This window comes from Candidatus Kerfeldbacteria bacterium, from assembly GCA_016214565.1.
In the GTDB taxonomy this organism is placed as follows: domain Bacteria; phylum Patescibacteriota; class Patescibacteriia; order UBA10025; family JAHIVO01; genus JAXDBW01.
Genome location: JACROE010000002.1, coordinates 864,577 through 922,247, shown reverse-complemented (window position 1 = coordinate 922,247; position 57,671 = coordinate 864,577). Strand labels below are relative to the sequence as shown.

The 57,671-nt window shown below is 47.7% G+C and carries 61 protein-coding genes and 4 tRNA genes (2 of these 65 only partly in view); 12 read left to right on the top strand and 53 right to left on the bottom strand.

Features of this window, described 5'->3' with window-relative positions:
• The 13 genes from HZC01_04500 to rpsB form a co-directional block, all read right to left on the bottom strand.
• On the bottom strand, positions 1-32 hold the 5' portion of the coding sequence (locus HZC01_04500) for a hypothetical protein (protein ID MBI5037931.1). 559 nt of this gene lie to the left of the window's left edge; only the first 32 of its 591 coding nucleotides appear in the window; its start codon is at positions 30-32; the stop codon falls past the left edge of the window.
• Positions 33-53: 21 nt separating this feature from the next.
• Positions 54-1,208 (bottom strand): hypothetical protein, encoded by a 1,155-nt coding sequence (locus HZC01_04495; protein ID MBI5037930.1) that lies wholly within the window; start codon positions 1,206-1,208, stop codon positions 54-56.
• Between the two features lie 14 nt (positions 1,209-1,222).
• Positions 1,223-2,398, bottom strand: a complete 1,176-nt coding sequence (locus HZC01_04490; protein ID MBI5037929.1) for a hypothetical protein — start codon at positions 2,396-2,398, stop codon at positions 1,223-1,225.
• A gap of 1 nt (position 2,399) precedes the next feature.
• A complete protein-coding gene (locus HZC01_04485; GenBank protein MBI5037928.1) occupies positions 2,400-2,732 on the bottom strand; it encodes a helix-turn-helix transcriptional regulator in 333 nt (110 codons plus the stop codon).
• Positions 2,733-2,788: 56 nt separating this feature from the next.
• Positions 2,789-3,253, bottom strand: coding sequence for a flavodoxin family protein (locus tag HZC01_04480; GenBank protein MBI5037927.1), 465 nt, complete (start codon positions 3,251-3,253; stop codon positions 2,789-2,791).
• Positions 3,254-3,274: 21 nt separating this feature from the next.
• Positions 3,275-3,349 (bottom strand) — tRNA-Trp (locus HZC01_04475).
• Positions 3,350-3,380: 31 nt separating this feature from the next.
• Positions 3,381-3,536 (bottom strand): 50S ribosomal protein L33, encoded by a 156-nt coding sequence (rpmG, locus tag HZC01_04470; protein MBI5037926.1) that lies wholly within the window; start codon positions 3,534-3,536, stop codon positions 3,381-3,383.
• A gap of 60 nt (positions 3,537-3,596) precedes the next feature.
• A tRNA-Thr gene (locus tag HZC01_04465) sits at positions 3,597-3,669 on the bottom strand.
• A 14-nt stretch (positions 3,670-3,683) separates the two neighbouring features.
• Positions 3,684-3,770 (bottom strand) — tRNA-Tyr (locus HZC01_04460).
• A gap of 149 nt (positions 3,771-3,919) precedes the next feature.
• Positions 3,920-3,995: transfer RNA gene (locus HZC01_04455), tRNA-Thr, on the bottom strand.
• A gap of 43 nt (positions 3,996-4,038) precedes the next feature.
• The gene (locus HZC01_04450; protein MBI5037925.1) at positions 4,039-4,887 is read right to left on the bottom strand and encodes a hypothetical protein; all 849 of its coding nucleotides are present in this window, start codon (positions 4,885-4,887) and stop codon (positions 4,039-4,041) included.
• Positions 4,888-4,906: 19 nt separating this feature from the next.
• Positions 4,907-5,494: an elongation factor Ts gene (locus HZC01_04445; GenBank protein ID MBI5037924.1), complete on the bottom strand. Its 588-nt coding sequence runs from the start codon at positions 5,492-5,494 to the stop codon at positions 4,907-4,909.
• Positions 5,495-5,513: 19 nt separating this feature from the next.
• Positions 5,514-6,239 carry a 30S ribosomal protein S2 gene (gene rpsB / locus HZC01_04440; protein MBI5037923.1) on the bottom strand — a complete coding sequence of 242 codons (726 nt, stop codon included), beginning with the start codon at positions 6,237-6,239 and terminating at the stop codon, positions 5,514-5,516.
• A gap of 251 nt (positions 6,240-6,490) precedes the next feature.
• Between rpsB and rpmE the strand changes: the two genes are divergently transcribed.
• The 3 genes from rpmE to prmC all read left to right on the top strand — a co-directional run bounded on the left by rpmE (position 6,491) and on the right by prmC (position 8,701).
• Complete coding sequence (gene rpmE / locus HZC01_04435) at positions 6,491-6,736, top strand: 50S ribosomal protein L31 (GenBank protein ID MBI5037922.1); 246 nt, start codon at positions 6,491-6,493, stop codon at positions 6,734-6,736.
• A 61-nt stretch (positions 6,737-6,797) separates the two neighbouring features.
• Positions 6,798-7,850 (top strand): peptide chain release factor 1, encoded by a 1,053-nt coding sequence (gene prfA, locus HZC01_04430; protein MBI5037921.1) that lies wholly within the window; start codon positions 6,798-6,800, stop codon positions 7,848-7,850.
• Positions 7,847-8,701, top strand: a complete 855-nt coding sequence (gene prmC / locus HZC01_04425) for a peptide chain release factor N(5)-glutamine methyltransferase (protein MBI5037920.1) — start codon at positions 7,847-7,849, stop codon at positions 8,699-8,701. Before prfA ends, prmC begins: the two co-directional genes overlap by 4 nt.
• 3 nt (positions 8,702-8,704) lie before the next feature.
• Here prmC and HZC01_04420 read toward each other — a convergent pair whose 3' ends face one another.
• From HZC01_04420 to HZC01_04395, 6 genes are all read right to left on the bottom strand, one after another.
• The gene (locus tag HZC01_04420; GenBank protein MBI5037919.1) at positions 8,705-9,883 is read right to left on the bottom strand and encodes a DUF3048 domain-containing protein; all 1,179 of its coding nucleotides are present in this window, start codon (positions 9,881-9,883) and stop codon (positions 8,705-8,707) included.
• Between the two features lie 14 nt (positions 9,884-9,897).
• Positions 9,898-10,980, bottom strand: a complete 1,083-nt coding sequence (locus HZC01_04415; protein MBI5037918.1) for a DUF3048 domain-containing protein — start codon at positions 10,978-10,980, stop codon at positions 9,898-9,900.
• Between the two features lie 38 nt (positions 10,981-11,018).
• A complete protein-coding gene (locus tag HZC01_04410; GenBank protein MBI5037917.1) occupies positions 11,019-11,723 on the bottom strand; it encodes a 50S ribosomal protein L25 in 705 nt (234 codons plus the stop codon).
• A 78-nt stretch (positions 11,724-11,801) separates the two neighbouring features.
• A complete protein-coding gene (locus HZC01_04405; GenBank protein MBI5037916.1) occupies positions 11,802-12,197 on the bottom strand; it encodes a hypothetical protein in 396 nt (131 codons plus the stop codon).
• Positions 12,198-12,256: 59 nt separating this feature from the next.
• A complete protein-coding gene (gene rodA / locus HZC01_04400; GenBank protein MBI5037915.1) occupies positions 12,257-13,381 on the bottom strand; it encodes a rod shape-determining protein RodA in 1,125 nt (374 codons plus the stop codon).
• A gap of 29 nt (positions 13,382-13,410) precedes the next feature.
• On the bottom strand, positions 13,411-14,229 hold the full coding sequence (locus tag HZC01_04395; GenBank protein ID MBI5037914.1) for a hypothetical protein: 819 nt from the start codon (positions 14,227-14,229) through the stop codon (positions 13,411-13,413).
• 109 nt (positions 14,230-14,338) lie between these two features.
• Here HZC01_04395 and HZC01_04390 point away from each other — a divergent pair, with 109 nt between their 5' ends.
• The 4 genes from HZC01_04390 (at position 14,339) to thrS (ending at position 21,342) form a co-directional block, all read left to right on the top strand.
• On the top strand, positions 14,339-14,665 hold the full coding sequence (locus tag HZC01_04390; protein MBI5037913.1) for a hypothetical protein: 327 nt from the start codon (positions 14,339-14,341) through the stop codon (positions 14,663-14,665).
• A gap of 27 nt (positions 14,666-14,692) precedes the next feature.
• Positions 14,693-18,166, top strand: a complete 3,474-nt coding sequence (locus HZC01_04385; protein ID MBI5037912.1) for a DNA polymerase III subunit alpha — start codon at positions 14,693-14,695, stop codon at positions 18,164-18,166.
• The gene (locus HZC01_04380; GenBank protein MBI5037911.1) at positions 18,163-19,332 is read left to right on the top strand and encodes a baseplate J/gp47 family protein; all 1,170 of its coding nucleotides are present in this window, start codon (positions 18,163-18,165) and stop codon (positions 19,330-19,332) included. The genes HZC01_04385 and HZC01_04380 overlap by 4 nt, the downstream gene beginning before the upstream one ends.
• A 234-nt stretch (positions 19,333-19,566) precedes the next feature.
• Positions 19,567-21,342 carry a threonine--tRNA ligase gene (thrS, locus tag HZC01_04375; GenBank protein ID MBI5037910.1) on the top strand — a complete coding sequence of 592 codons (1,776 nt, stop codon included), beginning with the start codon at positions 19,567-19,569 and terminating at the stop codon, positions 21,340-21,342.
• Between the two features lie 469 nt (positions 21,343-21,811).
• On the opposite strand, the gene HZC01_04370 is transcribed toward thrS, so the two are convergent.
• Positions 21,812-21,967 (bottom strand): hypothetical protein, encoded by a 156-nt coding sequence (locus HZC01_04370; GenBank protein MBI5037909.1) that lies wholly within the window; start codon positions 21,965-21,967, stop codon positions 21,812-21,814.
• Between the two features lie 71 nt (positions 21,968-22,038).
• Complete coding sequence (locus HZC01_04365; GenBank protein MBI5037908.1) at positions 22,039-22,662, bottom strand: hypothetical protein; 624 nt, start codon at positions 22,660-22,662, stop codon at positions 22,039-22,041.
• Positions 22,663-22,821: 159 nt separating this feature from the next.
• Here HZC01_04365 and miaA point away from each other — a divergent pair, with 159 nt between their 5' ends.
• Both miaA and raiA read left to right on the top strand, forming a co-directional pair.
• Complete coding sequence (miaA, locus tag HZC01_04360) at positions 22,822-23,715, top strand: tRNA (adenosine(37)-N6)-dimethylallyltransferase MiaA (GenBank protein MBI5037907.1); 894 nt, start codon at positions 22,822-22,824, stop codon at positions 23,713-23,715.
• A gap of 386 nt (positions 23,716-24,101) precedes the next feature.
• Positions 24,102-24,431 (top strand): ribosome-associated translation inhibitor RaiA, encoded by a 330-nt coding sequence (gene raiA, locus HZC01_04355; protein MBI5037906.1) that lies wholly within the window; start codon positions 24,102-24,104, stop codon positions 24,429-24,431.
• Here raiA and gatB read toward each other — a convergent pair.
• The 4 genes from gatB to HZC01_04335 form a co-directional block, all read right to left on the bottom strand.
• Positions 24,428-25,987 (bottom strand): Asp-tRNA(Asn)/Glu-tRNA(Gln) amidotransferase subunit GatB, encoded by a 1,560-nt coding sequence (gatB, locus tag HZC01_04350; protein ID MBI5037905.1) that lies wholly within the window; start codon positions 25,985-25,987, stop codon positions 24,428-24,430. The genes raiA and gatB overlap by 4 nt on opposite strands.
• Complete coding sequence (locus HZC01_04345; protein ID MBI5037904.1) at positions 25,984-26,712, bottom strand: hypothetical protein; 729 nt, start codon at positions 26,710-26,712, stop codon at positions 25,984-25,986. Before HZC01_04345 ends, gatB begins: the two co-directional genes overlap by 4 nt.
• A 2-nt stretch (positions 26,713-26,714) precedes the next feature.
• On the bottom strand, positions 26,715-27,203 hold the full coding sequence (locus tag HZC01_04340) for a dihydrofolate reductase (protein ID MBI5037903.1): 489 nt from the start codon (positions 27,201-27,203) through the stop codon (positions 26,715-26,717).
• 161 nt (positions 27,204-27,364) lie between these two features.
• Positions 27,365-28,177: a thymidylate synthase gene (locus HZC01_04335; protein MBI5037902.1), complete on the bottom strand. Its 813-nt coding sequence runs from the start codon at positions 28,175-28,177 to the stop codon at positions 27,365-27,367.
• Positions 28,178-28,527: 350 nt separating this feature from the next.
• On the opposite strand from HZC01_04335, the gene HZC01_04330 reads away from it, so the two are divergent.
• Positions 28,528-29,388 (top strand): hypothetical protein, encoded by an 861-nt coding sequence (locus tag HZC01_04330; protein MBI5037901.1) that lies wholly within the window; start codon positions 28,528-28,530, stop codon positions 29,386-29,388.
• A gap of 141 nt (positions 29,389-29,529) precedes the next feature.
• Here HZC01_04330 and HZC01_04325 read toward each other — a convergent pair whose 3' ends face one another.
• Together HZC01_04325 and HZC01_04320 are read right to left on the bottom strand one after the other, a co-directional pair.
• A complete protein-coding gene (locus HZC01_04325) occupies positions 29,530-29,967 on the bottom strand; it encodes a hypothetical protein (GenBank protein ID MBI5037900.1) in 438 nt (145 codons plus the stop codon).
• Between the two features lie 143 nt (positions 29,968-30,110).
• On the bottom strand, positions 30,111-31,271 hold the full coding sequence (locus HZC01_04320; protein ID MBI5037899.1) for a hypothetical protein: 1,161 nt from the start codon (positions 31,269-31,271) through the stop codon (positions 30,111-30,113).
• A gap of 196 nt (positions 31,272-31,467) precedes the next feature.
• On the opposite strand from HZC01_04320, the gene HZC01_04315 reads away from it, so the two are divergent.
• On the top strand, positions 31,468-31,962 hold the full coding sequence (locus HZC01_04315) for a hypothetical protein (protein MBI5037898.1): 495 nt from the start codon (positions 31,468-31,470) through the stop codon (positions 31,960-31,962).
• Between the two features lie 179 nt (positions 31,963-32,141).
• A complete protein-coding gene (locus HZC01_04310; GenBank protein MBI5037897.1) occupies positions 32,142-32,648 on the top strand; it encodes a hypothetical protein in 507 nt (168 codons plus the stop codon).
• 298 nt (positions 32,649-32,946) lie between these two features.
• Here the strand turns inward: HZC01_04310 and HZC01_04305 are convergent, their stop codons facing one another.
• From HZC01_04305 to HZC01_04180, 26 genes are all read right to left on the bottom strand, one after another.
• Positions 32,947-33,312, bottom strand: coding sequence for an endonuclease domain-containing protein (locus HZC01_04305; GenBank protein ID MBI5037896.1), 366 nt, complete (start codon positions 33,310-33,312; stop codon positions 32,947-32,949).
• 219 nt (positions 33,313-33,531) lie between these two features.
• Complete coding sequence (locus HZC01_04300) at positions 33,532-33,840, bottom strand: YdeI/OmpD-associated family protein (protein ID MBI5037895.1); 309 nt, start codon at positions 33,838-33,840, stop codon at positions 33,532-33,534.
• Positions 33,841-33,857: 17 nt separating this feature from the next.
• Entirely contained in the window at positions 33,858-34,280 is a 423-nt protein-coding gene (gene dut / locus HZC01_04295; GenBank protein MBI5037894.1) for a dUTP diphosphatase, read from the bottom strand.
• Between the two features lies 1 nt (position 34,281).
• Positions 34,282-34,824, bottom strand: coding sequence for a hypothetical protein (locus HZC01_04290; GenBank protein ID MBI5037893.1), 543 nt, complete (start codon positions 34,822-34,824; stop codon positions 34,282-34,284).
• Between the two features lies 1 nt (position 34,825).
• Positions 34,826-35,320: a dCMP deaminase family protein gene (locus tag HZC01_04285; protein ID MBI5037892.1), complete on the bottom strand. Its 495-nt coding sequence runs from the start codon at positions 35,318-35,320 to the stop codon at positions 34,826-34,828.
• Positions 35,321-35,342: 22 nt separating this feature from the next.
• Positions 35,343-36,023 (bottom strand): 50S ribosomal protein L1, encoded by a 681-nt coding sequence (locus tag HZC01_04280; GenBank protein ID MBI5037891.1) that lies wholly within the window; start codon positions 36,021-36,023, stop codon positions 35,343-35,345.
• A gap of 67 nt (positions 36,024-36,090) precedes the next feature.
• Entirely contained in the window at positions 36,091-37,089 is a 999-nt protein-coding gene (locus tag HZC01_04275; protein ID MBI5037890.1) for a hypothetical protein, read from the bottom strand.
• Positions 37,090-37,098: 9 nt separating this feature from the next.
• A complete protein-coding gene (gene rplK, locus HZC01_04270; GenBank protein ID MBI5037889.1) occupies positions 37,099-37,524 on the bottom strand; it encodes a 50S ribosomal protein L11 in 426 nt (141 codons plus the stop codon).
• Between the two features lie 87 nt (positions 37,525-37,611).
• Complete coding sequence (gene nusG, locus HZC01_04265; protein ID MBI5037888.1) at positions 37,612-38,157, bottom strand: transcription termination/antitermination protein NusG; 546 nt, start codon at positions 38,155-38,157, stop codon at positions 37,612-37,614.
• 6 nt (positions 38,158-38,163) lie between these two features.
• Positions 38,164-38,349 carry a preprotein translocase subunit SecE gene (gene secE / locus HZC01_04260; protein ID MBI5037887.1) on the bottom strand — a complete coding sequence of 62 codons (186 nt, stop codon included), beginning with the start codon at positions 38,347-38,349 and terminating at the stop codon, positions 38,164-38,166.
• An 80-nt stretch (positions 38,350-38,429) separates the two neighbouring features.
• Positions 38,430-39,131, bottom strand: coding sequence for a M24 family metallopeptidase (locus HZC01_04255; GenBank protein ID MBI5037886.1), 702 nt, complete (start codon positions 39,129-39,131; stop codon positions 38,430-38,432).
• Positions 39,132-39,348: 217 nt separating this feature from the next.
• The gene (gene gyrB, locus HZC01_04250) at positions 39,349-41,421 is read right to left on the bottom strand and encodes a DNA topoisomerase (ATP-hydrolyzing) subunit B (GenBank protein ID MBI5037885.1); all 2,073 of its coding nucleotides are present in this window, start codon (positions 41,419-41,421) and stop codon (positions 39,349-39,351) included.
• Positions 41,422-41,466: 45 nt separating this feature from the next.
• Positions 41,467-43,818 carry a phenylalanine--tRNA ligase subunit beta gene (locus HZC01_04245; protein MBI5037884.1) on the bottom strand — a complete coding sequence of 784 codons (2,352 nt, stop codon included), beginning with the start codon at positions 43,816-43,818 and terminating at the stop codon, positions 41,467-41,469.
• 36 nt (positions 43,819-43,854) lie between these two features.
• Positions 43,855-44,217 carry a four helix bundle protein gene (locus HZC01_04240; GenBank protein MBI5037883.1) on the bottom strand — a complete coding sequence of 121 codons (363 nt, stop codon included), beginning with the start codon at positions 44,215-44,217 and terminating at the stop codon, positions 43,855-43,857.
• Between the two features lie 95 nt (positions 44,218-44,312).
• On the bottom strand, positions 44,313-45,320 hold the full coding sequence (gene pheS, locus HZC01_04235) for a phenylalanine--tRNA ligase subunit alpha (protein MBI5037882.1): 1,008 nt from the start codon (positions 45,318-45,320) through the stop codon (positions 44,313-44,315).
• A gap of 3 nt (positions 45,321-45,323) precedes the next feature.
• Positions 45,324-45,710: a hypothetical protein gene (locus HZC01_04230; GenBank protein ID MBI5037881.1), complete on the bottom strand. Its 387-nt coding sequence runs from the start codon at positions 45,708-45,710 to the stop codon at positions 45,324-45,326.
• A gap of 115 nt (positions 45,711-45,825) precedes the next feature.
• Positions 45,826-46,116 (bottom strand): DUF721 domain-containing protein, encoded by a 291-nt coding sequence (locus HZC01_04225; GenBank protein MBI5037880.1) that lies wholly within the window; start codon positions 46,114-46,116, stop codon positions 45,826-45,828.
• Between the two features lie 129 nt (positions 46,117-46,245).
• Entirely contained in the window at positions 46,246-49,284 is a 3,039-nt protein-coding gene (locus HZC01_04220; GenBank protein MBI5037879.1) for a UvrD-helicase domain-containing protein, read from the bottom strand.
• Positions 49,285-49,361: 77 nt separating this feature from the next.
• Positions 49,362-49,595, bottom strand: coding sequence for a hypothetical protein (locus HZC01_04215; GenBank protein MBI5037878.1), 234 nt, complete (start codon positions 49,593-49,595; stop codon positions 49,362-49,364).
• Between the two features lie 158 nt (positions 49,596-49,753).
• Positions 49,754-52,942, bottom strand: a complete 3,189-nt coding sequence (locus HZC01_04210) for an efflux RND transporter permease subunit (protein ID MBI5037877.1) — start codon at positions 52,940-52,942, stop codon at positions 49,754-49,756.
• A 144-nt stretch (positions 52,943-53,086) separates the two neighbouring features.
• Positions 53,087-54,556 carry an ABC-F family ATP-binding cassette domain-containing protein gene (locus tag HZC01_04205; GenBank protein MBI5037876.1) on the bottom strand — a complete coding sequence of 490 codons (1,470 nt, stop codon included), beginning with the start codon at positions 54,554-54,556 and terminating at the stop codon, positions 53,087-53,089.
• A gap of 33 nt (positions 54,557-54,589) precedes the next feature.
• Complete coding sequence (locus tag HZC01_04200) at positions 54,590-55,597, bottom strand: hypothetical protein (protein MBI5037875.1); 1,008 nt, start codon at positions 55,595-55,597, stop codon at positions 54,590-54,592.
• Between the two features lie 118 nt (positions 55,598-55,715).
• Positions 55,716-55,892 (bottom strand): hypothetical protein, encoded by a 177-nt coding sequence (locus tag HZC01_04195; GenBank protein ID MBI5037874.1) that lies wholly within the window; start codon positions 55,890-55,892, stop codon positions 55,716-55,718.
• Between the two features lie 41 nt (positions 55,893-55,933).
• The gene (locus HZC01_04190; protein MBI5037873.1) at positions 55,934-56,149 is read right to left on the bottom strand and encodes a hypothetical protein; all 216 of its coding nucleotides are present in this window, start codon (positions 56,147-56,149) and stop codon (positions 55,934-55,936) included.
• A gap of 13 nt (positions 56,150-56,162) precedes the next feature.
• Positions 56,163-56,657: a hypothetical protein gene (locus HZC01_04185; GenBank protein ID MBI5037872.1), complete on the bottom strand. Its 495-nt coding sequence runs from the start codon at positions 56,655-56,657 to the stop codon at positions 56,163-56,165.
• A gap of 3 nt (positions 56,658-56,660) precedes the next feature.
• Positions 56,661-57,671, bottom strand: partial view of a hypothetical protein gene (locus HZC01_04180; protein MBI5037871.1) — the 3' portion only. The gene runs 294 nt beyond the window's last position; the window shows 1,011 of its 1,305 coding nt (coding positions 295-1,305); its start codon lies beyond the right edge, outside the window; it ends in the stop codon at positions 56,661-56,663.

The window sequence follows — 57,671 nt, the reverse complement described above, 5'->3', positions numbered from 1 at the left end:
TTATTTTTGAGAAGTAGTGACGTTCCGAACATATATATGTTCCTTTCCCGGCTTTAGAGCCGATTAATAGTTGATAAAATTTCTTCAAATACATTTCCGCTGTACAATCGCGAAAATGGCAAAGATTGATACACTGGGTCAAGCACTCCCACCCACGGACGAAGCATCCAGCCAAGCTGCAATAAAACCACTCCATACAGCACCATCCAAATACCAATTAACACAATAGTATGCCGCACACCCCAGGTCAGATATTGGCTGTATTGTCGAATAATACTCACCAGGTACGCGCAGCCAAATAATCCCAGTGCCCAGAGCAAAGCCGTGTCGTGTCCAAAATGAGTAATGCTGGCATACCCAATAATCGGCGCTAATGCGGCTAGGGTGATCGCGCAGACTGCAACCCACTGCAGGGCATGAACTGCTATTTCACGAACGGCAGTGGTCACTCCGAGTAATCGGGCAAAAACAACATTGGCGGCAATAGAAAGTAACAGAGAGCAGAGCAATAAAAAGGGTAATTTAATGAAAAGAAATAATATCTGATACCAGCCACTAAAACTTCCTAAAGCAATGCTAAATATTGCTGACCAAACAATAGTAATCCAAATGAGTGCCAACGCACTCCGCACAGAGGGTTCAATCGTATCACGCCTCAATAACGATTTGGTCATGTCCCAAAAAACCATTGCCGTTACTCTTTTCCAGACGCTCAGGGCAACCAGCATAAGCAGCCCCCCGCCAATCAGTGCGGCGAGGACGATCAAGCGTGTATTCACCGCTTCGGTATAGGTTACTCGCACTGGAGCAGTCGGCCACGTAATTTTGCTTTGGGCCTGAAAAATAATGATGCGAAACGATGGATGCAATGTCGTATCAAGACCCGAAATATTTATTGTACGGTCAGTCAACCGACGGGCAGTAAAGTTTGGAATGCGATGATTACTATTGTCCCACAATTCAATATACAACTGCTCCTCCCCCCAATTATCAGGGATGGTAATAGTTCCCCAGGTTTTTACTTTCCAGGTTGGCAATGTGAGCACTGCGTGATTCGTCTGATAAATCTTTTCCCCGCGAATATCAGCCGGTACTAAGGTTAAACCAATTTCGTGTGTGGACTGACCCGATGCCCGAGTCATTATCGGAAGGACCAGCAAAAAAATGATGATGACCAGAATTGTATTATACATCGTTATTCGAGGCATAAAGAGTAAAAAAATTATTCAGTAAGCCCTGCCTGCCGCTCCAGCTCATGGCGTATCTCTAGCACAGACTGCCGCGTTTCGACAAAATGATCGATCTCAGCATCACTGGCGGGACGGCTTAACATCATTTGATGCAATTTGTCGATGACCAAGGTACGCTCATACGAACGATACAGCACTTCCTTCACCCGACTCATTGAGCGATAGGCTCGAGTGTACGTATAAAAATCGATGTCCTTGAATTCGGGGTCTCGTCCGAGGATTTCTTGATACGCCTGATAAATCTCTGGCTTCCAAGAAATAATATCTATGGCCCCATAATTATTAATATCGTGAAAACTCAGTGACAGTAGTGGAATGGCGGCGAATGCAGCTGATACGACAAGTTTTCGGCCAAGCGTACTTCCTTGATTCCGCCAATACCGCCCAAGAAAATAAATACCAGAGGTAACGCCCACCAGCATAATAAAATAAATAGGCCACAGCAGTGGATTAAAAAATGCCAACTGCTGGCAATGCGCTAGTTCACCCACCAGCGGCGTGGTATCGCGCGTCAGATACAAACAAGCATCCGGCTGGATAAACCTAAATAGTTCTTTGCCGTGCAGTGCTGACCAGGTGGTAACCATGGTAAAGCCGTAGATGATCGTCTTTTTCAAAAAAACCGGCAGTCGTGACCAAAATTTCATTAGTACGGCGGCAATCAATGTACCGAGTACAATCGCGTGAAACGGTATCAAGACCTTATCAAGGTCATACACGATCGTAATAGCAATACAAACCATCAAGCCGAATACCAGCGCTGACCACAGTGCGGCTTGCGAGGCAATCCCCCAGTACTCTGATAACCACGTCACAATAATTGCAACGGCAGCAAAAATTCCAACATACAATAACCCCAAAATTACTGGCTGCATCAGCACGCCAGAAAGCGGATATTGTTTAAGCCAATACCCTAGTGAAACAATAATCCCAACGCTAAGCGCAAGTGAAACAATCAAGTTCGGCGAAAAAATTGACCGCCGTTGTCTCGTAACCTGCATTTCTGATGCAATCTCTTCGATGTTACCAAACTTCCGTTTCGCTGCTTCCGCGGCGGCATCCGGGGTCATACCTTGCTTGATTAAATCATCAGTCGCGTCAGCCAGGTGGCTTTCTAATTCTAGTTTAATATCATCTCGAACTGACATACTACATTACTTTTTTTACTGCTTCTGCAAATGCCTGCCACTCAGCGGCCTTTTCTGCCAATACTTTTTTTCCTTTGTTGGTCAGACTGTAGTATTTTCGGCGACGACCATCGACTTCTTGCCACCATGATTCAAGCAGGCCTTCAATTTCAAGTTTATGCAGCAATGGGTACAGCGTCCCTTCACCTAACGAAAAAACTTCATCACTGCGTGATTTAAGTTCTTTCACGATTAAATAACCATAAAGAGATTTTTGCTTTAATACCGAAAGCAAAAGAATCTCCAATGATCCCTTAAGTAATTCCTTATTGATCTTTCCCTGGTGGATAGACATGCCTATACCCTACCATACCTCGAAATACGAGGCAATGTCGGTTATCCACAACTAGCCTACTGAACCAACTGCGCCCCCCATGCTTTTGCACGATCGAGCTCCCCATCGGCGAGCGGTCCCTCTTTATCGGAGACAAAGAAACCTTCGGGTTTAATAATGAGTTGCCCGCCTTTTGATTCAAGATCTTTTGCAATCTTTTGCGCTGCGTATTTGACCGTACGTAAAATTAAACGATAGCCAATATTGTATTTTTCTGCATTAAACCGGGTATCGAATGCGGCTACCCTCACATCTTTGAGACTGCCGGCAGGAAGCGCGTTAATACATGCCTGGACAGCTTGCGTTGCCCGTCCTCCTTGTGTTGGCGAACCAACCACAAGGATGCCCAAAGAAGTAAAATCCTCCGGTAGCACATCCGAGGCGCGCTTCATCAAAACGTCGCCGGATAAGCCAAGCTTAATCGCCTCTGCGATTTTTTGTGTATTACCAAACTGCGAGTCAAATATAACTAGTGTTTTCATGTCAGTAAATGAAAATGATTGTGGCGGGGCCACGAGGACTCGAACCTCGATCAACGGTTTTGGAGACCGCTATTCTAGCCATTGAACTATAGCCCCTGGCAAAAAACAAAACCGCGCTCGTATCCGCCTATTTTGTTTCTTTGTGCATCGTGTGCTTTTTGCACCATTTGCAGAACTTTTTCAGTTCAATGCGATCCTTCACGTTTTTTTTATTCTTTCGTGAATGATAATTAATGCGGTGGCACTCCGTGCATTCAAATTTTATTAAATTATCCTGTGACATAGTATTTATTGCTTATGGTTATTTCAAATTGACGTATCAAATTCAGCACAATTTTGACATAGCCAGCGAAGGGATTCGAACCCCCGACCTGCTGTTTACAAAACAGCTGCTCTACCAACTGAGCTACGCTGGCTCATTGTACGGGGCTGGTGGGCGGAGTAGGGATCGAACCTACGAAGGCGCAAGGCCAGCAGATTTACAGTCTGCCCCGTTTGACCACTTCGGTATCCGCCCAGATATGATGTAAATGATACGAACAAACACCTCTTGCTGTTCCCCACCGAAATAATGTACACATTATTTCGGAAAAGCCGGCTCATTGCCGAGGGTGGAGCGAGGCGAACTTGATTCGTCGCGCGCAACCCGAGGCAATAGAGAAGGCGTGGAGCCGTTGGCCGGAATTGAACCGGCGACCTACTCCTTACCATGGAGTTGCTCTACCAACTGAGCTACAACGGCACGTCTGAGTTGGGGCACGCCGTGCTCCAAATGCACAACACTCTTATGAAAGTTCTTTCACTGCCTTCTGAAATTCCTTAACCTTTTCATTATCTGGATTTACTTCTTTTAGCTTCTTGATGTATGTTTCGGCGGTTTCCTTATGCTTAAGTGACAGAGCCGATTCAATAACTAAATCAAGAATGCGAGGACTATTTGGCTCAAGCTTAATCGCTTCAATAAATTGGAGATGCGCTTCAGCTGGTTTTTGCATTGCCTGGTATACTTCTCCAAGCTCAACGTGATAAGCTGCGACGGTTGCATTCAGCGAGACCGCAGTGCTTCCCGATTGGGCATCAGTACTAGCAGCAACTGCCGCATCTCCTGCTTCATGGAGTTTCAACAAATATTGATAAATCTCAACAGCATGCTCATAATCCTTCATCACCATATACAGCGTTCCTAAACCCTCGTACGCTTCCTCAGACTTTGCATCAATGCTAATTGCCTGTATATACCGAGCCTCAGCTTCCTTGTACTCGCCAGCTTCTTCTTTCGCAAGCGCTTCCGTAATCAGCGTACTCACTTTTCGCTCACTATCAGCATCGTCAGTGGGTTCAATTTCATGGATTTTTAATCGATAACGCTGCTCAATGTCGCGCAATGTCTGATGCAGTCGTTGAAAAACTGATGGATTCCCCTCGCTACCGCGGAAAACAGTGGGCAATTTATGAAGACGCAATTTTCTTTTTAAGCGATTCTCCATCAACCCTTTCTTTAAGCGTTCCTGCCGGTGACGAATAAGCTGCTCGGTCTTGATTGCGGCCACTACGGGAAACTTTCGTGAAACGATATACACAATCACGATAAGCGCAACAGCGATTGTGGCAATGGCAATGTAATCATCGAGCATAGGCTCGGAAGTAATTAATTTAGAGGGAAATACGAGTAAATCTCTTGACTTGGATATTTTCACCAAGTTTCGCAATCACCGCCGTCACTAAATCATTAATCGTTTTATCTTCATCCTTCACAAAAGCCTGATGGAGTAAGCACACTTCCGTGTAATACTTTTTCAATTTACCCTCAATAATTGCGTCCCACATTTTTTCCGGTTTACCTTCTTGTTTGAGCTGTGCGCGGAATATATCCTTTTCTTTTTCAATTACCTCAGCAGGAATATCCTCCGGACGAACGTATTGTGGATCCATTGCCGCAACTTGCATGGCAATGTCATGAGCAAGGTTTTGGAAATCTTCCGTTTTTGCAACAAAATCAGTTTCGCAGGCTAATAATACAAGTGCAGCTAATTTTTTATTGGCGTGAAGATATGTGCCGATCACTCCATCACGAGCGACGCGATCTTGCTTCTGTGCAGCAACTTTCTGCCCATGTTTTTTCAGATATTCTAGTGCGGCATCAATGTCGCCATTCACTTCAGTGAGCGCTTTTTTAGCGTCCATAATGCCGGCTCCGGTCATCACTCGTAATTTTTGAATTGTCGCTGTATCAATTGGCATAAGTCTTTTTTGAAAGAAACTATTTAGTCTGTGGTGCAGCTGGTGCAGCCTGCTCCTTGGCGCGACGAGCAACTCCTTCTTGGACAGCTTGCGCCACGGCATTAGTCAGCATGGATATTGATTTGCTCGCGTCATCATTGCCGGGGATCGCATAGTCAACTAAATCCGGATTAGCATTAGTATCGACGATTGCAACGATTGGGATTTTGCGCTTGCGTGCTTCACGAACAGCCGTACGTTCTTTTTTGAGATCAATGATAAATACTGCGTCAGGCAATTTTTCCAATCCCTCAATGCCACCAACTGATTTCTCCAGATTGGCTATTTCTTCCTCTTTCTTCAAGCGTTCGCGTTTTGTATACTTTTCAAGTTCCCCTGTATCGCGTTGTCGTCGAAGGTCTTTCAATCGGTGTACAAGACTCAAAATGTTTTCAAAATTTGTTAATGTACCGCCGATCCAGCGTTCGGTTACTGCTGGCATGCCAGAAACTTCCGCTGCCTTTTTTACGATGGCGGTGGCTTGGCGCTTGGTCGTCACGAATAATATGGTGCCGCCTCGGGCTGCCAAGTCTGACACAAATGTCATGGCCAACGACAATTGAGCCGCGGTTTTTTCCAGGTCAATGATATGAACGCCACCCCGCGTCGTAAAGATGAAGGGTTTCATTTTGGGATGCCAATTCTTGGCCTGGTGACCGAAGTGCACCCCGCTCTTGAGCATATCGAGCAATGCTTGCTGTTCCATATGGATGTTCCTTATTTATTCCTCTGTTTTCGTCAACCGAGTACGACGTAACCCCTTTATTTTCCGGGGCAAGGTGCCGTAATCGTCAGAAAACATGTGTGATTAGTAAATATTAAAAAACCTAATAAAACAAGGCTTTTTAATGTGCCTCTGATTCTACCACAATCCTGTGAGAATGCAAGACGCTCCCCTCCCAGAACTTGCCCCCTTGCCAAAAAAACAGCACTTTGCTACACTAGGAGCCACATTATATGCAAAAAGATATCCATCCTGAATATTTTGCCGATGCCACCGTCACCTGTGCCTGTGGCAACACCTTCACGACTGGCTCCACGGTCAAAGAAATCCACGTGGAAATTTGTTCGGTATGTCATCCTTTCTATACCGGCAAGCAGAAATTGATGGATGACCGCGGTCGCGTCGAGCGTTATCAGCGTCTCGTGTCAAAAAAAACCACAAAACCAGCAGCTCGAAAGAAAATTAAAGCGGAAAAGTAGCTGAATAACCCCCTCCCCGTCACATGTTGGCACGGGGTTTTTTGCATTGTACCCATTCGCTATGGATAAACACATCGAACAGCTGCAAGCGCGCTACGACGAACTTGAACGGGATTTACAAAATCCCGATACGTTTGCTGATACTCAAAAACTTCAAAAATTAACTAAGGAATTTAATGACATCAGCGAAACGCTCAGTCATGCCAAGGAATTAAAGAAAGTACAAGCCACCCATCGGGAGCTTGAGCAAACACTGGCCGAAGAAACGGACGACGAGATTAAACAAATTGCCCTCGAAGAGCTAGAAGTCGTTAAACAAAAAGAAGCCGATATACTCCATACGCTCGACGCCATCCTTCATCCCGCTGATCCATTGGACAAAAAAGACATCATCGTCGAAATTCGCGCCGGAACTGGTGGCGATGAAGCTGGCCTTTTTGCCGCAGAACTATTCCGCATGTACCAGCGCTACGCGGAGCGCCAGGGTTGGCACGCCCATCTCATTTCCATGAACAAAACCGGCATCGGTGGCATCAAAGAAGTAATTTTTGAAATAAACGGTTCAAACGTGTACAGCAATCTAAAATTTGAAAGCGGCGTACATCGAGTACAGCGGGTTCCGGAAACAGAAAAAAATGGCCGGGTGCACACATCAGCTGCCACCGTGGTTGTTATGCCCGAAGCCGATGAGGTTGATATCGAACTTAAGCCTGAAGAATTAGACATCGAGGCAACGACATCATCTGGCCACGGAGGTCAGTCAGTTAACACTACCTACTCCGCCATTCGCATTGTTCATAAACCAACTGGCTTAACGGTAATCTGCCAAGATGAACGCTCGCAAAAACAAAACAAAGAAAAGGCGCTCCAAGTGCTTCGGTCACGTTTGCTTGCCGCGCAGCAGGAAAAAGCCCGCAAGGAAAAATCCGACGCACGCAAGTCCCAAATCGGTACCGGCGACCGTTCAGAAAAAATTCGCACCTATAATTTCCCCCAAGACAGAATTACTGATCACCGCATTAAACGCAATTTTTCGAATATACCGGTGATTCTCGATGGAAATCTTGAAGCAATTGTAACGGCCTTACAATCAGCGGCTCAAGCAAACGCATGACAATCCAGCGCGCGCTGCTTAATGCAATCACCACCCTACGGCCGGTTTCAACGTCAGCCAATCTGGATGCTGAAGTGCTTTTGGCGTTCGTATTGCATAAATCGAAAACCTGGCTACTGACTAACCCAAATCATACGATAACATCAGCTCAGGCCGCCCGATTTCGGTCACTGATTCAACAACGAAAAAAAGGAATGCCGGTTGCCTATCTGATTGGCCATAAAGAATTTTATGGACTTGATTTTGTTGTTACAAAAAGTGTGCTTGTCCCGCGACCGGAAACCGAGTTGCTCGTGGAATCCGTTATTCATCAAGCTCGTGAGTTGGAGAAGAAAATAGGGGCTGCCAAACTCCGCATTGCCGATATTGGCACCGGCTCGGGCTGCATTGCCATTAGCCTTGCAAAATACCTACCTCAATCTGAAATATTTGCTTCTGACATATCTGAGACTGCCCTGAACATTGCACGGAAAAATGCTACAACGCATAAACTGATGTCGCGCATCACGCTTCTTCACGGCAATCTTTTTTCGCCATACGCTCGTGTAACCAAACGAAAGCCGCTGGACATCATCGTGGCCAACCTCCCCTACCTGCACAAAGAAGAGTTAGCGAATGTAAAGCATGAACCTCGCACAGCGCTGTATGGTGGCAAAATGGGTATTGAGGTGATTGATCGTCTGCTCTCCCGTGCCACGCATTATCTAGCACCACATGGCGCAATCCTCCTCGAAATCGCTCCAGCCCAAGCCGGTGCTATCGAATATGCTGCCAAGCAACAGTTCCCAGGTAAAACAATACAAATAATCCAGGATCTCAGCAAACGAGATCGAGTTATTGGTATTGTTTAAGTTTTACTCGTATGTCACTCCCTGCGTCTTCGTCACCACATGCACCCAGGTTGTGCCACGGTTCAATTCTATTTCAGCCCCCGACTCATCGTAAAATCGTGTCCGCTCACGATTGGCGTCCTTGCGCCACGTAGCTTTGATCATCTGCCCATCACGCGCTACCCAAGCATCTCCGGTGCCACCCACAAACATATCAATGCGTCCTTTACCGCCATTGAGAACTGGCTCTTCCACGAGTTGAACAATCACATTGTCTACGGCTATTTGTTCATTCGTATTCGCGTCCACGTGCGGTTGGTTTGCATTAAATCGCAGATATTGGTTTCGCTCTTGGTTGTAGGTAAAATCAACCTCATAGGTAGTGCCGTAGGAAAAATTGAATGTCAAAGTTTTCCCATCGGCTCCCCGATCTGCCGGCAGCGCTCCATCTTTAAATTTCCACGGCAAAAATTCAGCATGCTGCAAATCAAGCTCAAGCGTATCAAGAGCGCTGACCATCTTCTCCGATGACGTCACTAAATTGTGTGGCGCGGGTCGATTGGAATCACGCCAATAATACTTTGCACCACGACTAGTTAATGCATCAAAATCGCGAACACCTTGCTCGCGGATAACCTGCAGCGCGTGCGGACTGCCGCCCGCATGCCCATAAAGTACATCATATTCTAGTGCCCATTCGAGAAAGTATGCACGAGACGATCGAACGGGCATAATGGTAGGTACAGACGTGCGGGGGTCAAAAACAGCCATAAACCGGGTGGCTCCGCCTTCAACCAGTGTTTCATATACGACTGATGCTGCACTCAGACCGCTCTGCGGCCGAACGGATAGCAGGTTTTCAATCATAATCGAGTACGGCACTAAGTTTGATTGCGCAGATTCTACTAAAACGCCATCAAGCAAGCGAGGGACTAATCCCGCGTCACCGTCATCATTGGTATCAGCGGCTTCCCCGATGCCCAGCGTCGTCGTGATGCCAATGCCTGACCATTCTCGGACATACTGCCAGGCGTCAGCTATTTGCACGCCAAATAACCACCAGACGCCAATCGTCGCTCCAATAAAAATTCCTACAGCCACCATCCATGGCCTCTGTTTCATTGGCCATGGCGATTGCTCTTTTTTTTGAACTGACTTTTCTTCTGGCTGGCTTTTTTTTAGTTTTTGTTTTTGTTCTGGCATGAGCTTCCTCAAAATTAATTATACGTTACTTCCCGATCAGTCGGAACCACTTCTATCCAAGTCGAACCTGCATTCAGTTTAATTTCAGCTCCTGTCGCGTCATAGAAATAAGTGCGCCCATCGCGTTTTTCCTTTTTCCATGTGCCGGTGACGGCTGACCCATCGCGAAACACGATCGCCTCACCTTCACCGATGGTATCCATGTCGAGACGCTGTTCATCGGCTAAACTAGTTTTTACTTTCATGACAATGACATTCCGAGGTCGGATCGGCGAACCGTCTGCATCCAGATGCGCTTCACCAGCCATAAAACGGACGTAGTCATTTTGCTCCCAATCATAGGTATACTCCACCGAATAGCTAAACGATGAAAAATTGATACTGATAGTCTTTGTTTCTGTTGGTTGAGCATCAGGCGCATTGTCATCTTTGAATTTCCAGGTATCATAATCTCCCTCAGCATCCGCCTCGAGGTCACGCAACGCAAAAGCTAACTTCTCCCCATCAGTGTACAATGTGTGCTCAGAGGCAACGTTCCGCGAGTAATCTCTGAAAAAGTACTGAGCATTGTAAAATTGGTTGAGATCAAATACATCCTCACTCTGAATGTCAGCAATTGCCTTAGGGCTGCCGCCGGCATGGACGAATAAGGCACCGTATTCAAGCACCCAATCGATAAAATAAGGTCGCGCTGACCGCACCGGCCCTATCTTGGCCGGCGAATCACCGGTAAATATCGCCAAAAATCGGGTAATACCACCCTCAGCTAATGCTTCATACACCACTTGGGCATAAGCCAGGCCTGATTGCGGACGAGCCACTGTCAGATTCTCAATAATCACTGCCAAGGGAAATCGATTAGCGTCCGCCGGATCGACGTATACACCGTCACTAGCACGGCGTACCAAGGTTGATCCATCATCATTGGCATTGTTTGCATTATTAAGCGCCGTATCGGGATTAAATTTGAAAATGAAAATACCCAAACCAGCCGCTACAACAATAACTGCGGCAATCGAAATATACAGCCACTTCTTATTTTTGCGCTTACCCCAGACAAGATTATTTTGCGTTTCCTTGGATGGTGCGGTTGGCATATACCCTCCTTGTCAGTGCGCCCAATTGAGCGCACAAATTATTTATCTTGTGCTTTTTCAGCAGCTGGCGCTGCGCCTTCTTCAGGCGCTGCTTCAGCCTCTGCTTTCTCTTTCTCGCCCACCTTTTCCACTTCAGTAACCGGCACACCAGCAGGTGTTTCTTCCAGCGCCTTCAATTCCTCTTCAGAGCGAGGTTCTTGGACACGAGCGACCATAGTATCTGTTTGACCAACCACGGTGACACCGGTAGGTAACGGTATGTCGCTCACACGAATAACATCATCAAAACTATTCAAATTTGAAATATCAATATCGATGTGCTGGACAAGATGCTGCGGTAAACATTCAATAGTCACTGTCGTAAGCGCCTTCATCAATACACCGCCCAATTCTTTGACAGCCTTTGAAGTGCCAATGAAATGTAATTCCACATCAGCGGTCGTCTTCTGAGCCATATCCACTTCATAAAAATCAACATGCAAAGGCTTCCCAGTCACTGGATCATGCTGGATTTCGTGGACTAGCACTTTCAGCGGAGCGCCTTCACCAACGGACAAATCAATTAAACCGCTCTTTCCCGCCTTCCGATACGCAACTTCAAAATCCGTAGCGGTGAGACTCAGATTTGTTGATTTCCGTTTTGAACCATACACAACCGCAGGGACAGTGCCATCGCGGCGCAAGGCTTTTACACGGGCACCAATAATCGTACGAGGCTGAGATTTGAGCGAAATTGATTCCATACAATGAAGATTTCAGAAAATTGATAAATGCCTGGGTAGACCAGGAGGTACTATCACCGCCTTTTTAATGAAGAATTCCTAAGGATTTCTAGAAAAAGGCCTCGGTAACGGTATCGGGGGCTCTGTAGCAAAGATACTATCAAGAAAGCTCGGGGATTGCAAGAGCTCCGCTATCTCAAGTACGTCATCGACGCTGACTGGCTGATTTGTAGAAAAATGAAGTACATCGCGCTCAGTCAGATCAGTCACCAGACCAACGGAACCGATACCATATTCGTGATTGAGTAGCAAGAGAACCATCCCCGTCCGGCAACGCGTACACTGAGCATGGAGTAACTGAATTTGACCCAACTGATTCAGTACGCTGATACGTTTCGGGATAAATGGTTCGGCACACAATTGACAAGTAGGCATCAGCTGCACCGCTCGCTGACGAGGATCATGATGTTCCTGTGAAAATGAGGCGCTGCTCATTGTCCAATTGATTATCTATACAAAATCTATGTATAGTATATCAAAAAAATAGCAAATCGTCAATCCGCTCGCGTACTCGTTGCGCCAGTATTATGTATCTGGACGCTCTGTGCCAAACCGATCAATAGCAAACTAACAACTAACGAGCTACCTCCATAGCTTACTAACGGCAAGGGAACCCCGGCTATGGGAAGCAAACCTATATTCATTCCAATGTTCATCAGCGCTTGAAACATAAAATATATCACCGTGCCCATAATCATAAAAAGTCCAAAATCATCCCGGGCACGCCGAGCAATCCGAATCAATCGATACACCAGAGCTACGCAAAGACCCAGAATCAAACTAGCACCGACAAAACCCAATTGCTCGGCAATTACTGCGTAAATGAAATCTGTTTCCTGAACCGGCAAAAAATTCAAGCGGCTCTGCGGTCCCAGCGCTAATCCCCTGCCTAAAAAATTGCCGGAACCAACTGCAATAATGGATTGCTTAATATTATACCCGCTGCCGTACGGATCGCGATCGGGATCAATAAACGTAAGAATGCGCTCCTTCTGATAATCACGTAGCACAAACTGCCACCCTACTACCATTATGATCAAAAGGAACACCCCAATCCATGCTAAATACCGTCGTGGCATTTTAACAATGACGAGCAAGCCTAATACCGTAGCCGCAATAATAAAGGATGAACCAAAATCAGGCTGAGCGAGAACCAGCCCAATCAAGACGCCAATCAAGCCCACCAGATACAGCAACTTACGCGCCGATGCTATCTCCCCGCGCCAATCGTACAGCAATTTACCAAGCAAAATAATAACAAATACTTTGATAAGCTCAACAGGTTGAAAGCCCAAATCGCCGTACAGCATAAACCAACCTTTGGTACCACGAATCGTAGTGCCGAATAGCAATACGCCCAGCAGCAACATGATAGAAGCGCCGTACAGAACCCAGGTCCACCCACGCAAGCGACGATAATCAATGACACTGAAAGCAATCATCAAGAGGCAACCCGCAATGGCGAAAATTGATTGGCGAATAACCAACGTATAGGTCGGTTGATCGGCGGTGACTTCGACGCTATAAATTCCTACGATACCGAGAGCAACCAAAAAAATTACCACTAGGTATAGTGGCCAATCAGCTTTTTTTAATGCATAAATTATTGAACGAAGCATAGCAGTTTCCCGCGTCGTCGGTGCTGACCTTAGATAATATTATCAGCATTAAGTAAATTTAAATCCGTCTCTACCTGCACTCCCGTAACCGAACCTGTTACCGTGGACCATTTCACCGTTATCGTCTCACTGGTATCGAACATAAATTGCTTTACGTAGGCATAGTTCACACCTACGATGTTCTCACCATTAAATAGAAGAACGATAAATGGCACTTCAAAAAAATTGGTATACGAATTATTGGTTACGGTCGCTTGGACTTGGTGACTGACCACAGTCGCATCCGTCAGTGTCGAATACGCCACATCGGTAATGGCGAAATCTAATGTAGGTAATTTCTCCCGATGGTCGACTCGATACCAATTTACGGCGACCAGGGAAAATTGGGCAGACGAACCGCCGCCAGTAGGGCCGCTCGCACCCAAGGCAACTAAATATGACCGACTGTCCGGATTGACCACATCAGTGTATGGATCGCTGGCAATTCCTCCCACGGTCACTGAATACGTCACCTCGGCAAACCAATCCTGATTCGGGTTAGTTACCGGTGCGACTACGTCATATCGCCCACCAGACCCGGCAATAGCATACGTTGAGGACAGCTGGAGAGCCTGCGGTGTGGACTGCTGGCGCACCGTAACAAAATCAACCGGCGACTGGGCAATTTCGCTAATCAACCGCTGCTGACGAGGAATGCCAATAGTGTACAAAACGATATTAGTAATGGAAAACACTACAAAAAATACCGCCACGGCCAACATGACGATGACATACCACTTGCGCAAATCATCCTTATGGGACAACGAATAATACGATATTTTCAACCAAATTGTATCAATATCAAACATATACGTGCCTATAGTGTACCACAGCTGATGCTTCCCGGGGAACCCTTGCTCCAAAGGGTGCTGATTGGTATACTAATGGGGTAATTATCATATTAGTTGTACAAAGCCTATGTTTGAAACAAGTCGGGATGTATTGAATTGGGTACTCGCAATCAGTGTTGCGCTGATCTCAGTATTTTTGGTTTGGGGTCTCTTTTATGTGGTAATGCTTCTCAAGCGCGGCTACGCCATGGTCCGCGAAATCAGCGATATTATCATCAGCATCAAAGAAAAATTAGATCGAATTGAACAATTATTCAATCTCGTCGAAGAAAAACTAAAAAACTCAGCTTCGTATCTTCCCCTCGTCTTCAAAGGTATCAGCGAAATTCTCGAATTTGTCAAAAACAAGCGCGCCAAGCGTGCCGCAAAAAAATCAAATTCCCAAAATTCGTAATTGAGTTTATTGTCGGATCACCCACGTATGTCGGACTTCATTCACCTCCATGTCCATAGCCATTATAGTCTCTTAGATGGCTTATCCAAGGTGGATGAACTTATTGCCAAAGCCAAAGAATTCAAAATGCCGGCGCTCGCCCTGACTGACCACGGTGTCATGCATGGCGCAATTGAATTTTATCAAGCGGCCACCAAAGCCGGCATCAAACCCATCATCGGGGTTGAGGCATACGTGGCACGCAATGGTCACACCCAAAAACGAGCCCGGATCGACGAACGTCCGTATCATTTGGTATTGCTGGCAAAAAATTTACAGGGATATAAAAATTTAGTTCGCCTAACCACCATCGCCCACCTCGAAGGGTATTACTACAAACCTCGCATCGATCTCGCCTTGCTTGAACAATACCACGAGGGTATCATCGGACTCAGTGCCTGCCTACAGGGCATGATCGCCCAGCCTATTATTGCGGGAGATATAGCACAAGCCGAGCGACACGCTCGTGAATTGGAGCGGATTTTAGGTAAAGGTAATTTCTTCCTTGAAGTCCAGGATAACCCTTCGATTGAATTGCAAAAAGAGGTTAACGAAAAAATATTCGACCTGAGCGCACAATTAGATATTCCGGTAGTCGCCACCAACGATGTGCATTACACAAATCGCGAAGATGACCAATACCAGGATATACTGCTCTGCATCCAGACAAAGAAAAAACAAGGCGACCCTGACCGCATGACCATGATGGGCGAGGACTTTTCATTTTGCTCAGGTGACCAGATGGTTGCCGCTTTCTCCGACCACCCAGAAGTTATTAGCAATACTAAAAAAATAGCAGACCTGTGCAATCTCAAACTCCCCTTGGGAGAAGTCCAGCTCCCCTATTTCTCGGTGCCCGAAGGAAAAACGCCAAATTCGTACTTGCGCGAATTATGCCTCGAGGGAATACCGAAGCGCTATCCGAACCGAATCAATGACGCAGAAGTATTAGACCGCCTTGAATATGAACTCAATGTCATTGAAAAAACGGGATTTGCTTCATACTTTCTGATTGTTCAGGATTTCGTCAACTGGGCAAAGCAGAACGGTATCGTAGTTGGCCCTGGCCGCGGATCTGCCGCTGGCAGTATTGTCGCCTATCTGACCAATATCACCAATATAGATCCGCTGAAATACGATTTGCTTTTCGAACGGTTTCTTAATCCCGAGCGTATTTCCATGCCAGATATTGATTTGGATTTTGCTGATGCACGCCGGGATGAAGTCATCCGGTACGTCGAGAAAAAATACGGCAAGGACCATGTTTCACAAATAATCACCTTCGGTACCATGGCGGCTCGGGCTGCCGTTCGCGATGCTGGACGCGTACTTGATATTCCATACAGCTACTGCGACAAAATTGCGAAACTTATTCCAATGTTTTCCACCATTGATCAGGCTCTTGAACAAGTGCCGGAATTCAAAGAGCTGTACACGCAGGATCCAGATGCACAGAAAGTAATCAGCGCCGCACGCAAACTGGAAGGCGTCGCTCGCCATGCTTCCACCCACGCCTGTGGTGTCGTCATTACCAAAGAAGCACTCGACAACTATGTACCGGTCCAATACCCGCCCAATCAAGCTGAAGAAGCGATTATTACCCAGTATGACTTATACGCCGTGGAAGCGCTTGGCCTGCTCAAGATGGATTTTCTTGGGCTGAAGAACCTAACTATCCTGGAGAACACGATTGATATTATCCGCAAAGCGCGTGGCCAAGAGATGTCCATCGACAGCCTGCCCCTGGAAGATAAGGTGACTTTCAAAATTTTGCAGCGCGGTGAAACCACCGGTGTTTTTCAGTTGGAATCTGCGGGCATGAAGCGCTATTTAAAGCAGCTCAAGCCGACTGAATTTGAGGATATCATTGCCATGGTGGCGCTCTACCGACCGGGACCGATGGAACTCATTCCCGACTTCATTGATGGCAAGCACGGACGGAAACAACTCACGTATTTGCATCCGAAACTGCAACCGATTCTAGAAAAAACATACGGTATCGCGGTCTACCAGGAACAAGTAATGCAAATCGCCCGCGACTTAGCCGGCTTCACACTAGCTGAAGCTGACGTCTTGCGCAAAGCCGTGGGTAAAAAGATCAAAGCCTTACTTGATGAACAGCGCGACAAGATGATCCAGGGCATGATCAAAAATGAAATTCCCCGTTCTACCGCCGAACATATCTGGCAATTTATTGAGCCGTTTGCCCGCTATGGTTTCAATCGCGCTCACGCCGCCTGCTATGCCCTGATCGCCTATCAAACAGCTTATTTTAAGGCGCATTACCCCGATGAATTTATGGCTTCCCTGCTGACCTCCGACTATGGCGACGTGGATCGAATTGCTATTGAAGTCGAGGAATGCGAACGCATGGGTATTAAAGTGCTGCCACCCGACATCAATGAAAGCTATTCGACATTTACTGCGGTGTTTGACCCAAAAACAAAAAAACCGGAAAAGAAAATCCGCTTTGGTTTACTGGCAATAAAAAACGTTGGATTTAATGTAGTCAAAACAATTATTAAAGAGCGTAAGGATAATGGTAATTACCGCAACCTCGAAGATTTCTTGACTCGTGTGCAAACGAAAGATTTAAATAAAAAATCTCTTGAAAGTCTCATTAAATCAGGGGCGCTTGGTTCGTTTGGCGAACAAAATCAACTCTTGCACAATCTGGAATCGCTGTTGCTGATGGCACGCTCCGCTGAATCCGAAGCAAACAACAGCCAAATAAATTTATTTGGTACGCTCCCTACGCAACACGCTCCCCAACTGCGTCTCAAGCCAACCCCGGCGGCCACGAAGCAACAACGTCTCGCCTGGGAAAAAGAATTGCTTGGATTGTACATTTCCGAGCACCCGCTGGCTGAATATACTGACCAGATCAAGGCTCAGGCCACACCGATCAATGAAGCACTGGCAACCCGCAATAAACGAATCACCGTGGCTGGAGTTATTACCAGTATCCAAAAGAAAATCACCCGCGCCAACCAAGCCATGCTTTTCGCTAAGCTCGAAGACATGTCTGGCCGCATCGAAGTACTGGTATTTCCCTCCGTACTGCAAGCGCGGCCAGCACTCTGGGTCGAGGATGCCCGCGTACTCGTTTCCGGGAAAATTTCTGATAAGGATGGAGTGCCAAAAATGCTGGCTGACGAAGCGCGTACACTGGAGCTGGTCGAGCACTCTCCCGTGCTTGGCACATCTCATATCGCCGCGACACCCGACGCTACTGGTGGTATAATTTATTTGACCATCCCCCCCACCACTAGCCGAGAGGCATTTGAAGCACTCAAGCTGACGTTTGGAAATTTCCCAGGCTCGTATCACATTCATCTGCGAATGACCGTGAATAATCAACCGAAAAAAATTGTCACCAGCGCCCGCGTCAGCAAAGACGCCATTGCTCCGATTAGCGAATTAATCGGCGCGGAAAATATAATAGTGACCGAACAACAATGACCAAAAAGCATTATTTCCAAGGCGTAAAAACCGGAGCTAGTTATCGGCGGCTGCTCATGGGTTTCACGGCGGCCGTTGCCATCATTCTAGGATTAATCGTGTATTTTTCTTTTTCAAAAACTGAAATCCGCGTGACCCTTAATCCTGTCCCGGAAACTAACACGCTGTCTGTCAATGTCGCCCCCGCCGATCAGGTGCCAACTTTCAGTTCTCCGGCTGTCCCAGGCAGTGTTATTTCTCGTGAATACGAAAAATCGGCCTCGATCGTCCTGGAGGGCGAGGGCACCGAACAACCCGCCCAAGCCACGGGTACTGTCACGATTTATAATAACTGGTCAGATACGCAAGTGCTGGCAGCCACCACCCGCCTACTTACCCCGGACGGCGTCCTTTTCCGCATCAAAGAGCGCGTGGACATCCCCGCCGGAGAGTCAGTCGAAAACGTAGCAGTGTATGCCGACCAAGCCGGACCCCAGGGAAATATTAAGCCAACACGCTTCATCATCCCAGGCTTGTGGGAAGGACTACAAGATGATATCTACGCCGAGAGCACGGAAACTATGACCGGCGGCTTGCGCACCGTGCGCATCCTCACTCAACAAGATGTGGCAAATGCTCGCGATGATGTTCTCAATGACATAAAAAATGACGCCATTGCCGAACTCGGCGGTGATTCTGCCGCCGTGGGAACTGGCATGACTATCAGTCCTGATGCCATCGATGTCACAGCACTAGAAACACTAAGTACGCCTGAAGCAGGAGAGGAAGCCAGCACCTTCACTGTAACCGTCAGTGCGCGAGTTGTCATCGTCGCCTATGACCAAACACGGCTGACGGAATTGCTACAAACTAATTTTGAAAGCGAACTAACGGCCGAGGTCCGTGTCGCACCAGATGCAGCACCAGAAATTACGATGAGCGTCAAATCATATGACCTTGAAAAAAAGGTTGCTAACCTTACCGCAAGTTTTTCTCAACATGTCATCCCCCGCTTGGATAATCCGATTTTTGATCGGGAAAAATTGATCAATAAAGATGAGCAAGAAATTCGAGAATACTTTTCCCATTTTGACGAGGTACAATCAGTCTCGGTCCGCTTTTCTCCATTCTGGGTGCGTCAATCCCCTGGCTTGACCGATCATATCGCGGTAACTATTGAAGAGTAATTTTCTTGACACCGGTGCCGTTAGCGCGGTACTCTAATACTGGTGTTGATTGGAATATGGAGTGACTACCAACCACTCGAGAAGCAGCGCTTCTATCCTGCGGATACGCGGGACTAAACCAATAACACCTTAAACGAAGTTGTCTGCCTATGGGCAGGAATTTGGGTGGAACCGTCCACATATCAATTGGACCCCAAAACGTCATACGTTTTGGGAATTTTTAATTACAATACTATGGAAAAACCAATGCATCAATTTCATGAGCTCCGCCACTCGCTCGCCCACGTCTTAGCCGCCGCCGTACTCAGAATATTTCCTGAGGCGAAGCTGGGCATTGGCCCAGTGATTGAAAGCGGATTTTATTACGACTTTGACTTGCCGCGGCCATTGATTCCGCAGGACTTACTCAAGATAGAAAAAGAAATGCGGAAATTGATTTCCCAGAGCTTAGGATTTGAACGCCAGGAATTATCGGTGGCTGACGCGAAAAAACTGTTTGCTGGGCAACCATTTAAACTTGAGTTGATACAAGATTTGGCCACCAAGGGTACAACAGTTTTTGATGAATTGGAAAACGCACCAGCTGGAAAACCCGCGGCAACTATTACCGCGTACACGACCGGCAAATTCGTTGATCTCTGCCGCGGCGGCCACCTCGAGTCTACCAAGCAAATCAAAGCTGACGCATTTAAACTGACACGGACGGCCGGCGCCTACTGGCGTGGGGACGAAAAAAATCCCATGCTCCAGCGGATTTATGGCGTGGCTTTCCCGACCAAAGCAGAGCTGGATGCATATCTGACACTTCAAGAAGAAATGAAAAAGCGCGATCACCGCAAATTGGGCAATGACCTCGAGCTGTTTGATTTCCACGACGTCTCCCCTGGCGCCGCATTTTGGCTGCCTCAGGGCATGATTATCTATCGCCTGCTCGAGGACCTTATACGCAGTGAACTCCAACGCGATGCCTATGTGGAGATTAAAACACCGCAAATCATTCACCAAAAGCTATGGCAGGAATCAGGCCACTGGGATCACTACCAGGACAACATGTTTCTCATGGACGTGGAAAAGCAAACGTATTCATTGAAACCCATGAATTGTCCGGGCTCAACGTTTGTGTATCGCCGGCACAAGCGTAGTTACCGCGAGCTTCCTGTGCGTTTGGCAGAATTCGGACTAAACTCGCGGAATGAATTATCCGGCGCCTTGGGTGGACTTTTTCGTGTGCGGCAATTTACGATGGATGACGCGCATATCTACGCCCGCCCGGACCAGATCCAGGCAGAAGTGAAGCAATGCCTGGCGATGATGAAACGAGTGTATAAATATTTCGGATTCCAGCCAAAATTCTATCTCTCCACCATGCCCGACCAGCACCTCGGCACCGAAGCTACCTGGCGCGCCGCGGAAAAGGAATTAGCTAGCGCACTCAAGTCACAAAAAATACCTTTTGAATTGAAAGAAAAAGACGGCGCCTTCTATGGGCCAAAGGTTGATATCAATATCAATGACGCGCTCGGTCGCTCATGGCAATTAACCACGATTCAGCTCGACTATAATGTTCCTGAGCGATTTAACCTCAGTTACACCGATGAACATGGCAATGACGTCCGACCAGTCATTATTCATCGCGCCATCCTGGGCAGCATGGAACGTTTTGTGGGAATCTTGATTGAACATTTTGCCGGCGCCTTCCCCGTCTGGCTGGCACCGGTGCAGGTGGCAATATTAACGGTTGGTAAAGCACATATCCGCTACGCAAAAAAATTACACCAACTATTTATCGCAGCCGGCATCCGCTCGAAACTAATCGATGCGAATGAAACCGTTGGTTACAAAATTCGTAATGCAGAAAAGCAGAAAGTCCCCTACATGCTGGTCATCGGCGATAAAGAAATGAACAGCAGCAAGCTGGCAGTCCGGTTGCGCGGCAAAAAAACATTACTTGCTATTTCCCAAACGGCATTTATCAAGCGTGTCCAACAAGAAATCGAAAAACGGAAGTGAAAACGAGAGTGAGTGGTTCGGGGACTGGTGCGTGGGTAAAAAAAGTAGGGCACTCATGGTGAGTGCCCTCTTCGGGAAAGGGAAAGTCTGAAAAATGTTGAGTAGGGCGATAATAATCGCATGCACGTTTGGTGCACAACAGGATGCAACCAATGGGTCACTCAAGAAAAAACGTGCCTACGCGGTCACGTGCGATCCCAGCATACTGGGAGTCGAAAGCTCGCAGTGGCGCAATTGATGACATAAGTCTCAAATTACACTCAACGTGGAGTGTACACATACATGATGTGTGAGACATCACCAAAATCAACAACGGTTGACTCTCCCTTCCCGGAAATAACGTGTACTAACTTCCGTAAAGGTATCCGGGAGTGTATCACACGTAAATCGTAGGTCAACGATAAGGCTGTGGATAACTAAAAACCAGCCCTCACAAGCTGGCACCTGCGTAATTCATGACCAGCAACGACTACTGTGAAAGCACCACGGCTGCGTAAATACCGCCAGCAACCGCGCCCAGCACTATCACCGTAACCAATACTTTCACCGCAACGGTCATCGGCGCGGTAGTTTTGGTAAGTGTTTGCTTTTGTTCTGATGAAGAAGGAAATTGTTCAATATCCATAATATCAGTATAGCACACCACCGCACTATAAAAAAATAACAAGCCTCGGTGGATTCCACAAAGGCTTGTTGCTAAAAAAGTGACCAGAGTCCGTATTGCGCGCCCAGCCAGATGCCGTGGCGCAGCAGTATCGCTGATATCAGCGCAATCCATCCGGGGAAACCGGTTTTGTTGTACCGAAGCGCAAAAACCCCGATACTGACACCACCGATAACAAATCCGGGAATGCGCGGAACCAGTCCAAGCATGAAGAGAACGCCGAGGCCGACCGTGCCTGGATTTTTGTGATATCCAGAAAACCGTGCTTCAAGTCGTTCCAGCCAATGCTGGAAACGCGGCGAAAGATGGCTGAGAAGTCTAAATGGTAATATCAGCAGTTTTTTTAGCTGCCACGAAAACCAATCAAAGATTCCCTTAGATTTTTTCCAGGCCAAGACAGGTGCATACACCAGTACTTCGCCAGTAATAATCAAACCATCCGCGAGAAGAACAAAGCATACGATTTCCCAGAAAGGCCGACCGGTTGCCACCATGGTTGACACACTTGCTTCTGACCAATACATGGTCGCGACAAGCGTCATCAGCCACCGTCCCCATTCATACTGAACGAGAAAGTGATAGCAACCAACGCCGATCCAGAATGCCGCGAATGCAGCGATGAGAATTGACTTAAGCGGATTGCGCTTAATCAACACGCGAACAACACGATAAACTCTATGGCCACGTGCATGGTTGTGCACGAAAACCTCCGTATAGTTAAAGAACGTGAATAGTACAGTAGTCGACGATTGTACGCTCAAACAAGCCTTTTGTCAATGGTGATAAATGTCGATATGCCTGCTATACTTACTTCTATGAAACAACCTCTCATTGTCATCGTCGGGCCGACTGCTTCGGGAAAAACCTCGTTGTCACTCGCTTTGGCTAAAAAATTCCATGGTGAAATCGTTTCCGCGGACTCGCGCCAAGTGTATCGTGGCATGGATATCGGCAGTGGCAAAGCCACAAAAAAAGAACAGACGATAGTGCCTCATCACCTACTCGATGTGGCTACACCAACCCAGGAATACACCGTGGCGCATTTTAAGCGTGACGCGCAAAAAGCCATTTATGACATACACAGGCGCGGCCACCTCCCCTTTCTGGTGGGTGGAACCGGTTTTTGGATTCGCACGGTGATTGATGATTTAGCCCTGCCGTCAGTCAAGCCAAATAAAAAACTGCGGGCTCGGCTCATGAAAAAATCACCAGCACAACTGTACACCCTGCTCAAAGGCCTGGATCCCCGCCGCGCCAAAACCATTGACCGCCAAAACCCCTATCGTCTCATTCGCGCCATTGAAATTATCAAAGCAACTGATGCCGCGGTGCCCCCGCTGACAAAAAGCAATCCCTACCGCATACTAATGATTGGGATTAACCCACCTCAAAAAAAACTTCACCGCAATATTGCGATTCGTTTGCGCTCCCGGCTCCAGCGCGGCATGATCGCTGAAGTGCAGCGACTACACCGCCGTGGAGTAAGCTGGAAACGACTGGAAGCACTGGGTCTGGAGTACCGCTATATCAGCCGCTACCTCCAGAGGAAGCTCTCCCGTCAGGACATGGTGCGGCAACTCGAACATGAAATCCAGCAATACGCCAAACGCCAACGCACCTGGTTCCGACCGGATACCCACATTCATTGGAATCTCACGCGGTTGGAGATAGCACGGCTGATTGCCTCACACATCCACCAAAAAAAATAAGTGCGTTACCGGCAAATAGATAACGCACTGAGAGCCAACATTGTTTGGCCGACCATTACTCGTGGATAGCATCTCCATCCCGCTCAGAAAATATCGCGGGAACATTGCCCGGTCGGCCTACTTCATATTCTTCCTCAGAAGTTTGGCTCTGGCAAGAGCATTTTTTCCCGACCGGAACTGGTTGCTGGCAGTCCGGACATGGGTATGTACGATTGGTCTCAGACACGGCGGAATACCTCCTTTTTTTAGAAACCATTGACCAACGAATTCCAGACTAGCAAACACCCTTCAGGGAGTCAATACTATTGGGGTTTACCGCGTATGTAATTGACGTGCACCGGCAGCGCGCTATAATACACCTATTGATACGATAAAAACAAATTCCTATGCCGACTATCATTAGTGGAAAAAATTTCAAACTGTCGCCCACCCTCCAGGATTATGTTACTCAGGAATTGCGCAAATTGGAAAAATTTTCTTCCCAAATCATTTCTTCAAAAGCCGAACTTGACCATGACCATAATCAGCATACCGGAAAAGTATACCGCGTGGAATTATCCGTCAGATTACCCGGCATTGTGCTGATGGCCGGACAAAAAGCCGAGCACATGCGCACCGCTATTGAGCAGTGCCTGAAGAAACTGGAACGCCAAGTCACCAAATACAAAGACAAGCAAACCGATCGATCTCGTCGCTCTGCCAAAAAATTCGCCTAGGCGTCTAATTTTTCCTGGAGCAACTCGGCCACCGATTGTGCATCGGCGGTGCCTTTCGAGGCGCGCATAACTTGGCCGATCAAGTACTGCAGCACCGGTTTCTTGCCCGCGCGATACTCTGCCACCCGATCCGGATGCGCCTGCAACACTTCGATAATAATAGCTTCAAGCGATTTCGCATCATGCTGGACGCCGAGGCCCGACTGCTCCAGCAATTCAGACGGATCGCCGCCGGTGGCAAACATTTTTTCCAGGATCACCTGGCCCGTCTGATTATTCACCCGGTGCTGAAAGAGCAACGTCATCAGCTCGGCAAAATTTTCTGGAGTAATTGGCAAGTCTGCAAAAGAACCGCCATGCGTGTTCACGAGTTTCAACAAGCGAGAAATGATCCAATTAGCGGTGCTCTTAACTAATTTTAATCCGTGGTTAGCCCAGACTTCCTCTTCAGTTCCTTCCAATCCTGCATCGGCAATCAACCAAGCACGCAATTCACTAATAACATTTTCAAAATAGTCAGCCAAGACTTTATCACTGACAATAATGCCTGCATCATACGCATTCAGGCCAAACTGCTTATGAAACCGCTCGCGCTTATCCTGCGGTAATTCGCCCAATGTCATTTTTACAGAATCCATAAATGCGTCATCCAAAACAACCGGTGGCAAATCTGGCTCGGGGAAATACCGATAGTCATGCTGTTCCTCTTTCACGCGTTGCAAAACGGTCTCGCCGGTCGCATCATTCCAACCGCGCGTGGATTGAGCATCAGGCGGAGTCCCAGCCAGCCACAGCTCGGTTTGTCTTTTAATTTCGTAGGTTAAGGCACGTTCCACTGCCCGGAATGAATTGAGATTTTTGATTTCCGTCTTGGGATATAATTTCTTCGGATCCAAACCGATGCTGCCCAGGGCTGCGTTTTTCTCATCAGTGAAATACGATGGGTTTGGCCGCAGGGAAATATTCGCGTCACAACGCAAGTGTCCTTTTTCCATGTCGGCATCAGAAATACCCAAGTACCGCATGATCAACCTGAGTTCCTGGAGAAATGCCTTGGCGGCTTCGGGCGTATCAAAATCCGGATGCGTCACCACTTCCATCAGTGGCGTACCCGCGCGATTGTAGTCAACATAGCTGACGTTCTTCTCAGTGTCATGCAATAATTTCCCCGTATCTTCCTCCAGGTGCACACGTTCAATGCGGATGCGCTCCCGCTTCTCGCCATACTGCACGATCAGATGCCCATCATAGCCAAATGGCTTTTCTGATTGGGAAATTTGATAGCCTTTGGGCAAGTCAGGATAGAAATAGCTTTTGCGGTCAAACCACGAGCGCCGGTTGATCTCACAGTGCAGCGCCAGGGCGGCCATCACCGCATAGCGCACCGCCTGCTCATTAATCACCGGCAACGTGCCGGGATGCCCCAGGGTTAAGGGATCCACGGCGGTATTGGGCGTGGCGGCATCAGCCGGAACTGGGCAATCAGAAAACATCTTGCTCTTGGTCTTGAGCTGTACATGGATTTCTAAACCAATAACTGTTTCAAATTTATTCATAATGCTTTCTTCAAATACCCCTCCCAAACTTCCTGCATCTTCTTTTTGGTTTCAATCAATCCTCCGGTGGTGTCCAGCGTCACTACCTGTGCTCCCCGCTTCTGATACATCTCCCGAAACCACGAGGCAGTAAACCGGCGCTGCGCCTTCTCGAGAAACGACTTTCGCTCAAATATCGCTCGATCCTTTTTCTTGCGTGTTCTGAGGCGCTGCATCACGGCTGCCACGTCTGTCTTCAGTATACACAATAAATCAGGTCGGTGCTTGAGCGCCAGCTGATTGCCCGCCAAACCGATGATATCTTTCACCGACAATGGCTCTGCCTGAATCGGCTGGTAGGCCAGTGACGTGGTCAATGAACGCTCCTGGAAAATATATTTACCCGCGGCAAGTGCGGGGATAATCACTCGTTGTAATAATATATATCGATCAAGGGCGTACGCTTCTGCAGTGGCACGAGCCGTGTACATCCGTTCATTTGACCGGGCGATTTCCTCGCGGATAGCTTTGCCAATCAGCGAATGCGTTGGTTCAGCGGTAATCAGTACTTGGTAACCCTTTAATTCACTGGGCTGTGGTAACGTATAATTTTTCTTTTCATAGGCAACCACATCAAATATTTTATAATGTTTGCGCTTTGCCCAATCCGCCAACACCTGGACAAAGGTACCTTTGCCCGAGCCGTCGATGCCGTCGATCACTACCATGATACCGCGTCGTGCCATAGTTAGCGCGTTAATTCGTAAAAGGTATAGTGAAATCCGTTACCATGGCTTTTTCGTTCGCTGACCACGTTTTTGAATTCGGCGTAGTCTGGGAAAAATGCATGGCCTTCGATTTCCACATCAACCACCGTCAGATACAATTTTTCGATGATGGGCATGGCTTGCCGAAATATTTCTCCCCCACCGATGACAAAAATCTCGCCATTCTCCTCTTTCTCTTTGGCGAGCGCCACGGCTTCGTCTAATGACTGCACCACAAAACATCCTTCTACTTTGTACTCCGAATTACGGGTAATAATAATGCTGATGCGATTCGGCAGCGGCCGGCCGATTGATTCGTAGGTCTTCCTACCCATGATCATGACGTGTCCCTTGGTCAGATTGCGGAAATGCTGTAAGTCCTCGGGTATATCCCAGGGCAACGTGCCATCACGACCAATGACATGGTTTTTTGATATGGCGACAACGCCGCTGATGATAGGTTTGTTCATAATATGTTTCTGAATGCTCAGCTTCGGTTTGCCATTCTGAGCGGAACGAAGTGGAGTCGAAGAATCTCTACGACATACGGCTACCGGCATATAGATTCTTCAGTCGCTCACGCTCCTTCAGAATGACAAAGGGTGGCCGGTATTCATTCTTCCACTTACTTCTACACCGCAATCGGCGCTTTTATACCCGGATGCGGGTCATAGCCCTCAAGGGTAAAGTCCTCGAATTCAAAAGTAAAGATATCCTTCTTTTCCGGATTGATGGTCATGGTAGGCAGTGCCTTTGGCTCGCGCGACAACTGCAATTTCACTTGTTCGAAATGATTATTATAAATATGCAAATCACCAAACGTATGCACGAAATGCCCCAGCTTCAAGCCCGTCACCTGCGCCATCATCATGGTGAGTAATGAGTACGAGGCAATATTAAATGGCACCCCAAGAAATGCGTCCGCACTGCGCTGGTACAATTGGCATGACAAGGTCCCATTGATCACATAAAACTGAAACATGGTATGGCATGGAGGTGGCGCAGTTTTCTTGCCGCCAATCAAGGTCTGTAAATCCCCTACGTTCCAACCGGATACAATGATCCGACGCGAATCGGGATTAGTACGAATCATGTCGACTGCATTCTGGATCTGGTTAATGGTACTGCCATCCGGCGCAGTCCAGGCGGTCCATTGTTTGCCATAAATCGGCCCCAAGTCCCCATTTTCATCAGCCCATTCGTCCCAGATGGTCACGCCGTGCTCATTCAGCCATTTCACATTCGTATCCCCCTTCAGAAACCAGAGCAATTCATAAATGATAGATTTCAAATGGACTTTCTTGGTCGTCACCAGCGGGAACCCCTTAGCCAAATCATACCGCGTCTGGTAACCAAACACCGACCGCGTACCAGTGCCGGTCCGGTCTGCTTTATCAGTTCCATTATCTAAAACGTATTGGAGGAGGTCCAAATATTGCTTCATACGACCCTAAGTATACTAAAAATACCACCTACTGTCATCTCGTGCATACGGTCAATTTATAGTAAAAATCCTGCGCCCAACGTGGTGCAGGATTGCTTCATACGACCCTAAGTATACTACCCCCCCTACTGTCATTCTGAGGAACGGAATTAAACGAGGCGACGTAAGAATCCGGCGAAGCCGTCCTGAGTGATAACGAAGGATCTTAGAGGCTAAGCAGGAGTAAAAAGCCCTTCAGACTCCTCTTGACAAATATGAATGAAGATGTTAGACTGTCTTGTTCTTTTCATATACTTGTACATTCACATAATTTACATACAATCAACACAATTCCAGAAAGGATGGAAATCATGTTTCAATGGTGGGATTCACTAATGTCATTTGTGCGCGAATACCCGGCACTCTTCTTGTCGTGTGCAGTTCTTTTTTTCATATTCTGGGTGATCATGATCATCAGGAAAATGAAGCTGGTGAAGGAGTTCGACATTTTCTTTGATCAAAAAAATGAAGCGATCAGTGCGGTACGCAATTGTTCGTGGAAAAAGTCACGATTAATTCAATTGCTCGCACTGGCAGCGAAGGGTGACGGCAACAGCAGCCACAACCCGCGCGCCTATGTGTCCGGACAATCGCCACACATTGGCGGCGAGTATCGAGAAATCGATGATCAGGAACTGGCTCGTTTAGCCGATCAAACAGTCACCGCTGGTTTCTGGGGTCTGATAGTTAATAGTCTCGACCTGCTATGGTCAATACGGCACGTTCGCTTCCTGCTCCAACAAGCAGAGGAGGCGGTAAACAACGGCTATCATGGGAATCATCCCGGCGGTATAACATTCGACGTCTCAGACATCGCTGAGGAGTATCATAAACACCTCAATACGATGCGTCATGTACTCACACTTGCAATTGGCGAAGCTGCCGCAGAGGCGTTTGACACCTATGCCCGACCGCTAATCGACCCGATCGTACTTGCTGGCCATGACAAACAGGCTAAGGCAATTGCGAGACGTCTATCTCTCAATTCCTGCGATGTCGATTTATACGACATTAAGCAGCTCATGGCCCAGTGCCAGGCGGCCAATCTCGACCCGCTGACTCTCATCGACAGCCGTTACCACGACACGCTTCGGTCCCTGATCGAGGCAGTCGAGAAAGTCGAGCGTCAAAACGCCGACGAAAAAGCGACTCCCGAAGTCGCCCAGGCGTAGGCATCGGCCTACATTGTATGTTACATCCCCCGTGTCATTCATTTGGTGCGGGGGTTTTTATTTTGAATAAACTTATCTTTGATAATGAAAAACCGTGCCAGAGAAAACCTCTAACACGGTTATACTTATCAAGCGCCTCGCTTACGAGACAAACGCCCTGAACCAAAGCGCATTGAGACTGCCGGCCAATATGCCGACAAGAAGTACAGAAACGCCGATCACCAGCAGGGTGGTCCAATTATCGGACCAAGTGAGCTTTTCATTAAAAAACTCACCGAGCGGCCTTATGATCCATTTCGCCACACATCCAGATATTAGAGCCCCCATCACGCAGAATTGTAACCCGTTGACAATCGGATAGGAAACCCACAGCACCCAAATGCCAAGTGCTGCCACAATCAGAGAAATGGTAAGAAGGTATTTTTCGAATACCTCATCGTTCGATTTCTTTGACCGGCGACGGGGCCTTGTCGCATCTTCCAAAATTGAAGTTATCAATAGAACAATAAACCCACCGAAGGCCAAACCAAGCGCTGCCCAGCCTGCGCTTATCCAAAAAGCTTTTGCTAAAAAGAACATATATCCTCCTTACAAACAGTTACGGTTAATTCAGAATATTATGGTACTCTAGGATATTACGACGTATCCGTCAAGCTCTAAAAAAACAACCCCGCCATTACGCTATGGAGTTATCATCATATGCCTAAAAATCAAACCGGTTATTACCGATAATACGTGACAGCCCCGGTAGCGGGAAAGCTGGCTGGACACGATCCGCTTGATTTATAGGCAAGCTGCATGGTCATGGAATCCACCACCCGAAAATAGGCGTAGCCAGCTGAAGAATTTTGTGCACTGTTCACCAGCTGATAGCAATGCGCATCGGTTATGTCCGATGGCTTTCTATACGTGGGGTTATTCGGGAAAATATCAAACCGGTGTCCGTCTATCTCGTGCAGAATAACCATACCGTCAGACGCAGTATAGGCAGCAAACGGCGTGGCATAGTCGCCATCCCTCGCTTCAGCAATACCATCGGCCGGATTGGCACTGAAATACCAGAGTCCCGCCACGGTGCCTGTTACGTCTCGCGACACGGTGCCACAGGTGGTTGATTGCCCAGCTGCGCTATAGCCGTATAATGCCTGGTACGGCTGGCGGATTGTATCGGGATAATAGTCAAAAACGCACGAGGCGGTGCGCATGCGATCACCCAAATAATTATTGCGATACCGCTCGGGACGGACAAAGGTATTTTCAGTGCTTTCATCGTACACGTATATATTCCAATTATGCCCGAGCGAAGTGCCAGTCGTTCTGCCGATCAGTTCACCAGCGCTGATTGCCAGGGGGATGGGCATGTCCACGGTACGGGAGTTATCTTGGGGTACGGCGTTGGTAGCCTTGATGATACTGCCACTGACCTGGCGTACGTGATGCATGACCAGCTCTACTCCGGGTGCGAGGGAGAAGTACAGCGCCCACTCCGGCTGGCCTTCGATGTCATAGTGTGCGTACTGCATCAGCCTCATATCCGCCGGGGCAATAATATCCAGCATTGCAACATTTCCCTGACTGTCGCGCTTCAGATTGATCATGACCCCACCAAACGCCTGGCTTTCATTATATCCGCCGTTGAGCTCCCCGAGCGGCGTAATATGGCTTACCTGGTTGACGTCAAAAATATCATATGTAAACACGACCGGTCCACCCGCCGATTCCGTATTGGTATTGGCAAGACGATTGGTAACTGCTGACGGGGAATTATTGGTGTTTAAATTGTCCACGATTTCTTGATCACCCCGACCGACGTACCAGACAACTGCTCCAACAACTACCAGTACCACCATGAGGACGATTGGAATAATAATTGATTTACGCATGCATATATCGTCTCATTTCCGAACCAAAAAAACAAGGGAGGCACCCTTGACAGTACGACCAATATACGTTATTATACCGGGTTAAAAAAATAGAACATTACACAATAACGAATAGGAGAACATTGTGATTAATTCATCTGAAACACCGGACACCGGATTCATATCCGATTGGGCAAAGCTGCTCCATAAGCTGTTTATGCATATCATTCAACGGAAAGGTTCTTTGGAAAACCTTTCTATGTTGAGTGATATCATTACTCAGTTCCTGTCCGGCCGCCAACTATCCCCGTCGACTACTCCACCGCAGCAAACCAGCATTATGCTACACCGGATTTCCAGAAATCAGACTACCGGTCAGCGGCAACGGCACCTACAATTCCTGATTAGAGTCTTCGGAATTGATGGTGTGTCCGTACTTTTCTACGAACTGCTTTCTGTTCGAGCCTACAACAGCATGATAACTTCAGCACAGTACATTCACCGGTTGCAAGAGTTCAAAGAAACCAAGCGGTACCTACCACTGAATGTGATCGCCACCCTGACGGCCAAAGAAATCTGTAAAATCAGAAACAGCGGCCCGACAACGGTTCACGAAGTTGACAGCGTTTTACGGCAATTTGGTCTTCGGATCAATATGTCGGCGAACGAGGTCCGGGAAATATGTTTTCCTGAACCAACCTCCAAAGGTTAGGCAGATGAAATATTTCTCTCAACCTCAAACAGCCCGTATGGTTAACCACCATATGGGCTTTCTTTTTTGCGTAAATTAGAAAAAAATTGAGTACAGATCAATTCTTGACAGCAACCGACTTATGCGGTACGGTAGACAAAATACAAATATCAAAAACATTAATCCATGGAGGATATACCGTGAAAGCTCGCTCTTTTCTAACTCTTATCATTGAAGAGATTCGTGCCAATGGAGCGCCCATTGACGATGACTTTTATGGGCTGATCAAAACTAATCCGTGCTTGGACAGAGAGGTTAACGCCGACCGTATTATTGCGTTGCTCAATATGATCACCCCGCGTTTCTGCGTGGACTATTCCGAGCGACTCGATCGTGAGGACCCCCGCCGGCTGTTGCGGCAAACTGGAGAAATCCTACAAAAATGCATTAACGCCCACGAACGGCGCTGCGGTCGCTGTAATCGGCGGCAAGCGGTCACTTTTGTCTTCGGGAGATTTCTCAATACCTACGTTTGTTTTGAAACGTTTGATTATCTGCCGGAGATTCCGATGGCAAACCTCGCATTATTCCGTGAATCAGACCCGGATAATTATCTCGATGGCAGGGTCGACCATATGACTTCCGGCGTGATCGCCTTATTTGCCGGTCTGCAGGTCAAACCTGAATTCGACCCTCGCTACAATTAGCACACGTTACGACACGAACGACCTCCCCGGCTGTGACACGCAGTCGGGGAATTTTTTTAGTACGAAGGGTAATACATGTGATGTCATCCCAAGATGCTGAAACGGATTTCGGAAAATTAAAAAGATTGCCACGCTCCTGCTCAGCTGCGCAGTTCGCTCGCAATGACAACCGCTTTTTGTCATTGCGAGGAGTAATTATATAATTGTCATTCCGAGCCCATTCGATTGCGCTCAGGGCAGGCTCCGTCGAGATGCTGAAACGAGTTCAGCATGACAATTTTCTTACCCTGAATTTATTTCAGGGTCTCGGTAAAATACTATAAATCATGTCAATCACTTCTCGCATATTTACATACACATCGGCATTAGTAAAACGCAACACGGTTATGCGCAAAGATTCAATGTACTTTTGCCGGTGCCGATCATACTCCCTCGCCTCTTTTGATACATAATGTGACGGCCCATCCACCTCAATCACTAATCGCAATTCTGGACAATAGAAATCCACCACATACCCACCGATACTATGCTGACGCCTAAATTTATAACCACCAAGCTGTTTGCCCTTCAAATAACGCCAGAGGAGCAACTCAGCCCGGGGCGCGGAGCGCCGTAATTGCTGACGTCGTTTTTTCATTGAGTGGGTATTGAAGATGATTGTCATAGTGGAGTTGTGGACCAACCGCCCACACGTAAGGGCATGGTATCGGCTAGCGTATTTCATCCCCTCCTTGCAAAGGAGGGGAAATGTGATGTGGAGGCCGAATCAATATGCTGGTGAAGAGGGGCGGTCGAGTCAAAAACCAATGCATATATAAAAATCCCCAGTGATGGGGAAGGTTGGTACTATCATTCTACGACTCTGCCGCCGGCTCTGTCAAAACTACTTCCGATTCCGTTTGCCGAGGATAAATTTTTGTGATCGGCTCATCGGTTTGTCGGTACGGTGGATACACCCTATCCAGCAGCAGGGACGACGCATTCCCTCTTTCAGCTCGGTAACGGTCCGTCGGACGTGATCCTGGCGAGTCTCGGCAGTCTTCACCGCCTCCACCCAACAGATCCACTCATTGCGCGCCAAGGGCGTCAAACTTTCCCACAGACCCATTGCTTTTGTGTCACCAAGCAGTGCTTTCTTGAGATCTGGGGGCATGGCATGTGCCACGCCTGCTGAGAGTTTTTGAGTACTCATGAAAATATGTCATTTACCTACTTCCCACTCGACAGAAACCCCTGCTCCCCGCGCTCCGTTTCTGACAATTCATCCACTTCCGTGAAGCTCACCGTCTCGTGCCGCTGGATCACCATCTGGGCAACCTTATCACCAGCGTTAATCTGATATGGTTCGTTCGTAGTATTGTACAGCACCAGCTTTATCTCACCACGGTACGTGCTGTCAATCACGCCAGCCATGGAATGAATGCCCATCTTGGCGGCCATACCGCTGCGATCCCAAACCAAAGCCACATACTCACTCGGTATCTCCATAGCAAAACCTAATGGAATCTGCTTTCGTTCGTGCGGTGGAATAATGACATCCTCAGGCGCAAACAAATCCAAACCCGCGTCTCCGGGCCGACCGTGGACCGGCAGTTTTGCATTCAGATGAAGTCGTTTGAATTTCGCTTGCATATTATTTCAGCTTGGCAACCAATGCATCAATCTGGGCGTACAGCTCTTCCATTGAGCCGTTGTTATTGATGGTGACGTCGGCCTTCTGCATAATGTCCGGAATCGCCAGTTCAGTGGGCAATTCGTGCTGCGCTTTGAATTGATCCAGGGTCAGATCAGCTTCGCCCGCATTCTCTCCCCGCTTGACGATACGGCTATGGCGAACGGTTAAGTCAGTTGCGACTGCCCATAATCGAAAATCTTTCCGCTCGCGCAGGGCATTGTATTCGTCAAAATACCGAATACCATCAAACACGGCGATGGGCACATCCATTTTTTCTAGATCTTTGATCAATGTTTTGACCAAAATATCATTGCCATAATTCGCTCGCATCAGTTGCGCCAGCTGAGACATGGCTTCGCGGGTTTCGTGGACGTAGCAGCGGTTAATCATGTCGCGCAAGGGTTGTGAGAACTTCACGGCTTTTGCACCGTGCTGTTTCACGAGGTATTCGGTAATCGTACCCTTGCCGGTGGCTAATGGTCCAACTAATCCAATAATCATATTATGATTGATGCTTATGAGGAATCTTCACGTCCGACCAATCCGAATGGTACTGGCGGCATTTCACTCCCGCGAGGTCAAACAATTTACGTGAAGCCACCCAGACTGGTTCGTCATGGTATTTATCACTTTCATAGATCACCTCTTTGATGCCCGTCTGAATAATGGTCTTAGCGCACTCATTGCAGGGAAATAACGTGGTGTAAATTTTTCCGCCTTCGGTATTGGCATTAGCATTATACACCGCATTTTCCTCCGCATGTACAACGTAGGCGTATTTTGTGTCTGGTAAATTTTCACCACTGCGCTCCCAGGGCAACGCATCATCCTCAATGCCGCGCGGCCAACCATTGTAACCCAAGCCCACCACGACATTTTGTGCATTCGCAATTACGGCACCGGCCTGCGTGCTTGGATCCTTCGATCGCTCTGCGATGACATGCGCCATGCGCATAAAACATTCGTCCCACGAGATATACTGTGCGCGGCTTTTCATAATTGATATGAATGATGAATGGTTAGGCTTTGACGTGTATCCCCGGCCCCATGCTGCTGGAGATGGTGATGTTTTGGAGATAGCTACCTTTGACCGTATTGGGTTTGACCCGACGAATAGCATCCAGGAAGGCTTCATAGTTTTGGAGTAGTTTTTCCGAGCCAAATGAAACCCGACCGATCAACTGATGAATATTGCCGGTGTCGTCATTACGGAACGTAATCTTGCCCCCGCTTAAGGCCTTGACTGCCTCCGCGATTTTCGGAGTCACGGTTTCATTGCGCGGATTCGGCATCAGACCTTTGGGCCCGAGAATCTTAGCAATCGGCCCCATGCTCTTCATGATGGCAGGGGTAGCGACGGCAATGTCAAAATCAATCACGTTGGTGGTTTTGATTTCTTTGATTAATTCTTCACCGCCAACCAAATCAGCGCCTGCGGCTTTCGCAGCGGCTTGATCCTTTTCCTCGCAAAAAACGGCAATACGTTTCTTCTTGCCGGTGCCGTGCGGTAATACTACAGAGCCGCGAACCATTTGTTCTGCTTTCTTCGGATCAATGCCGAGACGAATATGCACTTCCACACCTGCGTCAAACTTAGTGGCGCTGGTTTGTGGAACGAGCGCAAACGCGTCAGCCGGTGCATACTGCTTATTCTGATCAACGAGCTTCAGGGCAGCTTCGTATTTCTTAGATCGTTTCATAGAGATTCCTTTCGTGGTGCGAACCCACCCGGCAACGAACCGGACAGTCCCACAAAATAATAATTAGTTATGATTGTGTTGGAGGAACTGGCGTGACAACTTTCTTATCCTTCGCTTCCCGACGCACTGCTGACCAGTGATACCAGAGTAAGGGCAAACCAACGAGAATATAGGGAATCGAGCCGGCTGCTTGGCGATGCACGTTATTATTGTCATTTGATTCTTTCTGCCAGTTATCATAGTCAGTCACCCACTGGCTTGCCAGCGCTACCGTTTCTGCATCCAAACCACATTTAGCGCCGCATTCAGTGATACTGACCACCGCGGATTTTTCAGTAGCTAGGGTTTGTTCGGTGGCATATATGCGTGAAGCCTGATCGTCTGCTTCCCCGGCAGCCGGGAACACCCAGGTCTTCAGCACCAAATTAATCAAGAAACCACCGGCGATGACAATCATCAATAACGAACCAAGTGATACGAAGTAGAAATAGGTAGGGCGGATGACTAATTTATCTTTTTCTTCTTCTGCGGCATTCTTATGGTCTCGTTGAACAATTCGGTAATGAATAATGAAGAACGGTAAAGCAACGATCAAGAATGAAAGCGCAGCCACGGCGTCACGGGCGTTGCGGCCGTTGACGTTTTTCACCGAGTCCTGCCATGAGGTATAGCTGGTTTTCCATGATTCAATACTCTCTTTTTGGATAGCGGTCAGAGTGCAATCACTGGTGCAGGCAAGTACGGTCGGTGTGCCGGCTTCAACTTTTGCCGGGTCAGTCGTGGTACCTGAGTCAAGTGATAATGACGGTGGTGGGCCGTAGTAATTAGCATTCGTATTCGCATCAGTAAAGACCCACACCTTCAAACCGAGGTTAATCAGGAAAATAACCGATCCAACCACAATGGCAAGGGTCACCAATGAAGCCAGATAAAAGTACAGACTACGAATGACGGAACCTTTCTTAGTCATATTTTTTCCTTCGATTATGGCAGCAATAGCGCAGGCGAGCAGCGCTAGCATGCCGAATGGGATTAGAAAGCCTATCATGTTTGTAAACGAATCCATAAAGAATCGTTATTTAATGGTTATGCCCATATTACGAGCAGTACCGGCAATGATATTAACCGCGGCATCGAGACTGCCCGCGTTCAAATCAACCATTTTTATTTTGGCGATTTCCTCAAGCTGTGCCCGAGTGACTGAACCCACTTTAATCTTGAGCGGGTCGCTGGATCCTTTTTGGATACCGGCGGCTTTTTTCAGCAATTCGGCGGCTGGAGGAGTTTTTAAAATAAATGTAAATGTCCGATCTTCAAAGATCGTAATTTCCACCGGGATAATGTCTCCCATTTTATCTTTTGTCTGCGCGTTAAATTTCGTGCAGAAATCCTGAATGTTCAGCCCGTGTGGCCCAAGTGCGGTACCGACGGGAGGCGCCGGAGTTGCCTTGCCAGCCGGCAGCTGAATTTTCACCATTGTTTTGATTGGTTTGCCTGCCATATATGTAGAATGTCGAATAACTAATTCCTAATTTCTAAAGAAGCGTTAAGATTAGAAATTAGAAATTCTTAATTAGAAATTATCAAACTATATCTTTTTGATTTGAAGAAAGTCGAGTTCAATAGGCGTTTCGCGGCCGAACATAGCCACCAGCACCTTCACTTTGCCGCGCGCTTCGTCCACTTCGCTGACTTTACCTTCGTATTCTTTGAACGGTCCATCAGTAATCTTCACTGGCGTACCTTGATTGACGTCAATCTTGTATTTCGGCTCTTCCACGCCCATGCGCCGCTGAATTTCTTTGACTTCATCTTCGGAAATAGGAGTCGGGGTCGTACCAGAACCGACAAAACCGGTGACGTTCGGCGTATTTCGCACCACGTACCAGGAATCATCAGTCACTACCATTTCAACTAATACATATCCTGGAAAAATCTTTTCAGTGACCACGCGACGTTTGCCGTTCTTAATCTTAATCTTGTTTTCTGTAGGAATCAGCACGTTAAAAATTTTGTCCTGCATGTCCATGGACTCAATACGCTGACGGAGGTTGCGCGCCACGTTTTCTTCATACCCAGAATAGGTGTGGAGGACGTACCAGCGACGGCCTTGTTGAAGTGTTTGCTTCGGCATAAATACCTAGACGATCAATTTCTCAACTAATAAATTAAGCCCGAAATCAACAGCACCTAAGAAAAGTGCCACCCCGAGACTAATACCCACGACCAGTAAGGTATATTTCACGGTCTCTGCCTTGGATGGCCAGAGAACCTTTTTGAGCTCATCCCGGGACTCGCGAATATAGGAAATAATGCGGTTTGCCATAGTTTTTCGGTCTTTAAAACCCCTCAGTTCGTTTCGGAGGGGATTTGTATTTACCATACTACACCCCGCCCCAAAAGCTGTCAATGTGGAGAAATCTCAATTTTATTGGGCATTTTTTGAATATTAGGGGATAATATCTGTCTGCCTCGATCGGTTACCAGCACCATATCCTCTACCCGGATACCGCCCCAAGCTGGGAAATACACCCCCGGTTCCACGGTCACCAGCTGGCCGCTCTGCAACCTGCCGCTGCCCCGCTTGGGACTCAAGTACGGCTTTTGGTGAATGCGAAAGCCGATGCCATGGCCCGTGCCATGAATAAAGTAGTTACCAATCCCCTGCTCCCGCAAATAGCCCCGCGCCACCTGGTCAACCGTACTTCCCAACACACACGGGCGTACGGCAGCAATAGCGAGGCGTTGCGCTTCAAGTACTGCCCGATACCGCCGGCGAAATAATGCGTTTGGTTTGCCAAACCAAAATGTCCGTGTCACATCAGTGCAAGCACTCGCCACGCGGACACCGCAGTCAATTTTGACGGTCACGCCGCTACGCAACGGGCGGGCAGTCGGGACGTGGTGCGGCACGGCGGCATTGGTGCCGAACGCCACAATACTAGGAAACGCCAATCGTGGATAGCCAGCATCCTTAAAATATTTTTTCAGCCACCGTGCGATCTGAATTTCTGTGACACCAAGGTGTAACTCCCGTTTCACTGACACAAACGCCTGCTCAACAATGCGCAAGGCTTTTGTAACTTGTTCTAATTGAGCCTTATTCATAAAAAATTTTGCAGCCGTTACTCAATGAGAATAAGGGTCTGGGATTTTTCCTGTGCCCATCCAATCATGCACTACGTATATTAGTACCTCGCGAATAAAAATCCCAGCGCTTCTTTTCTGCCACTTTTCTTGGCGCTAAGAAAATGGCGAAATGGTATTATTGCTGCCAAGAAAAGTAACAAGATACCAGGCGCTAAGAAAAGTGGCTACACTCAATTTATATATCCAAGTTCTTTACGTTCTTGGCATGCGTGTGGATGAATGTCTTGCGCGGGGCAACGTCGTCGCCCATCAAGATGTCAAAGACTTCATCTTCTTTTTCCGCGTCACCGACGGTTACCTGTTTCATCATACGTCGAGCCGGGTCCATGGTGGTTTCCCAGAGCTGCGTCGGATTCATTTCACCCAAACCTTTGTAGCGCTGTACATCGACTTTCGCGACGGTTTCTGTGGTTTCCCCTGCTTCTCCATCAACGTCGGCATCACCCTTAACAGCTTCCACCACTTTCATTTCTTTAGCTTTGCCTTTTGATCGCGGTGCCAATGCTTGCATGGCTTTGACCACTGAATCTAATTCTTCTTCTCGATAAACATATTGTGAATTTTTTCCGTACTGCACACGGTACAAGGGCGGCTGGGCAATATAGAGATGGCCCTGCTCGATCAAGGACGGAAAATAACGATAGAAAAGTGTCAGCAGCAGCGTCCGAATATGCGAGCCATCCACGTCGGCATCAGTCATGATGATGATGCGACCATAGCGCAATTGTGACAAATCAAATTGCTCACCGATATTCGTACCCATGGCAATAATTAAGGATTTGATTTCATTATTGGCCAGCATTTTATCCAAACGAGCTTTCTCTACATTGAGAATCTTACCGCGCAACGGTAGTATCGCTTGGAATTTCCGATCACGGCCCTGCTTGGCGCTGCCACCGGCGGAATCACCCTCAACGATGTACAGCTCGCTCTCGTCCATATTCTTCGAAGAGCAGTCTGCCAGTTTACCCGGCAGGGTCATGCCTTCGAGTGCGCCTTTGCGCAACACCGTATCGCGGGCTGCCCGAGCCGCCACGCGCGCGCGCTGGGCCAATAAACATTTGCCGACAATCGCTTCAGCGTCACGCGGGTTTTCCTCAAGGAAAATTTGCAATCCGTCTGAAGTAACTGAATCCACGGCGGACTTCGCTTCGACATTCCCCAATTTAGCCTTGGTCTGGCCTTCGAATTGTGGCTCTTTGATTTTCACGGAAATAACAGCGGTCAATCCTTCTTTGACATCATCAGCCGTGAGATTTTCCTCTTTTTCTTTAAGGAAACCTTGTTTGCGTGCATAGTTATTCAAACTGCGCGTCAAAGCCGTGCGGAACCCGGTCAGGTGCATACCACCCTCGACGGTATGGATGTTATTGGCAAAACTAATCACTGTCTCTTTGTACTCCTCGGTATAGCGCAGTGCCACTTCAACGTGTATGTCATGCGATTCTTTTTCAATGAAGAAAGTGTTAACGTGTTTAGCCGCCTTATGCGCATTGAGGTGCTTTACATACGAGGCAACCCCACCCTCAAAATAGAATGAGTACTGGGGCGCTGCTTGGCCCTTCTTGACCGTGCGGCTATCCTTGACCGTGATGCGCGTGCCTTTGGTCAAATACGCCTGCTGACGCAAATGGCTGAAAACGAGTTCAAGATCAAAATCTAATACTGAAAAAATCTCAGGGTCAGGCTGGAAAATAATGGTTGTTCCGGTGGCCACCGCTTTCCCCACGGGTTTTACTTGGCCCTTGGCTTTGCCACGCACATATTCCTGCGCCCACAGTTTCCCGTCACGCTTTACTTCGGCGCGGAGATATTCTGACAAGGCATTAACCACGGACACACCGACACCGTGCAAACCACCCGACACTTTGTACCCGCCGTCGCCGAATTTGCCACCCGCGTGTAATACCGTGAGCACAGTTTCCAATGATGATTTCTTGGTCGTCTTATGCTTCTCCACCGGAATACCGCGACCATCGTCAGTCACGCTCACCATGTGATTAGGCATCAATTCAATATCAATATTTTTGCAGAACCCTGCCATGGCTTCATCGATGGAGTTATCCACCACTTCCCAGATCATATGATGCAAACCCTCGCTGGCAGTATTGCCGATGTACATGCCCGGACGTTTTCGCACTGGCGCTAATCCCTCCAGGACGGTGATCTGTTTAGCGGAATACTCTTTGCTCGCGGCAGCGGTGGCAGCGGCATGGGCAGCTTGTTTTTTGGATTGTTTCGGTGTCATACGGTTTGGTTAATGCTGATTTGTTTGATTATTAATTACGTATAATTATTTTTCGGCAAGAATTGCTTGGAAATGGTGCTCCATCATACTGACAATCTTGGTTTGGAGGGAATCCACGTCATCGGTGTGCAACGTACGCTCGGCAGACTGATATTTAATGCGAATAGTAGCGCGCCGCGTAGCCTCATCCAGTGGGTACACCGCGCGTGCTTCCACGCTCTGAATCAAAGGTGACATATTCTGTATTGCATCGCGCATTTTGAAAAATGAAACCGCAATAGGCGTGGCAAAGGTCATATCGCGAATCACGCTCGGATAATTAACGATCGGCTGATAGCGTCGCACCGCAGGAACATGGCTCATTAATTTTGCTAGATCAATTTCAAACCACACTGGCGGAACGCCTAGCTTTTGCTCGTGCTGGATCAACCAACCGTACCAGCCGATGATACTCCCCCCGAGCATGACATCAACCACCCGAGCCCGGTCAGAATTAACGGCGAATTGCAATTCATTAAGTGAAATGCCTAATTCTTTGACTAGGGTCTGTATGATACCCTGCAATTCATGAATCGGGCCGGGCGTGCCGCGCTTGGCCGTACGATCATACAGCAACGCCGCGATCATCACGCGCTCCTCAGGCATAGGACGATTTGTTTTGTAAAAAACCCGACCAATCTCGGTGAGCTGAAGCTGCGGCCGCTCTTGATACGTTTGTAAAAGATTTAAATATAATCCGGGCACTAAACTCATACGCAGATATGCCTGCTCGGCATTCATCGGATTCATCACTTGATAATGATCCTTCGTCTCCCAGTCAAACTGCTCAATGACATCGGCGCCATACGTCGAATAATTATACGTTTCAATCAAATCGCACGCGCGTAAAATATTGACCACCCGCCTGCGTGCCAAGAATTCCGGTGCATGCGCCACCGGTTGTGAAGCATGGGCTAATGGTTTGGCGGCTAATCGATTCCAACCATAGCTGCGCCCAATTTCTTCCACCACATCCGCCATCAGATGAATATCGCTGCGCCAGGCCGGCGCGCTCACCTGCCATTGGTCAGGACGTTTTACAGCAACAACAAAACCTAATCGCTCTAATGATTTTTGCATCACCGCATCAGCAATAGCCGTGCCGATTAATTGGCGGATGGTTTCTGGATTGACTGCCACCGTTTTTGATTTTTCCACCGGCTGGCGAGCCACGATAATGCGCGGCGAGGCAACCACGCCACCGGCGCATTCCTGAATCAATTGCGTGGCACGATCAAGTGCTGCTTCCGGCAATCCCCACCAGATGCAGCGCTCAAAACGCATTGAGGCATCGGTGGCTAACGATAGATGCTGGCGGGTTATGCGGACAGATAACGGTTTAAAAATTGCTGATTCTAATACAATTGTTTTCGTCTTGTTTGAAATAGCCGTCTGCTGGCCACCCATGATGCCGGCAATGGCTAATGTTTTTTTCGCGTCATTAATCATCAAGGCAGTGCTGGGTAATTTCCGCTCCACGCCATCCAGGGTAACAAACGATTGGGCGCGGCCGGCTGTTTTTACGATTATGGTATGCCCTTCAATATGTTCTGCATCAAAGGCATGCATTGGCTGGCCCATTTCCAGCATCACAAAATTAGTCACGTCAACAATATTATTAATCGGCGTATGTCCGGCAGCGCGCAATCGGTTTTGCAGCCACACCGGTGACGGACCGACGGTAATATTGCGCAATACCCGCGCCGTGTATTTCGGGCAACCGACGGTATCGCGGACTTTGACCGTGAATTTCTGTTGGCGGCCTTTGGCTTCGGCGATTGTCACTTTCGGGAGCTTAACGGTTTGATTGGTCAACGCGGCATACTCGCGTGCCATACCAATTAAGGATTGCGCGTCCGCACGCTGCGGCGGCACATTGATATCCAAAACTGCGTCATGCAGACCTAATGTCACGGGTAATTTCTGTCCCAATGGTGCGCTAGCATCAAGAATAAAAATTCCGCCATGATCATCTCCGAGTCCTAGTTCATCTGCCGCACACAACATGCCGTGTGATTCTATTCCGCGGATCATCCGTTTCTCAATCGTCATACCATTTGGCAACGTAGTGCCAGGCAAGGCCACTGGTACTTTGTCCCCTGGCTTGATGTTTTTCGCGCCACAGACAATAGTTTCGGTGCCGCGCTTGCCAATCGCCACCGTACAGACGCACAAACGATCTGCCTCAGCATGATCAATAATCGTTTTAATCTCGCCCACGACCACCGCGTCCAACGCGTGATTCGGCGGAATAATGCGCTCCACCTCAAATCCCGCCAAGGTCAACACTTCCGCCACCTGGGCTGGCGTTTGCTTGACTGTCACGTATTCTTTGAGCCATTTGATTGGGAGCAGCATGATGAGTAAGTAGTTTAAGAGATTGTAGAAGGTAGTTTATGAATGGTGTGCTAAATACCTTTTAAACGCACCTAATGAAATACCTAGTTGATTAATTTTATCTTTTAATTGTTGAAAGGTTTTCTCTGAAATAAAATTAAGTTTCACCGATACATGTATCAAACTTTCAACTTCATTGAGAGAACCTAGGGAAATATTAATAAATCGGATAAATTCTGGCCTGGATGACCGTCCGGCTCCCTCAGCAATATTCGATGGCACAGAGACAACGGCACGCCTAATCTGACTGGTTAACCCAAATTGTTCAGCTTGAGGAAATCTTTTTGTTTCACGATAAATTAAACTCACCAAATCAACGCTTTCTTGCCAGACTTTTAAATTTTCGAAATTTTTCGCCACAATTTTTCTCTTAATAACTACTTACAACCTACTCCTTCGAGCTACCTACTCATAAAACTCTACACAAGCTACTCATCTTTACTACCTTCTCAAAACTAAAACTGCTCAAGAAACCTGAGATCCCCGCTGTATGACAGGCGGATATCATTGATTCCGTGTTTCAGCATCATCAGCCGATCGATGCCCAGACCAAAAGCGAACCCAGAATATTTTTCGGGATCCACGCCCATATTCTTCAGCACCTGCGGATGCACCATGCCCGAGCCCAGCATTTCCAGCCAGCCGCGCTGTTTGCACACCGAGCAGCCGACGCCATTGCAAATCAAGCACTGCATGTCCACGTCTAATCCTGGTTCGACAAACGGATAATACTCAGGTCGCACGCGGGTCTTTACCTGTTTGCCATACACCGCTTTCAATAATTGATCCAAAGTACCGATCAGATGTGCCACGGAAATATGTTTATCGATCACCAAACCCTCGCACTGGTAAAACATCGATTCATGTCCGGCGTCAGTGGCTTCATGGCGGAAGACGCGTCCCGGAGCAATAATGCGCACTGGCGCTTTCAATTTCGTCATGGCGCGCAGCTGGACCGGCGAGGTATGCGTTCGCAGTAATAAATTCTTTTCAATGTAATAGGTGTCCCAGAGATCACGCGCTGGATGATTTTTCGGGATATTGAGCAAGTCAAAATTGTATTCGGCAGTTTCAACCTCGGTGCCTTCAACCACAGAAAATCCCATACCACTAAAAATATCTACGATCTCGTTGACAAATTGCGTAATCGGATGAATGTGCCCCAGGGGATACGCCGCACCCGGCCAGGTCACGTCAATGACCGGCACCTGTTCAGCACCGCGCGCAAATCGTTTACTGGCAGCAACAATCGCTCGGGTAATTTCTTGTTTCACCTGATTCGCCAGCTGGCCAGCGCGAGGGCGTTCACTCACCGGCAAATCGGTAATCTGCCGCATAGCCGCAGCCAGTGAACCTTTACGGCCAAGCACCGCAATCTCCAAAGACTCCAATTCAGCTTGGCTCGAAATCGTTGTCAGCCGGTGCAGTGTTTCCTGTTGAATTTTTTTCAGCGTATCATGCATAGACTAATTTCGCCGCGGCGCGGCTCGGGAAATAAAGAAAAATTCCATGATAGTAAGAAAAAGAATCAAAAGTAGCACCGTCCACCACTGGAGCATCCGTGCCCCTTGTAGCATCAGGGTGCCAATAATCAAAATCGAAAAGAAAAATGACTGCCGCGTGGCCACCCCGAGGTGCCGAAATATTACTTGCTCCTTGGTAAACCACACTCGAACAAAGAAGCCAAACAGTGAAAACGTCCCAACCAAAGCGCATAGCATGCTGAGGTAAAATAGCCCAAAACCGACGAATCCCGCTTCGTTTGGATTGATAAAAAAGAAAACAAACAACCAGGCAATCCAGGAAACCAGCGTGGCGGTGGTCATGATAATGAGGTACTTTTTCAGGGACATGGGAGCTTTTGGTGAAAAAAAATAGGCAGTCTAACCTGCTGAAATTATACCAGAAAAAACCTCACCTGCCAAGCATTCCTGACACGTTTATATGGGGCTAATATTAGCCAATAAATTACACCTGAAATCGTAGCCGCTGCACCATCTGTTCGCCAAATTTTCCCTGAAGAAAATCAAGGATATCCATCTCTCGCAATTTGATTTCCTGGGCTACCACCGAGCTGATAACGGCAATCGTGAGCGTACCATTTTTCACGAATTTTGCCTGGGCTTGGCCATGCAACCGGGGGTATTTTTCCTCCAATAACCGATCAAACGCAGTACAGACGATCGCCGCATTGACTTCTTTATCAATCCCCGCCGACCTGATGCTTCGTTGTAATAAATCTCCTAGTTTTTTTGCCATACTTATTTTGTATAGTCCCCATCCCGAACCTGGAAGTCCTGATGAATATCAGGATCAATTTCGGGATCTCACATGAGATGCTGGGATCCTTCGTTTACTCAGGACTTGATTCAGCATGAGGATAGTTATTTACCCCCTCCACCGATCTTCACAAATATCCCGAAAATCGCATTGGGCGCACCAGAACCCTGGGTTGGCAGCAAAGTCGCTCTGGTGGATTTGCACGATCTGCTCCTGCAAACTCTCACGCAATTTTTTCAAATCCGCTTCATCCGGACTAAAGGACAGCTTGGTATTATTTTCTAAATAATAATACGACAGTGTCACGGGCTGCAAGCCAAACACCTCGCGGGCTGCCAAATCGTAAATCATCAATTGTTCCTTATCATCCGGGGTAAGTTTGTTGCCTTTTGGGATACGACCGGTTTTGTAGTCTACAATTTCCACGGTCTTCGGATCATTGCCAACGGGATCGATCCGATCAATCACGCCTTTGAAGGTGTACTCCCCTAATTTCAGATTAAACGGCTGCTCTAGATTCACTGGTACGGGAAAATTCGGTTGTTGCGCCTCAAAAAATTCGTGGAGTGACGTCTTGCCTTTGGCATAATATTCTTCGCGATGCTCTTTGGACAAATACCAGTCGTCGATCCACTCACGGTCGTACAACTGCATCAACTCTTCTTCACTGACCACCGCGTCTTTTTTTGTAGCTGGTTTGCCAAATAAATCTACCTGTACCGTGGCACTGCGCTCCTGAATTAGTTTGAAAAAGTGAAACAACGTGTTGTGCATGGATTTGCCGAAACTGAAGGTGTGACGGCCCTCCACCGGCACTTTCAAAATATGGGCGTACTTGTATTGCTTAGCGCAGGTCTCAAATGCCTTGAGCTGGGTGTAGCTGGCTTTTTCTGGAATTGATTGCTGAAGATAGGAAATCTCCGGCTTGCCTTTGAGTGACTCTGGCGCTGGCGACAACCGCTCGACGGTATCAAATTCCTCGGTCGATTCTTTTCGCTCAAACCCAAGCTCAGTCAAAAAGCGTGACAATTTTTTCTTCCGCGTACCGCCGTAGTCATCGGCTGAGGTGAAGAAAAGTCCGTCCCGGGCGCGGGTCATGCCTACGTAAAATAAACGGCGCTCCTCCTGCAGATGGATATCGCCCTCGGGAATTATTTCCTTGATCAAGTCTTCAGGCAATTCAATAGGATCTTTGCGCTCGATCGAGGGAAAACGTTTGTCCACCAAACTAACGATGAAGACATAGGGAAACTCCAGGCCTTTGGCGCCATGGACAGTCATAATTTTCACCGCGTCCGGTCCCTCCTCCCAGGGCTGGTGCATCGCACCACTGTCCCCTGACTCCTGCTCTTCGTCAAATTCCTCTAGGAAATGCCGCACTGAATTATCATCATTTTTATTTTCAAAATCCTCAATCTTCCGGAAAAACTGATTCAAATGAATAACCTGTTCAATATGTTCGTCTCCTTTTACTTCGGTGATGTGCTTCAGGTACCCCGAGTCTTTCATAAACCGCAGTGCCACCGTCAGCACTCCCTTCACGCGAGCCAACTCAGTATGCGCCTCAATCATTTTCAATATTTTTTCCAATGCCTGATGCATCTCTTTCGAAATGCCGGCGATTAGTCGCGACTGCGAAACGGCTTCATACAGGGACATGCGTTTCTTGTAGGCGCGCTGGGACAACGCCATCAGATCTTTGATGGGCAGTTTCCAATGGGAAAAATTAAGCACGCGCCACATGGCAGCAGATTCATGATAGCTGTCCAATAATTTCAAATACGCCACGATATCCATAATCTCCGGCTGGCTGTACAATCCCCGTGACGCGAGAAACTGATGCGGCACTTGTAGCCGAGTCGCGGCAGTCATGAACTCATTAGCGTAACTATTGGCGCGGATGAGAATTGCAAAGTCGCTCCATTTTAGCTTTCCGGCGGAGCCGGATCCGCCTCTGGCGGAGGGTTGTCCCGCTTGTAGTTCAATAATCCGCTTCATCACCCCAGCGGCTTCCTCGAGATGGGAGTGGAAATGTAGATGCTGGATACTCCCCTCGCCCTCGCGTGTGGATTTCAATTTCTTGCTGATTTTGGTTTTCAATGGTGCGCCTTTCGGATCAATCTTCCCTTTTGACAATTGATACTCCAAACGGTTCGGGTCATTCTGCTTGATAAAGCGATAGGATAAATCCAGAATGTTCTGCCGAGTGCGGTAGTTTTCCGTCAGTACCACTTCTTTTGAATCAGGAAAATCTTTTTTAAACTCTAAAATATTTGAAATAGCGGCACCACGGAATTTATATATTGACTGATCATCATCCCCGACCACGGTCACATTATTCTTTGGCTGCGCCAACATTTTCACTAATTCATATTGCGCGTAGTTCGTGTCCTGGAATTCATCCACCAAAAGATATTGAAATTGTTTGCGGTACCTTTCTAAAATCTTTGGCCGCGATTTGAATAACTTAATGGTATATAAAATCAAATCACCAAAGTCGAGCGCACCTTGCTCCAATAATAACTGCTGATAAATATGATAGGCATTCGCCACTTCTTTGATACGTTGCTCTTCACTAATTTCCTCTTCCTCATCCACTCGTTTCTTTTTGGTATTTTCTGCGTCGTCCCGATCCATTTGCAGGGTTTTGGCGTATGCTAAATAATCTTCCGGTAGTACGTTTTCGTCTTTTGCCCGGCTGAAATGCTTGACCAGTGCCTGGACGAATTTCGTGGGATTACCTAAAGGACGGTAATAATTGAGGTCAAACCGGTCTAGATTCCTGCGCACCAGCATCACCTGGTCTGTTTCATTAAGCAACTTGAAATCCGGCGGCAAACCAATTTCAATAGCGCTGTCCTTCAATATCCGTTCGCAAAATGAGTGGAATGTGGAAATCCACAAATCCACATAGCCATAGGGCAAGAGTACATCCACCCGCTCTTCCATTTCACCGGCGGCTTTCTCCGTAAAAGTCAGGGCGAGAATATTATCCGTAGGAACTTTCTTTTCCAATACCAACCAAGCGATACGCTGGGTCACCACCGTGGTTTTGCCAGTACCGGCGCCGGCCACGATCAAGAGCGGCCCGTCAGTGTGCGTCACGGCCTGGCGCTGGGCTGTATTCAGATTATCGAAGATATTCATGGGTGTATTTTAGCATACCTTTCTTGAAATAAGTAAAAAAGCACCCTCCGAGAATAATCCCGGAGGGACGAACCGCTTTAGGCGGCTTGGCGTTTAACGCCATCCACATACTGGGCTTCTGACCGAAGCCCGAAGTAAATGCTGCTAAACAGCGCGCTCATCCAGACCGCGAACCACAGCTGAGGGTATTTCATAAGAAAACCATTAATCAACATACGGTACGGTTCCCACAGCAATAGCGGGTTGAGGTCGCTTGGTGCGACAGCAATCACCAGGCTAAAAAGCCCGAGCAATGCTTGCCATGTTTTCAAATAATCACCTCCTTCAAAAAGAGCTGGTTGGGGTTCATTGACACATGTTTTGGACAGACAAAAAATAACACAGTACCCTCATTCTTGCAAATTTTACTTTACTAAGTAAAAGCCCGGCTGCTACACCGGGCTTGCGAAAGTGTGATGGTAATCACGATTTATCCAATCGTATGATTGCCTTTGCCATGCAACCGATCGCGACCCGCCTGGATCCACACATAGAGAATCGGCAGAACAATCAATGAGAGGAATCCAGACAAGGCAATGCCACCGATGATGGCGACGGCCAAACCGCGCCAGAACTCTGATTCAAATGCCAAAGGTAAGAGCCCACCAATAACCACCAATTTTGTCAGCACAATCGGCCGGAACCGCACGCCCGTGGCCTGGATAATCGCATCCTTTGCAGAATAGCCTCGCTCCTTCACTAATTGATTGGCGTAATCCATCAGGAAAATGCCCACGCTGACCACAATACCAACGAGAATCGTGACGCCAAGTAATTCGAGAAATCCGAGATCAGAACCAGTCAATAGGAGCGCAGGGAATACGCCGGTCAGAGACAGTGGCACGGTGATAAGCATGACCAATGGCTGGGTAAATGATTTGAATTGCAGCGCCAAGAAGATATAAGTCATCAAAATGGCAGCCGCCAGCGCCATGCCTAATTCCTGAAATGATTTAGCAATGTCATCAAACTCACCGCGTGAATCTCGGCTATCAATGCCCAATTGATCTAACTTCTCATCGGTCAAATACTCATTGAACTTTTGCTGTACTGCAACTAAATTCTTACTGTCATCGATTCGAGCGCGTACACTGACATACCGCAATCCGTCAAAGCGCTGAATCACGCCCGCGGTTGAACTCTCCTCCACCGTGGCCACGTCCGAGACGCGAACGACTTGACCAGCCTGACTCACGAGCGGCAGATTTCGAATCGCATCCAGGTCTGCTGGTAACGCACCGTTCTTTAATATGACGTCAGCTGAACCACCCTCGCCGGTATATTTTGTCACGGTGGTTTCGCCGATAACTGCTTTCAACTGCTGACCAATTTCATAACTGGATAAGCCGGCTACCTGCACCCGCATCCGATCAAGGATGACTCGTACTTCTGATTCATCTTTGCCAGTAAAACCATCGTCAACGCGCGTAATATGCTCCAATGAGCGGAGATAATCTCCAACCTCTTTGGCGGCGGTTTCGAGTACGGCCGGATCATTATCATTGAGCTGCACTTGAATCTGATAATCCGGCTCAGGAGTACCAGTGCCAAGTTCATTGATGATAATATCATCTAGATGAGTAATGTCTTTGGCTGACGCTCGAAGCCGCCTCACGATTTCCTTGCTGGTCTGTGTCTCGTCCCGATCGGCTTTTATTTTTAGCTCGGCAAATAAATACAAACCATCGCGGCTCTGCTGATAGTAAAAATATTTAGCCACGCCGGATTCATTAAGTAGCAATTGCTCAAGCTCTGCGCCAACAGCTGAACGATCGGCGAAGGTTAAACCCTTAGGAAATCGAGCGTCAATCGTCAAATACGGATTGTCCTTAGCTTTTGAGAATTGTACAATTTGTACTTTCCCCATACCCACAATCGCCAACGAACCAGCCACCAAGAGCAACGCCACCACTAGGGTAACTACTTGGCGCCAACGTTTTGCGAGGAGTGTACCACTGACTGACATAAACCAGCGAGCAATTCGCCAGAGCCCCTCATCTTCACCGCTCATCGCGGTTTCACCGGCTTTTGTGGATCGGGATTTCATCAACCATTTCGATAACATCGGCAAAATCGCAATCGGAATAATATAGGAAGCAATCAATGCCGGAAGTACGGTCAATGGTATGTATTTAATGATTTCGCCGAATATCCCAGATACAACTCCAAATGGGGCAAATACAATCATCGAAGCCAACACTGCCATGAAGAGCGAGGCGCCATAGCGGCGACCCGATTCTAAGACAGCGTCAACCGCACCGTATTTCAAATCGCGATACCGCTGAATCGACTCGATCATGATGATGGCCGGGTCAACGATCAAACCGAGTACGAGAATTAACGAAAACAACACAATGGTGTTCAGCTCGGTACCGGTAATTGCAAGCGATGCAAAAGTAAATAACATTGACAACGGTATCGCCAGAGCGGCAACAATAGCTGCTCGCCAATTAACAAAAAGTAACATGGCTATAAAGAGCAGCTGGATACCACCGAGCATATACACGTTTTTTTCTGTGCCAATCGCGCCATCCACGATTTCACCGATCTGATCCTGTGTGTCGCGGGCGACATTGCTCAGCTCTGCCACCGTTACCCCATCTAACTCTCCGTCCGTCTCCATGACCGCGAGGTGCTCGTCAATTGCTTTTTTAGTTTTGATCACATCAGCCTCGGCCGTCACTTCGACGTTGACTAGTACGCCCGGATGACTCACTAATTGTCCATTGTCAATCGAACCAAACCGATCAATATTCACATCGGAGGCAAACCCACGCCGTACTTCGGCAATGTCCTGGACGCGGATAGGCTGGCGTGTGCGCGGATTGACGCCGACAATCAAATTTGAGATTTCATCAAGCGTCGTAAAGGCGCCGACAGAAATAACCGATTGCGTTTTCCCTTCCAGGTCGAGTGTACCGGCTGGAAAATTAACATTTGCGCCCTGGAGTGCTAACTGCAGAATCTGTAATTGCGCTCCCTGAACCGCCATCTTGGCGGGATCAAACGTAATCACAATCCGCTCTGGCGCTTCATTGGCCAGTGAAGCCGTCTTTACTCCCTCAACGTCCGATAACCCCTGGATCAAATCATCAGCCGAATGCCGAATAGTATCCATATCTCCGCTTTCATGGGTCACGCCAAAAATAAAGGCAGGACCTGAGGTGGCAAATGTTTGCACTTTCGGCGGCTCCGCATCGGCCGGAAGATCGGCCTGGATGGACTGTACTTTTGATTGAATATCTTGAACAGCAGTATCAAGATTAACGGATTCATCCAACGTAACAACCACGTTTGAGAAACTATTAGCGGACGTTGAAGAGGTTTCTTTGAGCCCCTTCACATCTTTAACAGCCGCCTCAATCAATCCAGTTACTTGACGTTCCATTTCGTCAGCGGTGGCTCCAGGATAAATAGTTTGTACGAGTGCAACTTTCGGGGAAACCTGTGGAAATCCCTGACGCTGAAAATTCAGCAAGGCAAAAAGGCCACCAATTATAATGGCAGCGATGATAAGCCAAACAAGACGTGAATTATTAAGGAAATAACGAACCAATTTTGCATTCCAATCATAGGGATGCTTGATGGTTTCGTCAGTACGATGCAGCTCGTTATTCATATAATAGACTAATTTTATTAGTAAAATGCTTATTTAAAACTACCAGCTATTGAGTCGGTAGGGTTAACTATCATAACAAAAAATAATGGACTGTGCTAGTACTCCCTCATTATTGCAAACTACTATTATCAAAAGACCCTTTAGCTACACCTTTTCCAAATCAATCACCGTATCCACCCGTATCTGTGCGACAAAGTCTGGGATATGCGAAACCATGATCAAGGCGCCCTGATATTCGTCCAGCGCTTTTGCCAGCACCGGTAAATGACGAAAATTTATATGGTTAGTTGGTTCATCTAAAACCAAAAGTCCTGGCTGCTGGAGCACCAAGCGGCAGTATGACAGTAACCCCTTTTGCCCTTCTGACAAGGCACGGATTGGTTGTGATAATATTCCGCCATCCAAAAGAAAACCTGCGGCGGTAGAGCGCAAGCGGTGATCGTCTTGCTTCGCCATGGCACTCTTCAATGCATCAAAGGCGATTTGATCCATATCCATATTGCCAAAGTCTTGCTGGTAATACCCCACAACTACTTCTGGGGAAACCTTGGCATGAGGCGCGGTACCCGATACCAGCTGCGCCAACAAGGTGCTCTTACCTATACCATTTGGACCGGCAATCACCACGTGCATGTTTTTGCGGATGGTCAAGTCAATCTTTTTTTCAACGATCTTGTGATTCTGCATGGATGACACACCGGACATCTCCACAATTTTTCCGTGGAAATGAATATCAAAGTCTTGTACGGGAATCGTAAAGGGGCGGATCGTTTTGTCTTCTTTGCGCACACTCACAATATTTTCCTCCGCAGTTTCCGCTGCTTCACGCATGCGCTTAGCCACAAACCGAAGTTTACCGCCCTTATGGGCAAACACTTCTGCCTGCGCGCGCTTCTCTTTTATTTGCCGCTGCATGCGAGCATTCAATAAATTTTCCCGCTCAATTCGCTGACTGATTTCCTCAACCACATCATTATAATTCCCGGTATACTGTTCTACCTTCTGAGTATGGATGTCCAGGTATAAAACACCATCACTAAACGCATTTAAAAAATCGGCGTCATGAGATATCACCAGGCACGTCTTGGTATACATGATAAGAAACGTGGTGAGATGATCAATCCCCTGCTGATCTAAATTGTTAGTTGGCTCATCGAGCAAGAGTATGTCAGGCTCCTGAATCAAGGCATGCGCTAAGAGCAACCGTGCTTGTTCGCCACCGGATAATTCTTTTACAGTTTTAGTAATTGGAATATCGAGATTAACGACTTCAAAAACATTTGCAATCAACTTATCCAGATTATATTGAATCTCCTTAAACGCCGTGGCAAAATATTCCCGCACGGTCAATGGCAATGCTTCTCGTGGCATGGTCTGACGCGCAATCCCCACCGTCGCATCAGCCGGGGTACGAAATATCTGACCGTCATTGGGCTTGACCTCACCAGTAATTAATTTAAAAATCGTGCTTTTCCCCGCGCCATTCTGGCCCATCAGGGTTATCCGACTGCCCGCACGAACCGAAAAAGACGCCTCGTCCAGCAGTTTTTTGTGACCGCGGTCGTAGGCGTAACTAACATCTGAAAATCGTAATACTACCGAATCATTTGTCATGAAACGACATCGTAGCAGAAAAAGGGGGCTTTGTCACGCCCTACCACCTGTTGTATCCCGAAACATCGCCCGCACGATATGTTCTGCCACCGGAAACGGCTTGCCGCGGTACGGGGCTTCGTGGATATCAAAGCCCGGGGTATCATTAATTTCAATCACCGCAAACTTTTCATACAGGCTAATGTCTCGGGCGATCAGATCAACCGCAAAGAACCGCAACTGGAATATTTCACCGATCCGGGCAGCTAATTTCAGATATTCCGGCGCAGCTTTATCAAAGCACTCAAACGAGCGTCCGCCCGTACTCACATTCGCATTCCGCCGCAAAAATATTTGCTTTGCGTGTGGCAAAACGGTCTCGAGTGTCAGCTGCTGACTCACCAAGTTCCGATGCAATTCATAATCAATGACAATCGGGCAAAGCGGTTGATCCTTGGCCACCCCCGGCTGATTATTATATTCAACAATCAGTTGCTGAATGGTGCGTACCCCATCGCCGATTACATAGGCTGGTTTGCGCATCAATGCAGTCAGTACTCTGCCATCGAGAACTAAAAATCGATAGTCATGACCAGGTATATACTGTTCAACTAAAAATGATCCCGGCCTGCCCCAACGCCGACGATTATATTTATACACTTCTTGGATTGCCACACCAAGCCAATCCTCACTGCGGATGTCTACCGTGACTGCCTCGCCCATTGAACCTTCAATTGGTTTGACCACCAGTGGATATTTAATACTACCCTCTCTCAAGCTCAACAGAACTTTATGAAGATTTGAAAAAGTCACGCCGCTGGGTACGGAGATATTGTTTTTAAGAAGAATTTTTTTTGCTAAGTATTTATTATTAATTACCCGCGAGGCCACGTATGAATTCAGGTCAGGAATATGTTGGCGCACAAAAAAACGCTTGCCCTGATGTTTAAAGAGATGCAATCCTGCATCGGAGTCGATTGTTTCAACTTCGATATGTAGTTTCCGTGCGGCAATATGGAGCGCGTTAACACTATTAACGTCGCTGCGCGGTATATGAATCATACGTGGTACATTGTCGAAAAAGCATTCAAAAAAGATCGGCCGTAATGGCAGACCTTTCCCAGTGGTTTTTTACGATTAGACCTATTATACGCGATGTGAAGCTAAAAGTCAATCATGACTACCCGCCGATCGCCTGATTGATTTTAATACCGACGTATAACCCCACTATGCCACCCACCGCCGAAAGAATCACTGACCACGGCGAAAAAATGCTGTCATGCCACAGCGCTGGGATATATCCGCCAATAGCGGCCCCGACAGACAGGCAGAAATAAATAACAAATTTTTGGCCCATACTGGTGATGATACTTTCCCTTGAGTGGTTGCTCTATTGGCCTACGTAAACCAATACTCAATTAAATTTTGCTGGTACGTCGGGCACGCCGGACAATTCGTCGCGGTGTCCGGGCATGGCATGCAACTCGCCGGCACCGAGATATACGGAATAAACAACACTGCAATAAGAATAGCCACAATAATTAACCACAGCCACCACTGCTTAAATATACTTTTTGAATACGGTAATGGCACGGGTTGTGACACTTGGTCCATATGTGTCTCTTAATTAAATATTATACCAATCAATCGGGTCAATATTTTCGAGGTCTTGGTTGCGCTCGACCGTTACAACAACCGGCGTGTGAGAGGTGCAATCACTGGTACCGCCGCAGGTAACAAACTTTGAGTAAAAAGCTTGGTAATCACCGTCCTGATAACCAGTCAACGCGTTCAACTCCGTCACTTCATGGCTGAATACGGTATACGCACCCGGCGGAACCGCAATAGAATAGCCAACACCATTAGTATATTTATCATCCTCTAACATTTTGTAGGTGCAATATTGTTCGGTCGCATTCTTCGTTTGAGCGCAAACGCCTAAGGCTGGGATAAAATCGCTCGGGTAACTCAGTGATCCAGAAATCGATCCCCAGTGAGCAGTAGTGTCCACATCCTCAACCGCATACGTCACCGCCGGGACATGGCGCAGCACAATTGCTCCTGCTGCGAGGACAATGACCAGACAACCCACAATGATGGTGATAATACGAATCTTTTTCATAGACTAACTAATACGGATATATGACCAGCCTTTAATGAATTCACGCACGGTGGTTATTTGTTTCTTATATGGGTCTAAAACTTTTGCATCCAGCAAACGCGGATCAATATTCTGTAAACCGCCTGGCTGAATGCCAGGATTATCCTCGGTACCGCCAGATAATTGCTTCAGTTCTCTGACGATGTCCTCCCACTCCGCATTGGTAATGCCGGCGGGCCGAATAAGCAATGAAGTGTGGTTCAACATGTTGCCATATTTTTCTCCAGTGATTGAAAGCATCGCTTCGTGTTTTTGACCAGGTTCGTCTGCGTCATCGCCCAAGCGTAATTGGCCCGACAAATCACGCTCGAGCCACTGCATTGAATCGCCGCACCTGCCAAATTGGTACGTGTCTACAAAATCAGCGCTATTGCCATCAAACCCGTGATCAAGTATTGCCACCACGTGCTGCCACCAGAACTGCGGATTGAGCAAATTAGTTGTTGTCCTAATGTTTTGCGTCTGGCTCTGGAACCACGCGTCAATTTTCTCTGGCGCAAGCAGTGCGTCAATCTCAGCCTCGGTATAACGATAGCCAAGACGCTTGCGGATCTTTTCGATTTCATCCCGGCGATTCACTGTCACCCGGGATAGCAGCGCGCCGGACGATGGATCAAACGTATACGTTGTTTCTATTGGTCCCTCTATCTTAATAGTTTGCGTTACCGCCCCGCCCGCTTGAACATCGATCTGACAAGCGCAGTCCGGAGGTTCACCAGTTGCGGACACAACTGATGCATTCCTTTTGCCCCTCAGGTATTTATTGCATTCCTCGGTACAACTCGCAGTACTGCCCACACCAGCCGTAGTCAGCGATGTATTACTATTCTGATTTACCAACTGATTGGTATTACCGCTAGCGCTATTAGTTGAGGCGGCGTTAGTATTTACGGACGCATTTACGTTTGAACTGGCGTTTGTATTGGTAGTCGGAGGCGTCTCGTCCGGACACGCTTCATCAGTATGGACGCAGGC

Excerpts from the sequence above, each read along its gene's own strand:
- HZC01_04480 (MBI5037927.1), bottom strand. The coding sequence starts at position 3,253 with ATGAAAACACTAGTTATATTTGACTCGCAGTTTGGTAATACACAAAAA.
- HZC01_04185 (MBI5037872.1), bottom strand. The coding sequence starts at position 56,657 with ATGAAAAAGATTCGTATTATCACCATCATTGTGGGTTGTCTGGTCATT.
- HZC01_04210 (MBI5037877.1), bottom strand. The coding sequence starts at position 52,942 with ATGAATAACGAGCTGCATCGTACTGACGAAACCATCAAGCATCCCTAT.
- nusG (MBI5037888.1), bottom strand. The coding sequence starts at position 38,157 with ATGCCGAAGCAAACACTTCAACAAGGCCGTCGCTGGTACGTCCTCCAC.
- HZC01_04370 (MBI5037909.1), bottom strand. The coding sequence starts at position 21,967 with ATGGATATTGAACAATTTCCTTCTTCATCAGAACAAAAGCAAACACTT.
- HZC01_04395 (MBI5037914.1), bottom strand. The coding sequence starts at position 14,229 with ATGTTTGATATTGATACAATTTGGTTGAAAATATCGTATTATTCGTTG.
- raiA (MBI5037906.1), top strand. The coding sequence starts at position 24,102 with ATGCCGACTATCATTAGTGGAAAAAATTTCAAACTGTCGCCCACCCTC.
- rodA (MBI5037915.1), bottom strand. The coding sequence starts at position 13,381 with ATGCTTCGTTCAATAATTTATGCATTAAAAAAAGCTGATTGGCCACTA.
- HZC01_04195 (MBI5037874.1), bottom strand. The coding sequence starts at position 55,892 with ATGGGCCAAAAATTTGTTATTTATTTCTGCCTGTCTGTCGGGGCCGCT.
- HZC01_04485 (MBI5037928.1), bottom strand. The coding sequence starts at position 2,732 with ATGTCTATCCACCAGGGAAAGATCAATAAGGAATTACTTAAGGGATCA.
- thrS (MBI5037910.1), top strand. The coding sequence starts at position 19,567 with ATGGAAAAACCAATGCATCAATTTCATGAGCTCCGCCACTCGCTCGCC.
- HZC01_04420 (MBI5037919.1), bottom strand. The coding sequence starts at position 9,883 with ATGCCAGAACAAAAACAAAAACTAAAAAAAAGCCAGCCAGAAGAAAAG.
- HZC01_04410 (MBI5037917.1), bottom strand. The coding sequence starts at position 11,723 with ATGGAATCAATTTCGCTCAAATCTCAGCCTCGTACGATTATTGGTGCC.
- HZC01_04450 (MBI5037925.1), bottom strand. The coding sequence starts at position 4,887 with ATGCTCGATGATTACATTGCCATTGCCACAATCGCTGTTGCGCTTATC.
- prmC (MBI5037920.1), top strand. The coding sequence starts at position 7,847 with ATGACAATCCAGCGCGCGCTGCTTAATGCAATCACCACCCTACGGCCG.
- rplK (MBI5037889.1), bottom strand. The coding sequence starts at position 37,524 with ATGGCAGGCAAACCAATCAAAACAATGGTGAAAATTCAGCTGCCGGCT.
- HZC01_04305 (MBI5037896.1), bottom strand. The coding sequence starts at position 33,312 with ATGACAATCATCTTCAATACCCACTCAATGAAAAAACGACGTCAGCAA.
- rpmE (MBI5037922.1), top strand. The coding sequence starts at position 6,491 with ATGCAAAAAGATATCCATCCTGAATATTTTGCCGATGCCACCGTCACC.
- prfA (MBI5037921.1), top strand. The coding sequence starts at position 6,798 with ATGGATAAACACATCGAACAGCTGCAAGCGCGCTACGACGAACTTGAA.
- HZC01_04345 (MBI5037904.1), bottom strand. The coding sequence starts at position 26,712 with ATGGCACGACGCGGTATCATGGTAGTGATCGACGGCATCGACGGCTCG.
- HZC01_04285 (MBI5037892.1), bottom strand. The coding sequence starts at position 35,320 with ATGAAAAGCCGCGCACAGTATATCTCGTGGGACGAATGTTTTATGCGC.
- HZC01_04220 (MBI5037879.1), bottom strand. The coding sequence starts at position 49,284 with ATGAATATCTTCGATAATCTGAATACAGCCCAGCGCCAGGCCGTGACG.
- HZC01_04275 (MBI5037890.1), bottom strand. The coding sequence starts at position 37,089 with ATGGATTCGTTTACAAACATGATAGGCTTTCTAATCCCATTCGGCATG.
- HZC01_04330 (MBI5037901.1), top strand. The coding sequence starts at position 28,528 with ATGTTTCAATGGTGGGATTCACTAATGTCATTTGTGCGCGAATACCCG.
- rpmG (MBI5037926.1), bottom strand. The coding sequence starts at position 3,536 with ATGTCACAGGATAATTTAATAAAATTTGAATGCACGGAGTGCCACCGC.
- HZC01_04495 (MBI5037930.1), bottom strand. The coding sequence starts at position 1,208 with ATGCCTCGAATAACGATGTATAATACAATTCTGGTCATCATCATTTTT.
- HZC01_04335 (MBI5037902.1), bottom strand. The coding sequence starts at position 28,177 with ATGAAGCAATATTTGGACCTCCTCCAATACGTTTTAGATAATGGAACT.
- HZC01_04445 (MBI5037924.1), bottom strand. The coding sequence starts at position 5,494 with ATGCCAATTGATACAGCGACAATTCAAAAATTACGAGTGATGACCGGA.
- HZC01_04290 (MBI5037893.1), bottom strand. The coding sequence starts at position 34,824 with ATGATTATTGGATTAGTTGGACCATTAGCCACCGGCAAGGGTACGATT.
- HZC01_04320 (MBI5037899.1), bottom strand. The coding sequence starts at position 31,271 with ATGCGTAAATCAATTATTATTCCAATCGTCCTCATGGTGGTACTGGTA.
- miaA (MBI5037907.1), top strand. The coding sequence starts at position 22,822 with ATGAAACAACCTCTCATTGTCATCGTCGGGCCGACTGCTTCGGGAAAA.
- gyrB (MBI5037885.1), bottom strand. The coding sequence starts at position 41,421 with ATGACACCGAAACAATCCAAAAAACAAGCTGCCCATGCCGCTGCCACC.
- HZC01_04190 (MBI5037873.1), bottom strand. The coding sequence starts at position 56,149 with ATGGACCAAGTGTCACAACCCGTGCCATTACCGTATTCAAAAAGTATA.
- secE (MBI5037887.1), bottom strand. The coding sequence starts at position 38,349 with ATGGCAAACCGCATTATTTCCTATATTCGCGAGTCCCGGGATGAGCTC.
- HZC01_04245 (MBI5037884.1), bottom strand. The coding sequence starts at position 43,818 with ATGCTGCTCCCAATCAAATGGCTCAAAGAATACGTGACAGTCAAGCAA.
- HZC01_04325 (MBI5037900.1), bottom strand. The coding sequence starts at position 29,967 with ATGTTCTTTTTAGCAAAAGCTTTTTGGATAAGCGCAGGCTGGGCAGCG.
- rpsB (MBI5037923.1), bottom strand. The coding sequence starts at position 6,239 with ATGGAACAGCAAGCATTGCTCGATATGCTCAAGAGCGGGGTGCACTTC.
- pheS (MBI5037882.1), bottom strand. The coding sequence starts at position 45,320 with ATGCATGATACGCTGAAAAAAATTCAACAGGAAACACTGCACCGGCTG.
- HZC01_04405 (MBI5037916.1), bottom strand. The coding sequence starts at position 12,197 with ATGAGCAGCGCCTCATTTTCACAGGAACATCATGATCCTCGTCAGCGA.
- HZC01_04340 (MBI5037903.1), bottom strand. The coding sequence starts at position 27,203 with ATGAACAAACCTATCATCAGCGGCGTTGTCGCCATATCAAAAAACCAT.
- HZC01_04385 (MBI5037912.1), top strand. The coding sequence starts at position 14,693 with ATGTCGGACTTCATTCACCTCCATGTCCATAGCCATTATAGTCTCTTA.
- dut (MBI5037894.1), bottom strand. The coding sequence starts at position 34,280 with ATGCAAGCGAAATTCAAACGACTTCATCTGAATGCAAAACTGCCGGTC.
- HZC01_04280 (MBI5037891.1), bottom strand. The coding sequence starts at position 36,023 with ATGAAACGATCTAAGAAATACGAAGCTGCCCTGAAGCTCGTTGATCAG.
- HZC01_04230 (MBI5037881.1), bottom strand. The coding sequence starts at position 45,710 with ATGTCCCTGAAAAAGTACCTCATTATCATGACCACCGCCACGCTGGTT.
- HZC01_04205 (MBI5037876.1), bottom strand. The coding sequence starts at position 54,556 with ATGACAAATGATTCGGTAGTATTACGATTTTCAGATGTTAGTTACGCC.
- HZC01_04380 (MBI5037911.1), top strand. The coding sequence starts at position 18,163 with ATGACCAAAAAGCATTATTTCCAAGGCGTAAAAACCGGAGCTAGTTAT.
- HZC01_04315 (MBI5037898.1), top strand. The coding sequence starts at position 31,468 with ATGCATATCATTCAACGGAAAGGTTCTTTGGAAAACCTTTCTATGTTG.
- HZC01_04225 (MBI5037880.1), bottom strand. The coding sequence starts at position 46,116 with ATGGCAAAAAAACTAGGAGATTTATTACAACGAAGCATCAGGTCGGCG.
- HZC01_04255 (MBI5037886.1), bottom strand. The coding sequence starts at position 39,131 with ATGAATAAGGCTCAATTAGAACAAGTTACAAAAGCCTTGCGCATTGTT.
- gatB (MBI5037905.1), bottom strand. The coding sequence starts at position 25,987 with ATGAATAAATTTGAAACAGTTATTGGTTTAGAAATCCATGTACAGCTC.
- HZC01_04390 (MBI5037913.1), top strand. The coding sequence starts at position 14,339 with ATGTTTGAAACAAGTCGGGATGTATTGAATTGGGTACTCGCAATCAGT.
- HZC01_04490 (MBI5037929.1), bottom strand. The coding sequence starts at position 2,398 with ATGTCAGTTCGAGATGATATTAAACTAGAATTAGAAAGCCACCTGGCT.
- HZC01_04415 (MBI5037918.1), bottom strand. The coding sequence starts at position 10,980 with ATGCCAACCGCACCATCCAAGGAAACGCAAAATAATCTTGTCTGGGGT.
- HZC01_04200 (MBI5037875.1), bottom strand. The coding sequence starts at position 55,597 with ATGATTCATATACCGCGCAGCGACGTTAATAGTGTTAACGCGCTCCAT.
- HZC01_04300 (MBI5037895.1), bottom strand. The coding sequence starts at position 33,840 with ATGAGTACTCAAAAACTCTCAGCAGGCGTGGCACATGCCATGCCCCCA.